This window comes from Streptomyces sp. NPDC050732 (genome assembly GCF_040654255.1).
GTDB lineage: Bacteria > Actinomycetota > Actinomycetes > Streptomycetales > Streptomycetaceae > Streptomyces.
Genome location: NZ_JBFAHP010000007.1, coordinates 115,343 through 172,513, shown reverse-complemented (window position 1 = coordinate 172,513; position 57,171 = coordinate 115,343). Strand labels below are relative to the sequence as shown.

52 protein-coding genes and 1 tRNA gene (2 of these 53 only partly in view) are annotated in these 57,171 nt (G+C 70.4%); 19 read left to right on the top strand and 34 right to left on the bottom strand.

The window, feature by feature from the left end; all coding sequences use genetic code 11:
* From scy to AB0H82_RS08750, 7 genes are all read left to right on the top strand, one after another.
* Positions 1-3,800, top strand: partial view of a polarized growth protein Scy gene (scy, locus tag AB0H82_RS08780; protein WP_362990306.1) — the 3' portion only. The gene continues 271 nt to the left of window position 1, outside the view; the window shows 3,800 of its 4,071 coding nt (coding positions 272-4,071); its start codon lies beyond the left edge, outside the window; it ends in the stop codon at positions 3,798-3,800.
* Between the two features lie 182 nt (positions 3,801-3,982).
* Positions 3,983-4,918 carry a cellulose-binding protein gene (locus tag AB0H82_RS08775; RefSeq protein ID WP_362990304.1) on the top strand — a complete coding sequence of 312 codons (936 nt, stop codon included), beginning with the start codon at positions 3,983-3,985 and terminating at the stop codon, positions 4,916-4,918.
* Between the two features lie 61 nt (positions 4,919-4,979).
* On the top strand, positions 4,980-5,930 hold the full coding sequence (locus AB0H82_RS08770; RefSeq protein ID WP_362990302.1) for an ABC transporter ATP-binding protein: 951 nt from the start codon (positions 4,980-4,982) through the stop codon (positions 5,928-5,930).
* A 3-nt stretch (positions 5,931-5,933) separates the two neighbouring features.
* Positions 5,934-6,704 carry an ABC transporter permease gene (locus AB0H82_RS08765; protein WP_362990300.1) on the top strand — a complete coding sequence of 257 codons (771 nt, stop codon included), beginning with the start codon at positions 5,934-5,936 and terminating at the stop codon, positions 6,702-6,704.
* 44 nt (positions 6,705-6,748) lie between these two features.
* Positions 6,749-7,573, top strand: coding sequence for a hypothetical protein (locus AB0H82_RS08760; protein ID WP_362990299.1), 825 nt, complete (start codon positions 6,749-6,751; stop codon positions 7,571-7,573).
* Positions 7,574-7,678: 105 nt separating this feature from the next.
* Positions 7,679-8,887 (top strand): ABC transporter ATP-binding protein, encoded by a 1,209-nt coding sequence (locus tag AB0H82_RS08755; RefSeq protein WP_362990297.1) that lies wholly within the window; start codon positions 7,679-7,681, stop codon positions 8,885-8,887.
* Between the two features lie 143 nt (positions 8,888-9,030).
* Entirely contained in the window at positions 9,031-9,822 is a 792-nt protein-coding gene (locus AB0H82_RS08750) for an ABC transporter permease (protein WP_362990435.1), read from the top strand.
* 25 nt (positions 9,823-9,847) lie between these two features.
* Here AB0H82_RS08750 and AB0H82_RS08745 read toward each other — a convergent pair whose 3' ends face one another.
* The gene (locus AB0H82_RS08745; RefSeq protein ID WP_362990295.1) at positions 9,848-10,180 is read right to left on the bottom strand and encodes an ATP/GTP-binding protein; all 333 of its coding nucleotides are present in this window, start codon (positions 10,178-10,180) and stop codon (positions 9,848-9,850) included.
* A gap of 209 nt (positions 10,181-10,389) precedes the next feature.
* Between AB0H82_RS08745 and AB0H82_RS08740 the strand changes: the two genes are divergently transcribed.
* Positions 10,390-11,427 (top strand): LLM class flavin-dependent oxidoreductase, encoded by a 1,038-nt coding sequence (locus AB0H82_RS08740; protein ID WP_362990293.1) that lies wholly within the window; start codon positions 10,390-10,392, stop codon positions 11,425-11,427.
* A 74-nt stretch (positions 11,428-11,501) separates the two neighbouring features.
* On the opposite strand, the gene AB0H82_RS08735 is transcribed toward AB0H82_RS08740, so the two are convergent.
* A complete protein-coding gene (locus tag AB0H82_RS08735) occupies positions 11,502-11,894 on the bottom strand; it encodes an SCO5389 family protein (RefSeq protein WP_355802756.1) in 393 nt (130 codons plus the stop codon).
* Positions 11,895-12,136: 242 nt separating this feature from the next.
* Here AB0H82_RS08735 and nucS point away from each other — a divergent pair, with 242 nt between their 5' ends.
* The gene (nucS, locus tag AB0H82_RS08730) at positions 12,137-12,808 is read left to right on the top strand and encodes an endonuclease NucS (protein WP_362990291.1); all 672 of its coding nucleotides are present in this window, start codon (positions 12,137-12,139) and stop codon (positions 12,806-12,808) included.
* A gap of 18 nt (positions 12,809-12,826) precedes the next feature.
* Here nucS and AB0H82_RS08725 read toward each other — a convergent pair whose 3' ends face one another.
* The 4 genes from AB0H82_RS08725 to AB0H82_RS08710 form a co-directional block, all read right to left on the bottom strand.
* Positions 12,827-15,301, bottom strand: coding sequence for an ATP-binding protein (locus AB0H82_RS08725; RefSeq protein WP_362990289.1), 2,475 nt, complete (start codon positions 15,299-15,301; stop codon positions 12,827-12,829).
* 217 nt (positions 15,302-15,518) lie between these two features.
* A complete protein-coding gene (locus AB0H82_RS08720) occupies positions 15,519-15,842 on the bottom strand; it encodes an STAS domain-containing protein (RefSeq protein ID WP_030792181.1) in 324 nt (107 codons plus the stop codon).
* A 196-nt stretch (positions 15,843-16,038) separates the two neighbouring features.
* Positions 16,039-16,887, bottom strand: a complete 849-nt coding sequence (locus AB0H82_RS08715) for a 3-hydroxyacyl-CoA dehydrogenase family protein (protein ID WP_362990287.1) — start codon at positions 16,885-16,887, stop codon at positions 16,039-16,041.
* A 158-nt stretch (positions 16,888-17,045) separates the two neighbouring features.
* Positions 17,046-17,687: a TetR/AcrR family transcriptional regulator gene (locus AB0H82_RS08710; RefSeq protein ID WP_362990286.1), complete on the bottom strand. Its 642-nt coding sequence runs from the start codon at positions 17,685-17,687 to the stop codon at positions 17,046-17,048.
* An 82-nt stretch (positions 17,688-17,769) separates the two neighbouring features.
* Between AB0H82_RS08710 and AB0H82_RS08705 the strand changes: the two genes are divergently transcribed.
* Positions 17,770-18,561, top strand: a complete 792-nt coding sequence (locus AB0H82_RS08705; RefSeq protein ID WP_362990285.1) for an ATP-binding cassette domain-containing protein — start codon at positions 17,770-17,772, stop codon at positions 18,559-18,561.
* 29 nt (positions 18,562-18,590) lie between these two features.
* Positions 18,591-19,346, top strand: a complete 756-nt coding sequence (locus AB0H82_RS08700) for an ABC transporter permease (protein ID WP_362990283.1) — start codon at positions 18,591-18,593, stop codon at positions 19,344-19,346.
* Between the two features lie 3 nt (positions 19,347-19,349).
* On the opposite strand, the gene AB0H82_RS08695 is transcribed toward AB0H82_RS08700, so the two are convergent.
* Positions 19,350-20,573: a phospholipase D-like domain-containing protein gene (locus AB0H82_RS08695; RefSeq protein ID WP_362990281.1), complete on the bottom strand. Its 1,224-nt coding sequence runs from the start codon at positions 20,571-20,573 to the stop codon at positions 19,350-19,352.
* 171 nt (positions 20,574-20,744) lie between these two features.
* Here AB0H82_RS08695 and AB0H82_RS08690 point away from each other — a divergent pair, with 171 nt between their 5' ends.
* Both AB0H82_RS08690 and AB0H82_RS08685 read left to right on the top strand, forming a co-directional pair.
* A complete protein-coding gene (locus tag AB0H82_RS08690) occupies positions 20,745-20,987 on the top strand; it encodes a DUF6411 family protein (RefSeq protein WP_125515131.1) in 243 nt (80 codons plus the stop codon).
* A 14-nt stretch (positions 20,988-21,001) separates the two neighbouring features.
* The gene (locus AB0H82_RS08685; protein ID WP_362990278.1) at positions 21,002-21,574 is read left to right on the top strand and encodes a cob(I)yrinic acid a,c-diamide adenosyltransferase; all 573 of its coding nucleotides are present in this window, start codon (positions 21,002-21,004) and stop codon (positions 21,572-21,574) included.
* Here AB0H82_RS08685 and AB0H82_RS08680 read toward each other — a convergent pair.
* Complete coding sequence (locus AB0H82_RS08680; RefSeq protein WP_362990433.1) at positions 21,571-22,611, bottom strand: M4 family metallopeptidase; 1,041 nt, start codon at positions 22,609-22,611, stop codon at positions 21,571-21,573. The two genes, AB0H82_RS08685 and AB0H82_RS08680, sit on opposite strands and share 4 nt — an antisense overlap.
* 467 nt (positions 22,612-23,078) lie before the next feature.
* On the bottom strand, positions 23,079-23,654 hold the full coding sequence (locus AB0H82_RS08675; RefSeq protein ID WP_362990276.1) for a hypothetical protein: 576 nt from the start codon (positions 23,652-23,654) through the stop codon (positions 23,079-23,081).
* Between the two features lie 165 nt (positions 23,655-23,819).
* On the opposite strand from AB0H82_RS08675, the gene AB0H82_RS08670 reads away from it, so the two are divergent.
* The 3 genes from AB0H82_RS08670 to AB0H82_RS08660 all read left to right on the top strand — a co-directional run bounded on the left by AB0H82_RS08670 (position 23,820) and on the right by AB0H82_RS08660 (position 27,720).
* Positions 23,820-25,010 (top strand): histidine kinase, encoded by a 1,191-nt coding sequence (locus AB0H82_RS08670; RefSeq protein WP_362990274.1) that lies wholly within the window; start codon positions 23,820-23,822, stop codon positions 25,008-25,010.
* The gene (locus AB0H82_RS08665) at positions 25,007-25,657 is read left to right on the top strand and encodes a response regulator transcription factor (RefSeq protein WP_362990272.1); all 651 of its coding nucleotides are present in this window, start codon (positions 25,007-25,009) and stop codon (positions 25,655-25,657) included. The genes AB0H82_RS08670 and AB0H82_RS08665 overlap by 4 nt, the downstream gene beginning before the upstream one ends.
* Before the next feature lie 194 nt (positions 25,658-25,851).
* Positions 25,852-27,720, top strand: a complete 1,869-nt coding sequence (locus AB0H82_RS08660) for a glycoside hydrolase family 18 chitinase (RefSeq protein ID WP_362990270.1) — start codon at positions 25,852-25,854, stop codon at positions 27,718-27,720.
* 123 nt (positions 27,721-27,843) lie between these two features.
* Here AB0H82_RS08660 and AB0H82_RS08655 read toward each other — a convergent pair whose 3' ends face one another.
* The 25 genes from AB0H82_RS08655 to AB0H82_RS08535 form a co-directional block, all read right to left on the bottom strand.
* On the bottom strand, positions 27,844-28,293 hold the full coding sequence (locus AB0H82_RS08655) for a DUF2550 domain-containing protein (protein WP_362990268.1): 450 nt from the start codon (positions 28,291-28,293) through the stop codon (positions 27,844-27,846).
* Positions 28,294-28,437: 144 nt separating this feature from the next.
* Positions 28,438-28,812, bottom strand: coding sequence for a F0F1 ATP synthase subunit epsilon (locus AB0H82_RS08650; RefSeq protein ID WP_150172272.1), 375 nt, complete (start codon positions 28,810-28,812; stop codon positions 28,438-28,440).
* Between the two features lie 130 nt (positions 28,813-28,942).
* On the bottom strand, positions 28,943-30,385 hold the full coding sequence (atpD, locus tag AB0H82_RS08645) for a F0F1 ATP synthase subunit beta (protein ID WP_362990266.1): 1,443 nt from the start codon (positions 30,383-30,385) through the stop codon (positions 28,943-28,945).
* The gene (locus AB0H82_RS08640; RefSeq protein WP_362990264.1) at positions 30,385-31,305 is read right to left on the bottom strand and encodes a F0F1 ATP synthase subunit gamma; all 921 of its coding nucleotides are present in this window, start codon (positions 31,303-31,305) and stop codon (positions 30,385-30,387) included. Before AB0H82_RS08640 ends, atpD begins: the two co-directional genes overlap by 1 nt.
* 20 nt (positions 31,306-31,325) lie before the next feature.
* Entirely contained in the window at positions 31,326-32,918 is a 1,593-nt protein-coding gene (gene atpA / locus AB0H82_RS08635; protein WP_362990262.1) for a F0F1 ATP synthase subunit alpha, read from the bottom strand.
* Positions 32,919-33,029: 111 nt separating this feature from the next.
* The gene (locus AB0H82_RS08630; RefSeq protein ID WP_362990260.1) at positions 33,030-33,854 is read right to left on the bottom strand and encodes a F0F1 ATP synthase subunit delta; all 825 of its coding nucleotides are present in this window, start codon (positions 33,852-33,854) and stop codon (positions 33,030-33,032) included.
* On the bottom strand, positions 33,851-34,399 hold the full coding sequence (locus AB0H82_RS08625; protein ID WP_362990258.1) for a F0F1 ATP synthase subunit B: 549 nt from the start codon (positions 34,397-34,399) through the stop codon (positions 33,851-33,853). Before AB0H82_RS08625 ends, AB0H82_RS08630 begins: the two co-directional genes overlap by 4 nt.
* 38 nt (positions 34,400-34,437) lie before the next feature.
* Entirely contained in the window at positions 34,438-34,680 is a 243-nt protein-coding gene (gene atpE / locus AB0H82_RS08620; RefSeq protein WP_362990256.1) for an ATP synthase F0 subunit C, read from the bottom strand.
* Positions 34,681-34,755: 75 nt separating this feature from the next.
* Positions 34,756-35,526: a F0F1 ATP synthase subunit A gene (gene atpB, locus AB0H82_RS08615; protein ID WP_362990431.1), complete on the bottom strand. Its 771-nt coding sequence runs from the start codon at positions 35,524-35,526 to the stop codon at positions 34,756-34,758.
* A gap of 276 nt (positions 35,527-35,802) precedes the next feature.
* Complete coding sequence (locus AB0H82_RS08610) at positions 35,803-36,252, bottom strand: hypothetical protein (RefSeq protein ID WP_362990254.1); 450 nt, start codon at positions 36,250-36,252, stop codon at positions 35,803-35,805.
* A gap of 261 nt (positions 36,253-36,513) precedes the next feature.
* Positions 36,514-37,830 (bottom strand): MraY family glycosyltransferase, encoded by a 1,317-nt coding sequence (locus tag AB0H82_RS08605; RefSeq protein WP_362990252.1) that lies wholly within the window; start codon positions 37,828-37,830, stop codon positions 36,514-36,516.
* A gap of 127 nt (positions 37,831-37,957) precedes the next feature.
* A complete protein-coding gene (gene glyA, locus AB0H82_RS08600; RefSeq protein ID WP_362990250.1) occupies positions 37,958-39,247 on the bottom strand; it encodes a serine hydroxymethyltransferase in 1,290 nt (429 codons plus the stop codon).
* Positions 39,248-39,297: 50 nt separating this feature from the next.
* Positions 39,298-39,951: a protein-tyrosine-phosphatase gene (locus AB0H82_RS08595; protein ID WP_362990248.1), complete on the bottom strand. Its 654-nt coding sequence runs from the start codon at positions 39,949-39,951 to the stop codon at positions 39,298-39,300.
* The gene (locus AB0H82_RS08590; protein ID WP_362990246.1) at positions 39,948-40,595 is read right to left on the bottom strand and encodes an L-threonylcarbamoyladenylate synthase; all 648 of its coding nucleotides are present in this window, start codon (positions 40,593-40,595) and stop codon (positions 39,948-39,950) included. Before AB0H82_RS08590 ends, AB0H82_RS08595 begins: the two co-directional genes overlap by 4 nt.
* Before the next feature lie 46 nt (positions 40,596-40,641).
* Positions 40,642-41,487 (bottom strand): peptide chain release factor N(5)-glutamine methyltransferase, encoded by an 846-nt coding sequence (prmC, locus tag AB0H82_RS08585; RefSeq protein ID WP_362990244.1) that lies wholly within the window; start codon positions 41,485-41,487, stop codon positions 40,642-40,644.
* A 44-nt stretch (positions 41,488-41,531) separates the two neighbouring features.
* Positions 41,532-42,608 (bottom strand): peptide chain release factor 1, encoded by a 1,077-nt coding sequence (gene prfA / locus AB0H82_RS08580; RefSeq protein ID WP_362990242.1) that lies wholly within the window; start codon positions 42,606-42,608, stop codon positions 41,532-41,534.
* Positions 42,609-42,736: 128 nt separating this feature from the next.
* Positions 42,737-42,958: a 50S ribosomal protein L31 gene (gene rpmE / locus AB0H82_RS08575; RefSeq protein ID WP_098244794.1), complete on the bottom strand. Its 222-nt coding sequence runs from the start codon at positions 42,956-42,958 to the stop codon at positions 42,737-42,739.
* A 172-nt stretch (positions 42,959-43,130) separates the two neighbouring features.
* Positions 43,131-44,246 (bottom strand): LCP family protein, encoded by a 1,116-nt coding sequence (locus tag AB0H82_RS08570; RefSeq protein ID WP_362990240.1) that lies wholly within the window; start codon positions 44,244-44,246, stop codon positions 43,131-43,133.
* 320 nt (positions 44,247-44,566) lie between these two features.
* Positions 44,567-46,627 (bottom strand): transcription termination factor Rho, encoded by a 2,061-nt coding sequence (gene rho, locus AB0H82_RS08565; RefSeq protein WP_362990238.1) that lies wholly within the window; start codon positions 46,625-46,627, stop codon positions 44,567-44,569.
* Between the two features lie 393 nt (positions 46,628-47,020).
* Positions 47,021-47,938: a homoserine kinase gene (gene thrB, locus AB0H82_RS08560; RefSeq protein ID WP_362990236.1), complete on the bottom strand. Its 918-nt coding sequence runs from the start codon at positions 47,936-47,938 to the stop codon at positions 47,021-47,023.
* A gap of 243 nt (positions 47,939-48,181) precedes the next feature.
* Positions 48,182-49,240: a threonine synthase gene (gene thrC / locus AB0H82_RS08555; RefSeq protein WP_362990234.1), complete on the bottom strand. Its 1,059-nt coding sequence runs from the start codon at positions 49,238-49,240 to the stop codon at positions 48,182-48,184.
* 6 nt (positions 49,241-49,246) lie between these two features.
* Complete coding sequence (locus AB0H82_RS08550) at positions 49,247-50,539, bottom strand: homoserine dehydrogenase (RefSeq protein WP_362990232.1); 1,293 nt, start codon at positions 50,537-50,539, stop codon at positions 49,247-49,249.
* A gap of 128 nt (positions 50,540-50,667) precedes the next feature.
* Complete coding sequence (gene lysA, locus AB0H82_RS08545; protein ID WP_362990230.1) at positions 50,668-52,059, bottom strand: diaminopimelate decarboxylase; 1,392 nt, start codon at positions 52,057-52,059, stop codon at positions 50,668-50,670.
* Positions 52,060-52,085: 26 nt separating this feature from the next.
* Complete coding sequence (nrtL, locus tag AB0H82_RS08540) at positions 52,086-53,585, bottom strand: ArgS-related anticodon-binding protein NrtL (protein WP_362990228.1); 1,500 nt, start codon at positions 53,583-53,585, stop codon at positions 52,086-52,088.
* 468 nt (positions 53,586-54,053) lie between these two features.
* A complete protein-coding gene (locus AB0H82_RS08535; protein WP_362990226.1) occupies positions 54,054-54,602 on the bottom strand; it encodes a response regulator in 549 nt (182 codons plus the stop codon).
* A 201-nt stretch (positions 54,603-54,803) separates the two neighbouring features.
* On the opposite strand from AB0H82_RS08535, the gene AB0H82_RS08530 reads away from it, so the two are divergent.
* From AB0H82_RS08530 to AB0H82_RS08520, 3 genes are all read left to right on the top strand, one after another.
* A tRNA-Arg gene (locus AB0H82_RS08530) sits at positions 54,804-54,875 on the top strand.
* 587 nt (positions 54,876-55,462) lie between these two features.
* Positions 55,463-56,053, top strand: a complete 591-nt coding sequence (locus AB0H82_RS08525; protein ID WP_362990224.1) for a hypothetical protein — start codon at positions 55,463-55,465, stop codon at positions 56,051-56,053.
* A protein-coding gene (locus tag AB0H82_RS08520) for a TIR domain-containing protein (RefSeq protein WP_362990222.1) crosses the window boundary here: on the top strand, positions 56,050-57,171 show its beginning. It continues 1,413 nt past the right edge of the window; the window shows 1,122 of its 2,535 coding nt (coding positions 1-1,122); its start codon is at positions 56,050-56,052; its stop codon lies beyond the right edge, outside the window. The genes AB0H82_RS08525 and AB0H82_RS08520 overlap by 4 nt, the downstream gene beginning before the upstream one ends.

The following is a 57,171-nucleotide window of genomic DNA, read 5'->3' as shown; positions in this document are numbered from 1 at the left end:
ACGCCGAGCGCGAGCTCCGCGACGCCCGCGCGCAGACCCAGCGCATCCTCCAGGAGCACGCCGAGCAACAGGCCCGCCTCCAGTCCGAGCTGCACGCCGAGGCCGTCTCGCGCCGCCAGCAGCTCGACCAGGAGCTGGCCGAGCGCCGCAGGACCGTCGAGTCCCACGTCAACGAGAACGTGGCCTGGGCCGAGCAGCTCAGGGCCCGCACGGAACAGCAGGCCCGCCGCCTCCTCGACGAGTCGCGCGCCGAGGCCGACCAGGCCCTGGCCGCCGCCCGCGCGGAGGCCGCCCGGATCGCCGAGGAGGCCCGCCAGCGCCTCGCAGGGGACGCGGAGGCCGCCCGCGCCGAGGCCGAGGCGATCCTGCGCCGCGCCCGCACCGACGCCGAGCGCCTGCTGAACGCCGCGTCGACGCAGGCCCAGGAGGCCACCGACCACGCCGAGCAGCTGCGCTCCACCACGGCGACCGAGTCCGAGCAGGCGCGCCGCCAGGCCGCCGAGGCGAGCCGGGCCGCCGAGCAGCGCATGGCCGAGGCCGAGACGGCGCTGCGCGCGGCGCGCGGCGAGGCCGAGAAGGTGCTCGCCGAGGCCAAGGAGGCCGCGGCCAAGCAGCTGTCGGCCGCCGAGGCGGCGAACGAACAGCGCACGCGGACCGCCAAGGAGCAGGTCGCCCGCCTGGTCGGCGAGGCCACCAAGGAGGCCGAGTCCACCAGGTCCGAGGCCGAGCAGCTGGTCGCCGACGCCCGCGCGGAGGCCGAGAAGCTGATCGCGGACGCCGCCGAGAAGGCGCGCACGATCACCGCCGAGGAGACCGCGAGCCAGCTCGCGAAGGCCGCGCGGACCGCCGAGGAGGTCCTCGACAAGGCCTCGAAGAACGCCAAGGAGACCACGAAGGCCGCCACCGAGGAGGCCGAGCGGATCCGGTCCGAGGCGGAGGCCGAGGCGGACCGGCTGCGCGCCGAGGCGCACGACATCGCCGAGGAGCTCAAGGGCGCGGCGAAGGACGACACGAAGGAGTACCGCGCCAAGACCGTCGAGCTGCAGGAGGAGGCGCGCCGGCTGCGCGGCGAGGCCGAGCAGCTGCGGGCCGACGCGGTCTCCGAGGGCGAGCGCATCCGGGGCGAGGCGCGGCGCGAGGCGGTCAAGGAGATCGAGGAGGCGGCCAAGTCCGCCGAGGAGCTGCTCGCCAAGGCGAAGGCCGACGCCGAGGAGCTGCGCACGGCCGCGGCCACCGAGAGCGACCGGGTCCGTACCGAGGCCGTCGAGCGCGCCACGACGCTGCGCACGCAGGCCGAGGAGACCCTGGAGCGCACCCGTGAGGAGGCCGAGCGGCACCGCGAGGAGGCCGCCGAGCAGGCCGCGGCCACGAAGTCCGAGGCCGAGGAGGCCGCGCGGGCGCTGCGCGAGGAGACCGAGCAGGCCATAGCGGCACGGCAGGCCGAGGCCGCCGAGGAGCTGACGCGGCTGCGCACGGAGGCCGAGGAGCGCCTGTCGGCCGCCGAGCAGGCGCTGACCGACGCCCGGGCCGAGGCCGAGCGCATGCGCAAGGAGGCCACGGACGAGACGGACCGGCTGCGCGCCGAGTCCGCCGAGCGGATCCGCACGCTCCAGGCGCAGGCCGAGACCGAGGCGGAGCGGCTGCGCGACGAAGCCGCGGCCGATGCCTCGCAGGCCCGCGCCGAGGGCGAGAACATCGCCGTACGGCTGCGTTCGGAGGCCGCCGCCGAGGCGGAGCGGCTCAAGACGGAGGCCCAGGAGTCGGCCGACCGGGTCCGCGCGGAGGCCGCGGCCGCCGCCGAGCGCGTCGGCACGGAGGCCGCCGAGGCGCTCGCCGCCGCCCAGGAGGAGGCGGTCCGCCGTCGCCGCGAGGCCGAGGAGACCCTCAACTCCGCGCGTGCGGAGGCCGACCAGGAGCGTGAGCGGGCCCGCGAGCAGAGCGAGGAGCTCCTCGCGTCCGCCCGCAAGCGCGTCGAGGAGGCGCAGGCCGAGGCGGTCCGGCTCGTCGAGGAGGCCGACCGCCGCGCGACCGAGCTGGTCTCGGCCGCCGAGCAGCACGCCCAGTCCGTACGCGACTCCGTGGCCGGCCTGCACGAGACGGCGCAGGAGGAGGTCGCGGGGCTGCGCTCGGCCGCCGAGCACGCCGCCGAGCGTACGAGGACGGAGGCGCAGGAGGAGGCGGACCGCGTCCGCTCCGACGCCTACGCCGAGCGGGAGCGCGCCACCGAGGACGCCAACCGCACCCGGCGCGAGGCGACGGAGGCCTCGGAGGCCGCCAAGGAGCTCGCGGAGCGTACGGTCGCGGACGCCATCGCGGAGGCCGAGCGGCTGCGCTCGGCCGCCTCGGAGCACGCCCAGCAGGTGCGCACGGAGGCGTCGGACACCATCGCGCAGGCGGAGCAGGACGCGGCACGCACGCGTGCCGACGCCCGCGAGGACGCCAACCGCATCCGCAACGACGCGGCGAGCCAGGCCGACACGCTGATCGGCGAGGCCCGCAGCGAGGCCGAGAAGCTGCAGAACGAGACGGTCGCGGCGGCCGAGCGGCTGCGTGCCGAGTCGACGGCGGAGGCCGAGCGGCTCAAGACCGAGTCCACCACGGAGGCCGAGCGCGTCCGCGCGGAGGCCGCCGAACAGGCGGAGCGGCTCACGGCCGAGTCCACCGCGGAAGCGGAGCGCGTCCGTACGGAAGCCGCGGAGCAGGCCGAGCGGCTGCGCGCCGAGTCCACCGCCGAGGCGGAGCGGGTCCGTGCGGAGTCCGTGGCGAAGGCCGAGAAGCTCATCTCGGACGCCTCCGGCGACGCCGAGCGGCTGCGCGCCGAGGCCGCCGAGACGGTCAACTCCGCGCAGCAGCACGCCGAGCGGATCCGCAGCGAGTCCGAGCGCGTCAAGGCCGCGGCGGCGAGCGAGGCCGAACGGCTCACGTCGGAGGCGCGCGAGGAGGCCGAGCGCACGCTCGACGAGGCCCGCAAGGAGGCCAACAAGCGCCGTCAGGAAGCCGCCGAGCAGGTCGACACGCTCATCACGGAGGCCGCGGCGGAGGCCGAGAAGCTGACGGCGGACGCCCAGGAGAAGGCGCTGAAGGCGACCACGGACGCCGAGGCGCAGGCCGACACGATGGTCGGCGCGGCCCGCAAGGAGGCCGAGCGGCTGGTCGCGGCGGCGACGGTCGAGGGCAACTCCCTGGTGGAGAAGGCCCGTACGGACGCGGACGAGCTGCTCGTCGGCGCCCGCCGCGACGCGACGGCCATAAGGGAGCGCTCGGAGGAGCAGCGCGACCGTCTCAGCGCCGAGATCGAGGAGTTGCACGACCGCGCCCGCCGCGAGTCCGCCGAGGCGATGAAGTCCGCGGGCGAGCGGTGCGACGCGCTGGTCAAGGCCGCGGAGGAGCAGCTGGCCGAGGCCGAGGCGAAGGCCAAGGAGCTGGTCTCGGACGCCAACTCGGAGGCGGGCAAGGTCCGTATCTCCGCCGTGAAGAAGGCCGAGGCGCTCCTGAAGGAGGCCGAGACGAAGAAGGCCGCGCTGACCCGCGAGGCCGAGCGGATCAAGGCCGAGGCCGAGGCGGAGGCGACGCGCATGGTCGAGGAGGGCAAGCAGGAGCTGGAGGTTTTGGTGCGGCGCCGCGCGGACATCAATGCGGAGATCTCCCGTGTCCAGGACGTGCTGGAGGCGTTGGAGTCTTTCGAGGCCCCGTCGAGCGGTGCGAAGTCCGGGTCGGGCGGCGGTTCGGGCGCGGGCGGTGTCAAGGCGGGAGCCGCGGCCGGATCGACACGTTCGAGTGGCAAGCAGTCGGAGGGGTAGTCAAAGGGAATCTGCCGTGCTCCGAAAGGACCTTTGGCCCTGTCCCTGGCAAGCGCTCTGACGGTCAGCCACTCAAAAGGGGTGTCATTCTCCAGATCAAACAGGCATCTGCTCGATGACACGCCGCTTGGACCCCTAGGATTCCCTCTATCACCTCACCGGTCTCATTCGACAGGAACCCCATGAGCGACACTTCCCCCTACGGCTTCGAGCTTGTGCGGCGTGGGTACGACCGCGCTCAGGTGGACGAACGTATCTCCAAGCTCGTCTCCGACCGTGACAGCGCTCTTGCCCGTATCACTGCTCTGGAAAAGCGCATCGAGGAGCTCCACCTCGAAACGCAGAACGCCCAGGCCCAGGTCTCCGACGCCGAGCCGTCGTACGCCGGTCTCGGTGCCCGCGTCGAGAAGATCCTCCGCCTCGCCGAGGAGGAGGCGAAGGACCTGCGCGAGGAGGCCCGTCGCGCGGCCGAGCAGCACCGCGAGCTCGCCGAGTCCGCCGCCCAGCAGGTGCGCAACGACGCCGAGTCGTTCGCCGCCGAGCGCAAGGCCAAGGCCGAGGACGAGGGCGTCCGGATCGTCGAGAAGGCCAAGGGCGAGGCGAGCGCGCTGCGGACCGAGGCCCAGAAGGACGCGCAGTCCAAGCGCGAGGAGGCGGACGCCCTCTTCGAGGAGACCCGTGCCAAGGCCGCCCAGGCCGCCGCGGACTTCGAGACGAACCTCGCCAAGCGCCGTGAGCAGTCCGAGCGTGACCTGGCCTCCCGTCAGGCCAAGGCGGAGAAGCGCCTCGCGGAGATCGAGCACCGTGCGGAGCAGCTGCGCCTGGAGGCGGAGAAGCTGCGGACCGACGCGGAGCGCCGCGCCCGGCAAACCGTCGAGACCGCTCAGCGCCAGGCCGAGGACATCGTGGCCGACGCGAACGCGAAGGCGGACCGGATCCGTTCGGAGTCCGAGCGCGAGCTCGCCGCGCTCACGAACCGCCGCGACAGCATCAACGCGCAGCTCACCAATGTGCGGGAGATGCTGGCGACGCTCACCGGTGCCGCTGTGGCTGCCGCCGGCACGCCCGCCGACGACGAGCCCGTCTCTCGCGGGGTGCCGGCTCAGCAGACCCGCTGAGGCGCTTGCCGAGCCCCCTGCCCAAGTGGCAGGGGGCTTTGTCCCGTTTTAGCGTTGCCGCATGATCGAGCTTGAGGGGCTGACCAAGCGGTACGGCGAGAAGGTGGCCGTCAACAACCTGAGCTTCGCCGTCCGCCCCGGCATGGTCACCGGCTTCCTCGGTCCGAACGGCGCGGGCAAGTCCACCACCATGCGCATGCTGCTCGGGCTCGACCACCCCTCGGCCGGCGCCGTCCGCATCGACGGCCGGCACTACACCGAGCTGAAGGACCCCCTCACGCGCATCGGCGCGCTCCTCGACGCCAAGGCGATGCACGGCGGCCGCAGCGCCTACCACCACCTGCTCTGCCTCGCGCAGAGCAACGGCATCCCGCGCGCCCGCGTCAGCGAGGTCCTCGACACCGTCGGGCTGACCGCCGTCGCCAAGAAGAAGGCCAAGGGCTTCTCGCTCGGCATGGGCCAGCGCCTGGGCATCGCCGGGGCGCTCCTCGGCGATCCCGAGATCCTGATGTTCGACGAGCCGGTCAACGGCCTCGACCCCGAGGGCATCCACTGGATCCGCAACCTGATGAAGTCCCTTGCCGCGCAGGGGCGTACGGTCTTCGTCTCCTCGCATCTGATGAGCGAGATGGCGCTCACCGCCGATCATCTCGTCGTCATCGGCCAGGGCCGCCTGCTGGCCGACCTGTCGATGTCCGACTTCATCCGGCAGAACTCCCGGTCGTACGTCAGACTCCGCTCCCCGCAGCGCGAACGTCTCCTCGACGTCCTGCACCGGGCGGGCGTCACCGCCGTCGACGTGGGCGACGGCGCCCTCGAAGTGGACGGTGCCCCGGCGGAGGAGCTCGGTGAGCTCGCCGCGCGGAACCAGCTCGTCCTCCATGAGCTGAGCCCCCAACAGGCCTCCCTGGAGGAGGCGTTCATGCAGCTCACCGCGGAGTCGGTCGAATACCACGCGCACGCCGACCACAAGGGTCCCGGCCAGGGCCGGCAGCCGCGGAAGGGAGCCTGAGCGATGGCCGCGACGCAGGTACTGCGATCGGAGTGGACCAAGATCCGCTCGGTCTCCTCGACCGTCTGGACGCTCGGGCTCGCCCTCGTCGTCACGATCGCGCTCGGCGCGGTGATCAGCGTCCTGTCCAAGAACGACTACGACGGCCTGGACGCCAGGGACAAGCTGACCTTCGACCCGACGTTCATCAGCTTCGCCGGGATGTCCCTCGGCCAGCTCGCGATGATCGTCTTCGGGGTGCTCGTCGTCTCGAACGAGTACAGCACCGGCATGATCCGCACCTCGCTCGCGGCGGTCCCGCAGCGCGCCGCGTTCCTGTTCGGCAAGGTCACCGTCGCCACGCTGCTCGCCTTCGTGGTGGGCCTGGCCACCAGCTTCCTCACGTTCTTCGTCGGACAGGCGATGCTCGGCCCGTACAAGGCGCAGATCGGCGACCCCGGAGTGCTGCGCGCCGTCATCGGCGGCGCGCTCTACATGACGCTCATCGCGATGTTCTCCATGGGTGTCGCGGCGATGCTGCGCAGCCCGATGCTCTCCCTCGGCATCCTGATGCCGTTCTTCTTCCTCATCTCCAGCATCCTCGGCAACGTGTCGGCGACGGAGAAGATCGGCCGCTTCCTGCCCGACCAGGCCGGCAGCAAGATCATGCAGGTCAAGTCGCCGTTCGACGACGACACCCCGTACGGGCCGTGGGGCGGCCTCGCGATCATGCTGGTGTGGGTGGTGCTCGCGCTGCTCGGTGGGTACGTACTGCTGAAGAAACGGGACGCGTGATCCAGGGCGTGTCTCCAGGACCGGCCCGTGCCCCGGGGGGACATGTGACGACGCAGGACCGCGGACTCGCCGCGCTCGGTCTCGACGGCGTGCCCGCGCTGCAACCCCTCACCTACCCGGGCCTGCCCGTCACGGTCCCCGCCCTGCTCACCGGCGCGGAACTCCTTGAGCTGCACCCGCGTCCCGGCGGGCTCGGCGCGTGGACCGTCGACGGCACCGGCCACCCGCCGCACCGCTCACTCGACGACATCCTCACCGCCCTCGGCCGGCCACCCGTCGCGGACCGCCACCCCGTCATCGCCGTCGGCTCGAACGCCTCTCCCGGCCAGCTCTCCCACAAGCTCGCCCGGCGGGGCATCTCCGGCACCGTGCCGATGGTGCCCGTGCGGCTGCGCGGCCTCGGCATCGGCTGCTCCGCCCACATCGGCCGCGCCGGGTACGTGGCGGCCGCCCCCTACGGAGCGCGCACCGCACGGACCACCCTCGTCGTCTCCTGGCTGGACGCGGCACAGCTGCCCGCCGTCGACGCCACCGAGCTGCCCAACTACCGGCGGGTCCCGCTGCCCGGGGACGCGTACGGAATGACCCTGCCGTCCGGCGAGCGGCTCGACGGGGCGTACGTCTACGTCAGCGTGCGCGGCGTCCTCGCCGACCCGGTGACCGGACTGCCGCGGCCCGGCGGCGGCGACCAGGCCGCGCTGCTCGACGCGCTTCTCGACGCGTCGCCGCGCCTGCGGGAACTGCTCGGGCCCGACGCGGCGTCCTGGGTGAGGCGGGCGGCAGCCGACCCCGAGCTCCGCGCGCGGGGCACGCTCCTCTTCGCCGAGGAGGGCTGGGTGCTGCCGTGGACGGAGCTCCCGGCGCCGTAGCCGCTTTTACCTGCTCTTGGCTGGAACCGTCAGCTCCCCGTTATCCTCCTAACCCTTACGGGGGCGTGTGCCCCGACGTCCTGAACCATTCGATGGGTGCGGAGAATGATCGAGGCAGTCGGCCTGACGAAGCGCTACGGCGCCAAGACAGCCGTGTACAACCTTTCCTTCCAGGTGCGGCCCGGAACCGTCACCGGCTTCCTCGGGCCCAACGGCTCCGGCAAGTCGACGACGATGCGCATGATCCTCGGGCTCGACGCGCCCACCACCGGGCAGGTGACGATCGGCGGCTATCCCTACCGCAAGCTGCCGAACGCCCCCCGCCAGGTCGGTGCGCTGCTCGACGCCAAGGCCGTGCACGGCGGTCGGCACGCCCGCAACCACCTGCTCTGCCTCGCGCAGCTCTCCGGCATCCCGGCCCGCAGGGTCGACGAGGTGCTCGGCGTCGTGGGTCTGCAGGACGTGGCGAAGAAGCGCTCCAAGGGCTTCTCGCTCGGCATGGGCCAGCGGCTCGGCATCGCGGCGGCGCTCCTCGGCGACCCGCAGGTGCTGCTCTTCGACGAGCCGGTCAACGGCCTCGACCCCGAGGGCATCCTCTGGGTCCGCAACCTGATGAAGTCGCTCGCCGCCGAGGGCCGCACGGTCTTCGTGTCGTCCCACCTGATGAGCGAGATGGCGCTCACCGCCGAGCACCTCATCGTGATCGGCCGCGGCCAGCTGCTCGCCGACATGAGCGTCAGGGACTTCATCTCGCACAACTCCGCGGACTTCGCGCGGGTGCGTACGCCGGACAGCGAGCCCGAGCACCGCGAGAAGCTGACGGCCGCGCTGACCGAGGCGGGCGGCCAGGTGCTGCCCGAGCAGGACGGCGCGCTGCGCGTCACCGGTCTGCCGCTCCCCCGCATCAGCGACCTCGCGCACGGCGCGGACGTCCGCCTGTGGGAGCTCTCCCCGCACCAGGCCTCGTTGGAAGAGGCGTACATGCGGATGACGCAGGGCGCCGTCGACTACCGCTCCACGGTCGACCAGCGCGCGGGCCTCCAGCAGGAGATGCCGCCCGGCGCCATGCCCCCCGGCGCGCTGCCGCAGGGTGTGCCGGTGCCCGGTCAGGGCCAGCCCGGCTGGTACGCCCCGCCGCCGCCCCAGCAGGGCGGCGGTCAGCCCTTCGCGACGCCGCAGCCGCAGGGCGCGCCCCCTGCGCCGAACCCGTACGCCGCGGCGCCCCCGCAGCAGGCGCCGGCGGCCCCCGCCGCTCCCGCCCCCGACATGACCAAGCGCGCCACCGCCACCGACAACGAGGACGCCGCACGATGACCACGCCTCCGACTCCGCAGCAGCAGCCGCAGGCGCAGCAGCCCCAGCAGGTGTACGCACCGGCCGGCGCCCCGGCGCCGCAGGGCGCCCCGATGGCCCCGCCGCCGGCCGCCCCCGCGCCGCCGTCCGCCTGGCAGCAGGCGATGGCCAACGCCTACACCTCGCCGATCCCGGTCAAGCAGACCCACCTCGGCAACGCCCTGGCCTCCGAGTGGACGAAGATCAAGTCAGTCCGCTCCACGATGTGGACCCTGGGCATCTTCCTGCTCCTGGTCGTCGGCATCGGCCTGCTCGCCGTGGCGAACACCGATGCGACCGACTACGCGGACATGCCGTTCACCGTCCCGGCCTTCTTCGGTCTGATGCTCGGTCAGATCTGCCTGATCACGCTCGGTGTGCTCGTCACCTCGTCCGAGTACGGCACGGGCATGATCCGTACGACGTTCACCGCGTCCCCGCAGCGCTACCGTGTCCTCGCCGCGAAGGTCATCATCTACTTCGCGGTCGCCTTCGTGGTCTCCGCCGGCTCCATCCTCCTCGTGGGCCTGGCGGCCTCGGCGGCCCACAGCGGCCCCGAGGCGGGTGACCTGCCCTGGGCGGGCACGGTCTTCAAGGGCGGTCTGTACGTCTCGCTGCTCGGCGTGCTCGCGCTCGCCGTCGGCTCGATGCTGCGGCACTCCGCGGGCGCCATCACCGCCATGCTCGGCGTGGTCCTGGTGCCGGCGATCATGCCCGCGTTCCTGATGATCTGGGAGAGCACGCAGCCGCTCGGCGAGAAGATGAACGACTACAACGCCATCACGGCGCTCGCCAAGATCTTCGGCGCGGACACCGCCGACGGCACCGGCGGCGGCTCGCAGCTGGTGCTGCTCGTCGTCGTCACGGTGGCCGCCGTCGCCGGCGCGTTCGCACTCCTGGAGAAGCGCGACGTATAGCCGTACGGCACAGGCGTTACGGGGCTCAGTACCTCGGCGCGTTACGGGACCGCTGCACCCGCGTGGTGCGGCGGTCCTTCGCGTTCCAGCACGCCTTGTGCCAGTGTCTGCGCTCGTCCACGCCGGAGTGCTCGGGCCAGGCCACCACGTGGGCGAGGGCCGACGGGATCTCCTGGTCGCAGCCCGGGCAGCGGTACCGCTTGCCCGCCGAGCTCGCGCCCGCGACGTGGCGCACGCTCCACTCCTCGCCCTGCCAGCTCTCGGTGGACTGGAAGCCGCCGTAGCGGCCCGGTGGTTCCACGCCCGCGGTCGCCTTCGACTCTCCGGCGCCCTTGGGGCGGTTGCGACGCGGGGACACGGAAACACCTCACGGGCTGTACGGCGGTCAGGGGTGTGACCAGCCTACGCGCCACGCCCCGGGGTACCCGTGCCGCACCGAGGGCCGCCGGCCCCTTCGCTGCACGGAAAATCCAACAATCTTCATGCCAGGCCGTGCCTTTGGCACGTGTCACGCGTTGTTGCCCGTAGGGGGAGTGCCTGCGTCGGCGTCAAGGAGGCAGGAGTTCGATGCGTGTAGGTAGTTTTGTTCTGGCCGCCCAGTTCCCCGGACAGGGGCAGGGGGAGGCACTGCACCGAGCGGTGCGGTCCGCCGAGGTGGCCGAGGAGGCGGGGCTCGATTCGGTCTGGCTCGCCGAGCACCACTTCGTGCCGTACGGCACGTGCCCGTCGGCGGTGACCCTCGCGGCCCTGCTGCTCGGGCGGACCCGGCGGATCCGCGTCGGCACGGCCGTCAGCGTACTCCCGACCGTGCACCCCGTGGCGCTCGGCGAGCAGGCGGCACTGCTGCACATGACGTCCGGCGGCCGGTTCTCGCTCGGTGTCGGACGCGGCGGTCCCTGGGTGGACCTGGAGGTCTTCGGGGCCGGCCTGGAGGCGTACGAGAAGGGTTTCCCGGAATCGCTCGACCTGCTGCTCCGATGGCTGAAGGAGCCCCGGGTCGGGGGCGGCGGCGGCCGGTTCTCCTTCCGCGAGGTGGCCGTCGTGCCGCGCCCGCAGGAGGCGCTGCCCGGCCAGGGCGACAGCGCGGGGCCCGAGGTGATCGTCGCCTGCACCTCGCCGTCCAGCGTGCGGCTCGCGGCACAGCGCTGTCTGCCCATGCTGCTCGGCATGCATGTGGGCGACGACGAGAAGGCCGAAATGGTGGCGTTGTGGAACCGGCACGCCCGTGCCGCCGGGCACGCCCCCGAGCAGGTCGCCGCCGCGTCGCACGTCTCCGCCGGGGTCGCGCAGATCGCGGACCGGCGCGTGGAGGCGGCCGAGACCTTACAGAAGGCGATGCCCGGCTGGCTGAAGCAGGGCCTGGACGCCCATGTGACCGTGGACGGCAGGCACCGGGCCATGCGGGACCCGGCGGCCTACACCGAGCTGCTCTGCGGGCTGCATCCCGTGGGCACCCCGCAGGTGTGCGCCGACCGGATCGCCGCCACGTCCGAGCGCACCGGCATCACGCGCTTCGCGCTGCTCGTGGAGGGCTCGGGCGACCTGGCGGCCACGGAGGAGAACGTGCGGAGGCTGGGCACCGAGGTACTGCCCCAGCTCGGCTGAGATCCGCCGTCCGACTGAGGAGCTGCCGCTCCGGACTAGAACACCTCCCGCGTACGGAGCGGCAGCAACAGACGTCAGCAGTCCCGCAGTTCGGGCGACTGGTTGAGCAGCTGCCCACGGATCGACGTGAAGCGGGCGAGCCGGTCGTCCACCGAAGGATCCAGCGGGAACACCGCTACGCGGTGGCAGTTCTGGAATGCCAGACGCACTCCGAAGTGCCGCTGCAGGGCACCGCGAATCGCGTCACTCGCGAGCGCGCGCAGCAGCTGACCGCGTGCCTGCTCGTCCGGCGGCGGGGTCTGGTTGTCGGCGAACTCGCCGCCGTCGACCTTGAGCTGGGCCACCAGGGAGCTGATCATCTCCCATGCGTAAGGCAGGGAGGTCCGGACGCAGTCGACGAATTCTGCTTCATCGACCTCGCCTCGCTCGGCCTGTTCCAACAGTGCCGGTGAGACGTCGAGCGACATGGGTTCTCCTCTCGCACCCCCGGGGAGCGGGGGCCTACGGACAGGGATGGAGTCCGCCTACGCAGCGTGCACGGACGACGACCTCTTGCTTCTACGGTAGGCACCGGGCGGTGCCTACACCAGAAGATTGGGCGCATAACCGGCCAGGATCGAACAGGTTCATCGCCGGACAAGTCGCTCCCGCGGGGATGAGGGGTGGGCGAATCGCGCGCACCGGCTCCGGTCGAGTAGCGTTGCGCCCCATGCGTCTCGTCATTGCCCGATGCTCCGTGGACTACGCGGGCCGGCTCACCGCCCATCTCCCGTCGGCCCCCCGCCTGATCCTCGTGAAGGCGGACGGCAGCGTCTCGATCCACGCGGACGACAGGGCTTACAAACCGCTCAACTGGATGTCTCCGCCCTGCACATTGAAGGAGGGGACCGGGGACGACGCCGGTGTGTGGACCGTCGTGAACAAGGCGGGCGAGAAGCTCATCATCACGATGGAGGAAGTCCTCCACGACTCCTCGCACGAGCTGGGCGTGGACCCCGGCCTCATCAAGGACGGCGTGGAAGCGCACCTTCAGGAGCTGCTCGCCGACCGGATCGAGACGCTCGGCGAGGGGTACTCACTCATTCGTCGCGAGTACATGACGGCGATCGGCCCGGTGGACATCCTCTGCCGCGACGCCGACGGGCAGACCGTCGCCGTCGAGATCAAGCGGCGCGGCGAGATCGACGGCGTGGAGCAACTCACCCGCTATCTGGAGCTGTTGAACCGCGACCCGCACCTGGCGCCCGTCAGGGGCATCTTCGCCGCCCAGGAGATCAAGCCGCAGGCCCGCGTCCTCGCCACGGACCGCGGCATCGGCTGCACCGTCCTGGACTACAACGCGCTGCGGGGCATCGAGGACGACAAGCTGCGGCTGTTCTGACCGCCCGGCCGCCTCGCCTCAGGCGGTGGGCGTCGTCCCGCCGGAGCCGCTCGCCGAGTTCGACTGGTCGGGCGAGGTGGGCGGGTCGTCGCTCGTGGGCGGTGTCGACGGCGGGGTGCTGGGGGGTGTGCTCGGCGGGGTCGTGGGCGGCGTGGTCGGCGGGTCCGTCGGCTTGTCGGACGGCTTGGTCGGCTTGCCCGTGGGCGTGGTCGGCTTGTCCGTCGGCTTGTCGGACGGCTTCTCCGAGGGCTTGCCGGACGGCTTGTCGCTGCCGCTCGGCGTGGCCGACGGCTTTCCGCTGCCGCTCGGCTTCGGGCCGTCCGAGGTGCCGACGGTGCCGCCGTCGCCCGGGGTGTCGCCGCGGCTCGTGGCGTCCTGCCGCGGCTTGTCGGCGGTCAGGCCGTCCCCGTCGCCGTCCTCCTTCGCCGACTGCTCCGTGGTGACCTTGTCGCCGGGCGGGTCGTTGTTGTCGGACGTGGCGCCGAGGGTGACGACGGTGCCGAGGACGGCGGCGAGGAGGGCTCCGGCGCCGGCGGCGACGAGGTTGCGCCGGGTGCCGCTGATGATGGAGCGGCGGGTCGGCGCGGGGCCGGACCCGAGGGTGGGCGTCGCCTTGCTGGTGACGAGTGTGTCCGGCTCCGGGGGCGGTGCGGGCAGTCCGAAGGCGGCGGGTATGCCGCCGGGGGGCGAAGCCGATTCCTCGTAGCGGGCGTCGGGCACCTCTTCGGCCGTGCGCCCGCCGGGCAGTGCGCCGCCCGAGCGGTCGGCGACCAGGGCGAGGGCCCTGCGCCCGGAGATCATGCCCCGCTTGTCGGCGAGCGCGCCGCGGAGCCCGATGGAGGCCTCCAGCTCGGCGCGGGCCCGGTCCAGCTGCCCGCCGCAGAGCGCGAGGATCCCCAACTCGTGGTGGAAATAAGCCTCTTCGGCGACCTCCCCCGAGTTCCGCGCGGCCTCCTGGCCGGACCGCAGGGCTCGCTCCCAGGCGCCCCAGGCGAGCCCGCCGGCGAAGGCGGGCGCCGCGGTGCGGGCGAGCAGCACGGCCGCGCCGGCCTCCGTGGCGACCAGGGCGCCGAGTGCGGCCTGCACGGCGTCGGCCTCGGCGGCGACGCGCTCCGGGGTGACGGAGGGGTGCCCGGCCCACCAGGCATAGTGCTGAGCGGCGGCCAGGGCGCGCTCGGCCGCCTCGTCGGCGTATCCGGCGGCCTCCAGCTGGGCGCGCACGCCCGCGGCGAGGCGGTAGTGGGCGCCGACCGGGGTGACGAGGGCGCAGCCCACCAGTTCGGCGAGGGCCGCGTCGGCGTGGGTGTCGCCGACGAGGGCGGGCAGGTGGGCCTGGTGCGGCAGCTCGCCGCCGAGGGCGACGGCGAACTTCAGGGTGGCGCGGGCGGACGGGCTGAGCCGGGCGGCGAGCAGGGCGGCGGGTGCGGCGCCGTCGGCGAGCGAGGGCAGCGGGATCTCGGGGCCGTCATCGGGGCCGGCGTCGAAGGACGCGTCGACGGGGCTCTCGGCGAAGTAGCCGTACTCCTCGAAGACGTGCGGGTCGGCGCGCAGCTGGTCGCGCTGGCGGAGCAGGGCGCCCGCCTGGACGAAGCGCAGCGGCAGCCCCTCGGACTCGAACCACAGGTCGCCCGCCCAGTTGGCCTCCTCGTCGTCGAGGACGCGGCCGACGGCGCGCTCCAGGAGTTCCAGGCCGCCGCCCCGGCCGAGTCCGCCGAGGAAGACCTCTTCGAGGTGGCAGTCGGCGGAGGGGGCCGCGACGTCGGGTGTGGCGGCGATGAGGAAGGCGCACTCGGGGGTCGCGTCGAGCAGCTCGTCGAGGCCCGCGCCGCCGAACTCCAGGTCGTCGAGGACGACGACGGCGCCGATGTCGCGGACCAGTTCGAGCAGCTGGGCGCGGTCGGGGCGGTAGAGGGGCGCGTCGTGGACGGCGGCGAAGAGGTCGTGGAGCAGCTCTCCGGGTGTCTTGCGGTAGCCGGAGAGGCGGACGACGCCGTCGGGGGCGAGGTCGGCGCAGTCGTCGGCGACGGCGTTGAGGAGTGCTGTGCGGCCCGATCCCGCGGGTCCGGTCAGCCGTACGGAACGGCCGCGCGCGAGGAGCCGTGCGAGGCGCTCGCGCTCTTCCTGGCGCTCAAGGAGCGGCAGCCTGGGCAGCGCGGGGCCCGGCGGCACGGGCGGCATCGAGGCCCGGCGCAGTTCGGCGCGCCCGTCGGCGGTGCGCTTGGCGGGCCGCTCCGGGCGCTCCCCGGGCGGGCAGGGTTCGATCTCGCTGCCGTCGACGGGGTTGACGGTGAGCAGGAAGTCGCCGGAGACGAGCTGGACGGTGCGGGCGAGCGCGGGCGCGGGCTGACCGAAGTCGGGGGTCAGGGGGTCGCGCGGCGGCCGGCCGGTGTGCGGCGATCCGTCGTCGGTGCCGTCGTGCACGCCGGCGTGGATGCTGTCGTCGTCGGTGCCGTCGCGGCCGTACTCTTCGGGTCCCCGGTTCATCGGGTCCATGGTCTCAGCCCCCCAGATGCGTCGTGTGCACAGCCCCCTCCGGCCTTCGTGCACACTGCGCTGTCGCTTCTGGTCCGGTGCCCCCGTGCGGGTCCGTCTATCGGTGGGCGACCGAACCCTAGACCTTCGCTCAGTATCTACGAGTGGGCGGGGTGCCGCCCCGTCCGAGACGTCACAGTCTCGTGAGGATTGTGCGTGTGGTGCGGTTCAGGATCGTTCAGGCTCTGGGGAGCGATTCGACACCGATGCCGCCTTCGATGGCGAGGATCCGGTGCAGCCGGGTCGCGACGAGGAGGCGCTGCATCTGCGGTGGCACATGGCGCAGGACGAGTCTGCGTCCGCACCGCCCGGCGCGGCGGTGCGCGCCCATGATGACGCCGAGTCCCGTGGCGTCCCACGAGTCGAGTTCGGACAGGTCCAGCACCAGGTCGCCGGCGCCGTCGTCGACGGCCGAGTGCAGGACCGTGCGGGCGTCCGCCGCGCTGCGTACGTCGAGGCGTCCCCCGACGACCAGCTGGGCCTGGTCGCCCCTGATGTGCATATGCGCTCCCCGAGAGTGCTGTGTCTGCTGTGACGCCCGATACGTAGGGCGTCTGCGTATGTCACTGCAACTGACTGCCGCGTGGGCGAGGAAGTTGCCGTCTGTAAGCGAACCGATACCGAATTCACTCCGAGGGGTGACCCGCCGGGTGCCAATGCACCCGACGGGGCGTCAGACGGCGTACGTCAGTGCTGGTTCAGTGCTTGTAGAACCCTTGCCCGCTCTTGCGCCCGATGTCACCGGCGTCAACCATCCGGCGCATCAGCTCCGGCGGCGCGAACTTCTCGTCCTGGGACTCCGTGTAGATGTTGCTGGTGGCGTGGAGCAGGATGTCGACGCCGGTGAGGTCGGCGGTGGCGAGCGGGCCCATGGCGTGGCCGAAGCCGAGCTTGCAGGCGATGTCGATGTCCTCGGCGGTGGCGACGCCCGACTCGTAGAGCTTGGCGGCCTCGACGACGAGGGCGGAGATCAGCCGGGTCGTCACGAAGCCGGCGACGTCGCGGTTGACGACGATGCAGGTCTTGCCGACCGACTCGGCGAACTCCCGGGTGCGGGCGAGGGTTTCGTCGCTGGTCTTGTAGCCGCGCACCAGCTCGCAGAGCTGCATCATCGGAACCGGCGAGAAGAAGTGGGCGCCGACGACGCGCTCCGGGCGCTCGGTGACGGCCGCGATCTTCGTGATCGGGATGGCGGAGGTGTTGGAGGCGAGCACGGCGTCGTCGCGCACGAGCTTGTCGAGCGTGCGGAAGATCTCGTGCTTGACCTCCAGCTTCTCGAAGACGGCCTCGACGACGATGTCGGCGTCGGCGACGGCGTCCAGGTCGGTGGTCGTCGTGATGCGCGCGAGCGCGGCCTCGGCGTCGTCGGCGGCGAGCTTGCCCTTGCTCACGAACTTGTCGTACGACGCCTTGATCCCGTCGGTGCCCCGGGTCAGTGCCTCGTCGGTGACGTCGCGCAGGACGACGTCCCAGCCCGCCTGGGCGGAGACCTGAGCGATGCCGGACCCCATGAGTCCGGCTCCGATGACGGCGAGCTTCCGTGCCACTGTTCCGACTCCCCTACCGCTTATCACGCTTGGCTCACACGCTGTTCACGTATGCCTCTTCGGCGCACGTTAGCGTTCGTGAGGGCGCCTGTGGCCGTGAAGAGATGCGCGTCACGTCTCAAATGACGGACATCACACTGGTACGGCTGCGATACGCCTCATCCGGCGGCGCGCACCGCGTAGTTGAGGACCTTCTCGCCGAGCAGGTCCTCCATCTCGTCGAGCAGCACGAGTGCTTCGCGGGAGACCTCGCCGGGCTCGCGGGACTTGGACATCTCGTCGCCGATCCAGGCCATGAGCGTGCTGTGGAGCCAGGAGAGCTGACCCGCGATCAGCCCGGGCAGGGGGTCGTCGGCGGCGGCCCCGGTCTCCTCCGCGAGGGTCTTCGTGAGGTGCGTGAGCGCTTCCTGCTGGATCGCCCAGAGCCGGGAGCGCAGGGTGTGCGCCTCGGTGATGACCTTCATGAAGTCGGCCCAGCCCGGGAAGAGCCCGATGCCGGGCGAGACACCCTCCACGTCCGCGCGCAGCTCGCGCAGGACTGCGGCCGCGGCGGACTCCCCCGGCCGGCGGCCGCGCACATAGCCGGAGAGCCGGTCGACGACGGCCTCGCCCCGGTCGAGGAACAGGTCCTCCTTGGCCGGGAAGTAGTTGTAGACGGTGTTGGCCGAGACGTCCGCGGCCTCCGCGATCTCCGCGATGGTCACCGCGCCGAAGCCGCGCTCCAGGAAGAGCCCGGTCGCGATGTCCGAGATCCGCTGCTTCGTCTGCCGCTTCTTGCGCTCCCTCAGTCCCTCACTCATGGCCCCATCCTAGGTCCATCGTAGAGTCTCTGAAATTTTGGGGCGATTGCAAATTTTCAGAGACTCTGTTTTTGTGGTCGCCATGGCAATCATCAGCACCTCCGGGCTCGCCCGGACCTTCCAGACCAAGGGCGGCCCCGTCGAAGCCGTGCGCGGCATCGACCTGCGTGTGCAGCCCGGCGAGATCCTGGGCTTCCTCGGGCCGAACGGCGCGGGTAAGACCACCACGCTGCGCATGCTGACCACGCTGCTCGCGCCCACCGGCGGCGCCGCCACCGTTGCGGGCTGCGACCTGGCCCGGGACCCCGCCGGCGTCCGGAGCAGGATCGGGTACGTGGCCCAGTCCGGCGGCGTCGACCTGAGCGTCTCCGTACGCGAGGAGCTTGTCACCCAGGGCCGGCTCTACCGCCTGCCGAAGTCCCGGGCCGAGACCCGCGCCGACGAGCTGGCGCACGACCTCGGCCTCACCGAGCTGATGGAACGCCCCTGCGCGGCGCTCTCCGGCGGCCAGCGCAGGCGGCTCGACATCGCCATGGGGCTCACCCACCGGCCAGAGGTGCTCTTCCTCGACGAGCCGACCACCGGCCTCGACCCGGGCAGCCGGGCCGACCTGTGGGAACTGGTGCGGAAGCTGCGCGACGAGCACGGCACGACGGTCTTCCTCACCACGCACTACCTCGACGAGGCCGACGCGCTCTCCGACCGCCTGGTCGTCGTGGACCGGGGCGTCGTCGTCGCCGACGGCACGCCGAGCGCACTCAAGCTCCAGTACGGCGGCTCGATCGACGCCACCCTCCAGGACACCTTCCTCGCCATCACCGGGCGCGACATCGCATCCCAGTCCACTGCGGACGCGACCCCCGTCGCCGTCTGACCCTCACGCACCGATCCGGGACCCCCACCATGCCTGCACTGCTCTCCGACACCGCGCTGATCTTCGGGCGGTACGCCCGGCAGACCCTCCGCTCCAAGTTCCAGATCCTCTTCGGTGTCCTCACCCCCCTGCTCTACCTGCTCTTCTTCGGCCCGCTCCTCACCGATCTGCCGCTCGGCTCACGGGGCGACTCGTGGCAGGTGCTCGTCCCCGGGCTGCTGCTGCAACTCGGCCTGTTCGGCGCCACGTTCAGCGGCTTCGCGCTCATCATCGAGAAGCAGTTCGGCGTGGTGGAGCGGATGCGGGTGACGCCCGTCAGCCGTCTCGCGCTGCTCCTCGGCCGGATCCTGCGCGACGCCGCGCTCTTCGTCTTCCAGGCCGTGCTGCTCGTGCTCGCCGCGCTCGCGATGGGGCTCAGGGCACCGCTCGGCGGCATCCTCATCGGCTTCGCGTTCGTGGCGCTGCTCACCGCGGGCCTCGCCTCCCTCTCGTACGCGCTGGCCATGAAGGTCTCCAAGGCGCACGAGTTCGGGCCCGCCGTGAACGCCGTGAGCATGCCGTCGATGCTGCTCTCGGGCCTGATGCTGCCGATGGCCCTCGCGCCCACCTGGCTGGACGTGCTCTCCCACTTCATGCCGTTCCGCTACCTCGTCGACGCGATGCGGGCGGGATACGTCGGGGAGTACGCGACCACGACCATGCTGTACGGCGTCCTGATGGCCCTCGCGTTCGTCCTGCTGTCCGTGACGGTGGGCACACGTGTCTTCCGGCGGAGCGGGGCATAGGCCTCACAGGAACCGGCGGATGGGCCGGACGCTCACCTCACGGGCCCGCTGGAGGAGGGAACGTCTCTTCCACCGGCCCTCCCGCATCAGCTCACTGGCCCGCACGTCGTCGTCGAAGTGCCCGTCCAGCGTCGCGGTGAACTCCTGGTCCAGGACGGCGAGCATGACTTCCTCGTCGTGATCGAGGGAGCGACGGTTGAAGTTGGTCGAGCCGATCAGGGCGGCGACGCCGTCGACGGTGATGACCTTGGCGTGCATCATCGTCGGCTGGTACTCGTAGATCCTCACCCCACAGCCGATCAGATCCTCGTAGTAGTGCTGCCCGGCCAGCCGGCAGACCCGCTTGTCGGTGTGCGGCCCGGGCAGCACGATCTCCACCTCGACCCCGCGCCGCGCGGTGGCGCAGAGCAGCTCGACGAAGTACGCGTCCGGGGAGAAGTAGGCCGTGGCCAGGCGGAAGCGTTCCTCGGCGGATTCGAGCATGACGCGCATCAGGGTCTGCATGTCCTGCCAGCCGAAGCTGGCCGAGCCGCGCACCACCTGCACGACGGCGTCGCCCTGGGGGCGGTGCCTGATGAACCGGTCCTGGTCGTCGAAGAGTTCGCCGTGGCACTCGGCCCAGTTCTGCGCGAACGCCGCGGCGATGCCGTCCACCGCGGGGCCGTGCACCTCGACGTGGGTGTCGCGCCACTCGCCGGGGTTGCGGGCGTCGCCGCACCACTCCTCGGCGATGCCCACCCCACCGGTGAAGGCGGTCTCCTCGTCGACGACGAGGACCTTGCGGTGACAGCGGTGGTTCTGCTTGAGGGGCGACAGATGCAGCGGCTTGCGGAACCACGTCACCTGCACCCCCGCCCGCTCCATCACCCGCACCTGCTCGTCCTCGATCAGCCGGCTGCCGAAGCCGTCGAGCAGCAGCCGCACCCGCAGCCCGGCGCGCGCCCGCTCCGCGAGGGCGTCGGCGAACCGGCGGGCGATGTCGCCCTTCCAGTAGACGAAGGTCATCATGTCGACCGTGTGCTCGGCGGATTGGATCGCGGCCAGCATGGCGGTGAAGATCTCGTCGCCGTTGCGCAGGACGGTCAGCGCGTTGCCCTCGGTCGCCGCGATGCCGATCAGCCGCTCCAGACGCCGCCGTATCCGCGCGACGCGATTCGGTACCGCCGGGCGACCGGGCGCTCCGGTGGCACCCGAGGCCGGCTCGGCGGACTCCTGCGTACGGGTCATGACATTCCCTGGCCGGAACACGACGAGGAAACGTCGGGCCGCGGCGCCCGGTCCGGCACGGGCTGAGCGGCGAGCCGACTGTACTCCCGCCCCGCGGGCGGGCCGCGGGCGCCGCATGGGCCGTGGCTGCCGGGGCACACGGCAGACGTACCCGACCTCAAGGAGCCCGTCATGATGGTTGTCGGTATCGTCGCCGTCTGCGTCGTCCTGGCCGTCCTCGCCTTCCTCGTCCCCCGCCTCTCCCGGCACCCCGAACGCGGCACCCAGCGCACCCTGGGAGCCGGTTCGCGCGCCGGCGGCAAGGCTCCCGGCATCCTGGGCCGGATCTTCAGCAAGCCCTTCCGCAGCAGCTCCAAGGCGGTGGGCCACAGCGGCTCCGCCGGCCGCCGTGCCCGGGGCCGCATGCCGTTCTGACTAGGCTGGCCCGCATGGTCAATCTGACGCGCATCTACACCAGGACCGGCGACCAGGGCACCACAGCCCTCGGGGACATGAGCCGCACCGCCAAGACCGATCTGCGGATCGCGGCGTACGCCGACGCCAACGAGGCCAACGCGGCCATCGGCACGGCGATCGCGCTCGGCAGCCTCGACGAGGAGGTCGTGAAGGTCCTGGTCCGGGTCCAGAACGACCTCTTCGACGTGGGCGCCGACCTCTCCACCCCCGTCGTCGAGGACCCGAAGTACCCGCCGCTGCGCGTCGAGCAGAGCTACATCGACAAGCTGGAGGCGGACTGCGACCGCTTCCTGGAGGAACTGGAGAAGCTCCGCAGCTTCATCCTGCCGGGCGGCACGCCGGGCGCGGCGCTGCTGCACCAGGCGTGCACGGTGGTACGGCGGGCCGAGCGCTCGACATGGGCGGCGTTCGAGGTGCACGGAGACGTCATGAACCCCCTGACCGCCACCTACCTCAACCGCCTCTCCGACCTCCTCTTCATCCTGGCCCGCGCGGCCAACAAGGAGGTCGGGGATGTGCTGTGGGTGCCGGGGGGCGAGCGCTAGGACGTGACGCCCACGTCGCGCCAGGCCGTGCGGGCGGCCCGGTACTCCTCGCCGTCCTCGCCGTAGCGCTCCCGGGCCGCCTTCAGTGTGAGCCGGGCGAAGTCGGCGAAGAGGGTCTCCTCACCGACCTCGCCGTCGGTGAGGGCGTCCCACCAGATGAGGCCCGCGCGTTCCCACGCGGGGCCGCCGAGAGCACTCGCCAGCCGGTAGAAGGCGTGGCTGGGGATGCCGTTGTTGATGTGGATGCCGCCGTTGTCCCGGCTGGTGCGCACATAGCCGTCCATGTGGGCGGGCTGCGGGTCCTTGCCGAGGGTCTCGTTGTCGTACGCCGTGCCGGGGGCCTTCAGGGAGCGCAGCCCGGCCCCGCCGGCACCGGGGGCGAGCAGGCCCGCGCCGAGCACCCAGTCCGCCTCCTCCGCGGTCTGCCCCAGCGCGTACTGCTTGATCAGGGAACCGAAGACGTCGCAGAGCGAGGTGCCGAGCGCGCCGTTCTCTCCCCGGTAGGAGAGGTCCGAGATCTCGGGCAGCCCGCGCCACAGCTCGGCCCCGATGACCTCGACGCACTTGCTGAAGCGGCCGAAGACCGCGCCGCCGTCGCCCAGGACCATCAAGGCACCGTTCCAGAAGGCGTTGTTGAACCCCTCGCCGTAGTGGACGACCGCCGCGATCGGGCGGCCCATGTACGTCACCGTGTCGCGCCCCAGGACCTCACGCACGAACCGGGACACCGCCTCCATGCCGTCGTACGTCTCGTCGACGGTGACGTCGCCCGTCGCGGGCCGCCCCGTCCAACGGGCCACCGGCAGCCCTTCGAGTTCCATCCCGCCGCGCGCGTCGAAGACGATGTGCTCGACCAGGCCCGCGCCCTCCACCCCGGGCAGCAGTTCGAGCGCTCCGTCCTTGAGGACGAAGCCGGGGCCGTCGTAGGTCAGCGGCGGGGCGCCGCCGTCCACCATCCGCTCCAGGACCGGCAGCGCGACGATGCCGGAGAGCAGCGGGTTGTGGGCCCGGCGCGCCGCGTCGCTCTCCAGGTCCAGGAGCCGGGTCCGCTGTGCGATCCGGTCCTTGCTCACCCCCGCGATGGTGCCGATCTCGTTGATCGCCGCGACGAGCTGACCCGACTCGCTCCGCAGCCACTGGTCGCGGTCGGCCGCGGTGAGGCTGCCCTCGGCGATGAACGGCACGACCTCCAGCGCCCGGTATCCGTGGTGGACCGCTTCGAAGCACGCGCTGCTGCGATGGCGTGCGATGGTCTCGCTGTGGCTGTCCCACGCCGTCCGGGACAGCTGCGGCACCACCCACTGCCCGGTCAGCCGGAAGTACGCGACGGCGGCGCTGTCCGCGGTGAGCTCGGCGTAGATCAGCCGTGCCGCGGTCCGCACATTGGTCCGCGCCCGCAGCCACGCCCCGCCCGCGGTGGCAAGGCCGCCCCCTGCGGTACCGATCAGGGCGGCCAGCAGCGTACTGTCCATGGCCGCATGGTGGCCCCGGCCGGGACGGGCGGCTAGAGCTTGGTCAGGAAGTTCTCGCGCTTCCCGGTCCGTTCCCCGGCGGGCGCCTTCTTCGGGAAGAGCGTGTACGTCCCGGCGATGACGACGTTGATCCCGATCACCCACAGCATCTTCTGCTGCCACATCCGCAGCGAGGAGATCTCGCCGCCCCCGCCCACGTACTGGACCGCGCCCTGCAGCAGGGCCATGGCGATCAGCGCGGCGAGGATCCAGCGGGCGGCGAGCTTCCACTCGTGGACGGCGCGGGCGGCGCCGTACTTCGGTGTCGCAGGGGCGGGGCCGCCCGCGAAGCGGTGGGCGACACGGACGTCGACCCACTTGATCGTGTAGTGGCCGAGCGCGATGGAGTAGCCGATGTAGACCGCGGCGAGGCCGTGCTTCCAGTCCGGCTCGGCGCCGTTCTTCAGGTCGATCGCGGTGACGACGAACAGCAGGACTTCGAGCAGCGGCTCGCACAGCAGGACGGCGACGCTCGCCCGCGGCATCCTCGCCCAGTAACGCAGCGCGAGCCCGCCGGCCAGCAGCACCCAGAAGCCGACCTCGCAGATGACGATCAGCGCGACGATCACGGCGCTCTCCTTACGTTCGCTTCCCCGGTCACCCTTCAAGGCTCGCGTTCCGGAGGCCGCTGATCGTCGTCGGCAGTGACGAACCGGCACTGCATCCTTCGATGTAGCGGGCGGTTCCTCCCTCAGGATCAGGCAGGGGGCCGCCCCGCCGTGTTGGATGGACCCATGGCCCCGTCCCTTCCCCGCCCGCAGCGCGTCGACGTGCAGATCGCCGCGGCCAGCCTGCTCTGCGGGCTGGTGCTGGAGGCGCTCGGGCTGCACTCCCAGGGGGGCCGGCTGTTCGGCGGCCACTGGTCGCTGCTGCCGCTCTTCGTCCTGGCCGGGCTCGAACTGCTGCGCAGCAGCAGGCCGCAGACCGCTCTGGCCTGCGGCACGCTCGCGCTGGTGGCCGACCAGTTCACGTCGGGCAACCTCGCGTCGATCCTGATGTTCACGGACATCGTGTACGCGGCCGTGGTGTACGGCACCCCGGCTGCCGCCCGGCGCATCCCCGTCACCACGGGCCTGGTGACGGTGGCGGTCACCCTCGGCTTCCTCGCCTGGTTCCAGGAGGCGGAGGCCGTCCTCATCGGCTTCGTCACCGGTGTGGTCTCCTTCGCGCCCGCCACCACGGGCGTCCTCGTGCGCAACCACCGCGAGGCCGCCGAGGCGGCGAAGCTGCGGGCCGAGCAGACCGCCCTCCTGGCGGAGATGGACCGGGCCCAGGCCGTCGGCGCCGAGCGCGCCAGGATGGCCCGCGAACTGCACGACATGGTCGCCAACCACCTCTCGGCGATCGCCATCCACTCCACGGCCGCGCTCTCCCTGGACGACCCGAGGACCAGCAAGGACGCGCTCGCCGTCATCCGGGAGAACAGCGTCGACGGGCTGGCCGAGATGCGCCGCCTCATCGGCATCCTGCGCGACCAGAGCGGCGATCTGGAGCCGGCGGCCGCGCCCACCCTGGACGGGCTGGCCACCCTCGTCGGCAACGCCCGCACGAACGGCCTCGACGTCACCCTCGACGACGCGCGCATCCCGGAGGGCCCGAAGCTGCCCACACCGGTGGAGCTCGCGGCGTACCGGATCGTGCAGGAATCCCTGACGAACGCCCTGAAGCACGCGTCACCCGGCCGCGTCACCGTGTCCCTGGTCCAGGAACCGCGCGCCCTCACGGTCCGGGTGACCAGCCCCTACGGAGATCCCTCGGGGCCCCGCGCCCCGGGCTCGGGCGCCGGCCTCGTCGGCATGCGCGAGCGCACCGAACTGCTCGGCGGCACCTTTGAATCGGGCCCCGAGAGCAGCCCCGACGGCAAGGTCTGGAACGTCTTCGCGACCCTGCCCGTCGACCCCGCCGACGAAGGAGCCAAGGAATGATCCGGGTGCTGGTCGCCGAAGACCAGTCTGCCGTGCGCGCGGGACTCGTCCTGATCCTGCGCAGCGCGTCCGACATCGAGGTCGTCGGCGAGGCGGCGGACGGCGAGGAGGCCGTCGCGCTCGCCCGCGAACTCCGCCCCGACCTGGTCCTGATGGACATACAGATGCCACGGCTCGACGGGGTGGCGGCGACCCGGCAGGTCGTCGCCGAGGGGCTCGCGGACGTCCTGGTCCTCACCACCTTCGACCTCGACGAGTATGTCTTCGGGGCGCTTCGCGCGGGCGCCTCCGGGTTCATGCTGAAGAACACGGAGGCGAGGGACCTCCTCGAAGGGGTCCGTACGGTCGCACGCGGCGAGGGCCTGATCGCACCGGCCGTCACCCGCCGCCTGATCGCCGAGTTCGCCGCCCCTTCGAAGGCGGTACGCGGGGAGAACGCGCCGGACCCCGCCGTCCTGGACAGCCTCACGCGCCGCGAGCGCGAAGTCCTCTCCTGCATCGGGGAGGGGCTGTCGAACGCGGAGATCGCGACCCGCCTCTCGATGGCGGAGGCAACGGTGAAGACGCACGTCAGCCGGATGCTGGGCAAGCTGGAGCTGCGCAGCCGGGTGCAAGCGGCCGTCCTGGCGCAGGAGTTGGGGGTCTGATCCGTCCGGCCCGAGGGTGGGGCGGGGCGGTGGACCGTCGCGATCCGGCCATTGGTTCAGACCTCTTGACCGTTGGTCCAGACCTTTCTATTCTCACCGCACTGCGGTGAGCACTCCCCCACGTGTCCACGTGCTCACGGGCGGCGCAGGGTCCCACCCCCTAAGACCCCCGGATCTCACCCGAGGAGCACCTCGTGCGCTTCAAGAAGAGCACCAACCGCTCGAGACTCAAATTCAGACACAAGGCCGTAGCGGGAGTCACCACGCTGCTGCTCCCGCTCGCCACCCTGGTCGCCCTCGGCTCCTCCGCCGAGGCGGCACCCGACGCCGCCCCCGAGGCCACCGCCACGTACGCCAAGACCCAGGACTGGGGCAGCGGCTTCGAGGGCAAGTGGACGATCAAGAACACCGGCACCACCAGCATCAGCTCCTGGAACGTCGCCTGGGACTTCCCCACCGGCACCCGGGTGACATCGGCCTGGGACGCCACCGTCACCAACTCCGGCAACCGCTGGACCGCGAAGAACCTCGGCTGGAACGGGACGCTCGCCCCCGGCGCCTCGGTCTCCTTCGGCTTCAACGGCACCGGCTCCGGCTCCCCCGCCAACTGCGAGCTGAACGGCGCCGGCTGCGACGGCGGCGGCGTCCCCGGCGACAACCCGCCGAGCGCCCCCGGCACCCCGACCGCCTCCGGCATCACCGACACCTCGGTCAAGCTCGACTGGAAGGCCGCCACCGACGACAAGGGCGTCAAGAACTACGACGTCCTGCGCGACGGCGCCAAGGTCGCGACGGTGACGGAGACCTCGTACTCCGACACCGGGCTGACCAAGGGCACCGACTACTCGTACACCGTCCAGGCCCGCGACACCGCAGGCCAGACGGGACCCGCCAGCGGCGCCGTCAAGGTCCGCACCACCGGCGGCGGCGACCCGGGCCCCGGCCCCGGTGACAAGGTCAAGCTCGGCTACTTCACGGAGTGGGGCGTCTACCAGCGCAACTACCACGCGAAGAACATCGCGACCTCCGGCTCGGCCGAGAAGATCACGCACATCAACTACAGCTTCGGCAACGTCCAGGGCGGCAAGTGCACGATGGGCGACTCCTACGCCGCCATCGACAAGGCCTACACCGCCGACCAGTCCGTCGACGGCGTCGCCGACACCTGGGACCAGCCGCTGCGCGGCAACTTCAACCAGCTGCGCAAGCTGAAGGCCAAGTACCCGAACATCAAGATCCTCTGGTCGTTCGGCGGCTGGACCTGGTCCGGCGGCTTCACCGACGCCATGAAGAACCCGGCGGCCTTCGCCAAGTCCTGCCACGACCTGGTCGAGGACCCGCGCTGGGCCGACGTCTTCGACGGCATCGACCTGGACTGGGAGTACCCGAACGCGTGCGGTCTGTCCTGCGACACGTCAGGACCGGCCGTCTTCAAGAACATGATGCAGGCCTTCCGCACCGAGTTCGGCGCGAAGAACCTCGTCACGGCCGCCATCACCGCGGACGCCTCCACCGGCGGCAAGATCGACTCCGCCGACTACGGCGGCGCGGCGCAGTACTCCGACTGGTACAACGTGATGACGTACGACTTCTTCGGCGCGTGGGCGGCCAAGGGCCCGACGGCCCCGCACTCCCCGCTCACGTCCTACCCGGGCATCCCGCAGCAGGGCTTCAACTCCGCGGACGCGATAGCCAAGCTGAAGGCCAAGGGCGTACCCGGCTCCAAGCTGCTGCTCGGCATCGGCTTCTACGGCCGCGGGTGGACCGGCGTCACCCAGAAGGAGCCGGGCGGCACCGCCACGGGGCCGGCCCCCGGCGCCTACGAGCAGGGCATCGAGGACTACAAGGTCCTCAAGAACTCCTGCCCCTCGAACGGCACGGTCGCCGGTACGGCGTACGCCCACTGCGGCAGCAACTGGTGGTCCTACGACACGCCGTCGACCGTCCGCTCCAAGATGGCCTGGGCCAAGGAGCAGGGGCTTGGTGGGGCGTTCTTCTGGGAGTTCAGCGGGGACACGGCCAACGGTGAGTTGGTGTCCGCCATCAATGACGGTCTGAAGTAGCCGTCCCCGAAACGAAGCCGGGAAGACAGGATCGCCCCCTGTCTTCCCGGCTTCTCATATTTCGCGAGTGCGGACCGCATGTGGCTGGTCGCGCAGTTCCCCGCGCCCCTTAGGGAGCCGTGCTCACGCCACATTCACGCGCTGCCCCGGAGGCGCCGCCTCCAGCCACGCCAAGAAACCTGTCAGCGCGTCCTCGCTCATCGCCAGTTCCAGGCGGACGCCCCGGTGCAGGCAGCCGAGGACGATCGCGTCGGAGAGCAGGGCCAGCTCCTCCTCGCCGTCCGGGGCGCGGCGGTCCACGACCTCGATGGCGGAGCGCTCAAGGACCCGGCGCGGCCGGGGAGCGTAGGAGAAGACGCGGTACCACTCGACCCGGTCACCGTTGTAGCGGGCGACCCCGTACCCCCAGCCCTTGCCGGAGGTGTCGCCCTTCTCCGGGGCGTCCCAGCGCAGACTGCAGTCGAAGGTGCCACCGGAGCGCTGGATCAGCCGGCGCCGCAGTCCGAAGACGAAGAGCCCCAAAAGAACCAGCACGATCAAAGCAAGTCCGCACACGAGCAGAGTGAGGATCATCGGCACCGACCTCCTCGCCTCTACCGTCGGCCGACGGGCCGACAACGGACCAATACATTGCACCCGCATTGCCTCAGCCGCGACCCGGTCCGGAACCTTCCCGGACCTGGCCGCGGCTGAGTCACGTTACGCCGCGCGCTGGGGTCAGCGCGTCGCCACCGCACGCAGTCGGACGTCGGCGCGCCGCTCGGCGGAGGCGTCGGCCTCCGACTTCGCGCGCTCCAGCGCCCGCTCCGCACGCTTGACGTCGATCTCGTCGGACAGCTCCGCGATCTCGGCGAGCAGCGACAGCTTGTCGTCCGCGAAGGAGATGAATCCTCCGTGGACGGCGGCCACGACCGTGCCGCCGTCGCTCGTACGAATGGTCACCGGGCCCGACTCCAGCACACCGAGCAGCGGCTGGTGACCGGGCATGACGCCGATGTCGCCGGACGTGGTGCGCGCGACGACCAGGGTGGCCTCGCCGGACCAGACACTGCGGTCCGCCGCGACCAGCTCGACATGCAGCTCAGCAGCCAAGAGTGGCTCCTCGGGTCACCACCCGGCGGTTCAGCCGGGTGTTGGGTCAAATTCTAGTGGGCGTACGGGGAGGGACGGGACACGGCCCCCGCGGGGGTGACCCGTCCCTCACCGTCATGAGCTACCGAGCTCAGGAGACGCCGAGCTCCTTGGCGTTCTTCTTGAGGTCCTCAAGACCACCGCACATGAAGAAGGCCTGCTCGGGGAAGTGGTCGTACTCGCCGTCGCAGATCGCGTTGAACGCCGCGATCGACTCTTCGAGGGACACGTCCGAGCCGTCCACGCCGGTGAACTGCTTGGCGGCGTGGGTGTTCTGCGACAGGAAGCGCTCCACGCGACGGGCGCGGGCGACGACGAGCTTGTCTTCCTCGCTGAGCTCGTCGATACCGAGGATCGCGATGATGTCCTGGAGGTCCTTGTACTTCTGCAGGATCCCCTTGACGCGCATGGCGCAGTCGTAGTGGTCCTGCGCGATGTAGCGCGGGTCCAGGATGCGGGACGTGGAGTCCAGCGGGTCCACGGCCGGGTAGATGCCCTTCTCGGAGATCGGACGGGAAAGCACCGTCGTCGCGTCGAGGTGGGCGAACGTGGTGGCCGGGGCCGGGTCGGTCAGGTCGTCCGCGGGGACGTAGATCGCCTGCATCGAGGTGATCGAGTGACCGCGGGTCGACGTGATGCGCTCCTGGAGGAGACCCATCTCGTCGGCCAGGTTCGGCTGGTAACCCACCGCGGACGGCATGCGGCCGAGCAGGGTCGAGACCTCGGAACCGGCCTGGGTGAAGCGGAAGATGTTGTCGATGAAGAACAGCACGTCCTGCTTCTGCACATCGCGGAAGTACTCCGCCATGGTCAGACCGGCCAGGGCGACGCGCAGACGCGTGCCCGGCGGCTCGTCCATCTGGCCGAAGACCAGCGCGGTCTTGTCGAGAACGCCGGCCTCCTCCATCTCGACCATGAGGTCGTTGCCCTCACGGGTGCGCTCGCCGACACCGGCGAAGACGGAGACACCGTCGTGCAGCTTGGCCACACGGACGATCATTTCCTGGATCAGCACGGTCTTGCCGACACCGGCACCACCGAACAGACCGATCTTTCCACCCTTGACGTACGGGGTGAGAAGGTCGACGACCTTCAGGCCGGTCTCGAACATCTCGGTCTTCGACTCAAGCTGGTCGAAGGCGGGGGCCTTGCGGTGGATCGTCCAGCGCTCGGCGTCGGCGACCGTCGACGGGTCGTCGTTCAGGACCTCGCCGAGCGTGTTGAACACACGGCCCTTGGTCACGTCGCCGACCGGCACCGAGATGCCCTTGCCGGTGTTGGTGACCGGGGCCTGGCGGACCAGGCCGTCGGTGGGCTGCATCGAGATCGCGCGGACCACGCCGTCACCCAGGTGCTGGGCGACCTCAAGGGTCAGCGTCTTCTTCGCGCCCTCGGTCGACGGGTCGTCGACCTGGACGTGCAGGGCGTTGTAGATCTCCGGCATCGCGTCGACGGGGAACTCCACGTCGACGACCGGGCCGATCACCCGGGCGACGCGGCCCGTGGCAACGGCCGTCTCAACAGTGGTCGTCATTACTTGTCACTCCCCGCGGTCGCGTCGGCCAGCGCTGCTGTGCCGCCGACGATCTCGCTGATTTCCTGGGTGATTTCGGCCTGGCGGGCCGCGTTGGCAAGCCGGGAGAGGCTGTTGATCAGATCCCCGGCGTTGTCGGTCGCCGACTTCATCGCGCGGCGCGTGGCGGCGTGCTTGGAGGCAGCCGACTGGAGCATCGCGTTGTAGATACGGCTCTCGACGTAGCGCGGCAGCAGGGCGTCGAGGACGTCCTCCGCCGACGGCTCGAAGTCGTACAGCGGAAGGATCTCGTCCTTGCCGGACTTCGACTCTTCCGCCACCTCTTCGAGGCTGAGCGGCAGCAGGCGGCCGTCGATGGCCGTCTGCGTCATCATCGAGATGAACTCGGTGTAGACGATGTGGAGTTCGTCCACGCCGCCCTCCGCCGTCTCCTTCTCGATCGCCTCGATCAGCGGCACCGCGACCTTCTTGGCGTCCGCGTACGTGGGCTCGTCGGTGAAGCCCGACCACGACTCCACGACCTTGCGCTCGCGGAAGTTGTAGTGGGACAGACCACGGCGGCCGACGATGTACGTGTCGACCTCCTTGCCCTCGGCCTCCAGGCGCGCGGTCAGCTGCTCCGCGGCCTTGATGGCGTTCGAGTTGAAGGCGCCGGCCAGTCCGCGGTCGCTCGTGAGGAGCAGCACCGCGGAACGGGTCGCCGTCTCCGGCTCGGTCGTCAGCGGGTGCTTCGTGTTCGAGCCGGTGCCGACCGCCGTGACCGCGCGGGTGAGCTCGGTCGCGTACGGCGTGGACGCCGTCACCTTGCGCTGGGCCTTGACCACGCGCGAGGCAGCGATCATCTCCATCGCCTTGGTGATCTTCTTGGTCGCGGTGACGGATTTGATGCGACGCTTATAGACCCGGAGCTGGGCTCCCATGAGTCAGGTCCCTTCCGTCGTCACTTGCCGGCGGCGGCCGGAGCGTCCTCGCCGAGAAGCTTCCCGTCCGAGGTCTCGAACTGCTTCTTGAACGCCGCGATCGCGTCGCCGATGGCCTGCAGCGTGTCGTCCGACATCTTGCCGCCCTCCTTGATGGAGGTCATGAGGCCCTGCTCCTGCCGGTGCAGGTAGGCGAGGAGCTCACGCTCGAAGCGGCGGATGTCGTTGACCGGCACGTCGTCCATGCGACCGGTGGTACCGGCCCACACGGAGACGACCTGGTCCTCGGTCGCCATCGGCTCGTACTGCGGCTGCTTGAGCAGCTCGACCATGCGCTGACCGCGCTCCAGCTGCGCCTTCGACGCGGCGTCCAGGTCGGAACCGAAGGCGGCGAACGCCTCCAGCTCACGGAACTGGGCGAGGTCCACGCGGAGACGGCCGGAAACCTGCTTCATCGCCTTGTGCTGCGCGGAACCACCGACTCGGGAGACGGAGATACCGACGTTCAGCGCGGGGCGCTGACCGGCGTTGAAGAGGTCCGACTCCAGGAAGCACTGGCCGTCGGTGATGGAGATGACGTTGGTCGGGATGAACGCCGACACGTCGTTCGCCTTGGTCTCGACGATCGGCAGACCGGTCATCGAGCCCTTGCCCAGCTCGTCCGAGAGCTTCGCGCAGCGCTCCAGCAGACGCGAGTGCAGGTAGAAGACGTCACCCGGGTAGGCCTCGCGCCCCGGCGGGCGGCGGAGCAGCAGGGACACGGCGCGGTAGGCGTCGGCCTGCTTCGAGAGGTCGTCGAAGATGATGAGGACGTGCTTGCCCTCGTACATCCACTGCTGGCCGATGGCCGAACCGGTGTAGGGCGCCAGGTACTTGAAGCCCGCCGGGTCGGACGCCGGGGCGGCGACGATGGTCGTGTACTCCAGCGCGCCGGCCTCTTCGAGGGCACCGCGCACGGAGGCGATGGTGGAGCCCTTCTGACCGATGGCGACGTAGATGCAGCGCACCTGCTTGTTCACGTCGCCCGTGCGCCAGTTGTCGCGCTGGTTGATGATCGTGTCGACGGCCAGGGCGGTCTTGCCGGTCTGGCGGTCACCGATGATCAGCTGACGCTGGCCACGGCCGATCGGGGTCATCGCGTCGACGGCCTTGTAGCCGGTCTCCATCGGCTCGTGCACCGACTTGCGCTGCATGACCGTGGGGGCCTGCAGCTCAAGGGCGCGACGCCCGCTGGTCTCGATCTCGCCGAGGCCGTCGATCGGGTTGCCGAGCGGGTCGACGACGCGGCCGAGGTAGCCCTCGCCGACGGCGACCGACAGCACCTCGCCGGTACGGCTGACCGACTGGCCCTCTTCGATACCGCTGAACTCGCCGAGGACGATCGAACCGATCTCGCGCTCTTCAAGGTTCAGCGCGAGACCGAGGGTCCCGTCCTCGAACTTCAGCAGCTCGTTGGCCATGGCCGAGGGCAGGCCCTCGACCTTCGCGATGCCGTCGCCGGCAAGGGTGACCGTACCGACCTCCTCGCGCGAGGCCGCGTCCGGCTTGTACGCCTGGACAAAGTTCTCCAGCGCGTCCCGGATCTCCTCCGGCCGGATCGTGAGCTCCGCCATCTGGGTTCCCTGCTCTCCTTGTTGGGCCCGAAGTTTTCTTGGGGGGTCTGGGGTCAGCCCCCAGGAATCCTCTGCACGGCCCAACTAGGGCCGTAGGTCGTGCTTCTTGTCTTACTGACCGGCCACGCGGCGGCCGGCTTCCTCGATACGGTCCGCGATGGAGCCGTTGATGACCTCGTCGCCCACCTGGACCCTGATCCCGCCGAGGACCGTGGGGTCCACGTCGAGGTTGAGGTGCATCTGGCGTCCGTACACCTTGGCCAGGACGGTGCCGAGGCGCTCCTTCTGCCGGTCCGAGAGCGGAACGGCGGAAGTGACGACGGCGACCATGCGGTTGCGGCGGTCGGCGGCCAGCTTGGCGAGGGACTCCAGTCCGTCTTCCAGGCTACGTCCACGCGGCGCGGTGACGAGGCGCTCGACGAGACGCTCCGTGACGTCCTCGGCGCGACCTCCGAGCAGGCTGCGCAGCAGCTGGCTCTTGGCCGTGCCCGTCGCGGCGCGGTCGGTCAGCGCGGCCCGCAGCTCGGTGCTGGAAGAGACGATCCGGCCGAACCGGAAGAGCTCGTCCTCGACGTTGTCCAGGGCGCCGGCCTTCTGCGCGCCGGTCAGGTCGGCGAGGTTGGCGAGCTCCTCGATGGCGTCCACCAGGTCACGCGACTGCGACCAGCGCGCGCGGACCATGCCGGCCACCAGGTCGGCGGTCTCGCCGCCCACCTGGCCGGAGAGCAGACGTCCCGCCAGCTCGGCCTTGGCCTCACCGGACTGCGACGGGTCGGTCAGGACCCGGCGCAGCGAGACCTCGCGGGCGAACAGCGCCGTGACGGCGGCCAGCTCGTCCGCGAGCTGCTTGGCGTCGACCGCGGTGCTGTCCGTCAGCGCGTCGAGACGCTCGCGCGCGGCGGCCAGGGCCTCGCGGCTCGCTCCGTGCGCTGTCATCGAGCTGCCTCGGCCTTCTCCTCGAGCTCGTCGAGGAAGCGGTCGATGGTGCGGCTCTGGCGGGCGGAGTCCTCCAGGGACTCACCGACGAGCTTGCCGGCCAGGTCGGTGGCCAGCTGGCCCACGTCCTGACGCAGCGACTGCGCGGCGGCCTTGCGGTCGGCCTCGATCTGCGCGTGACCGGCGGCGACGATCTCCTCGCGCTGACGCTGGCCCTCGGCCCGCATCTCGGCGATGAGCGTGGCGCCCTGCTCCTGCGCCTCCTGGCGCAGACGCGCGGCCTCGTGCCGGGCCTCGGCGAGCTGAGCCTTGTACTGCTCAAGAACGCTCTGGGCCTCGGTCTGAGCGGCCTCGGCCTTCTCGATACCGCCTTCGATCGCCTCCCGGCGCTCTTCCAGAACCTTGTTGATGTTCGGGAGGAGCTTCTTCCAGAAGAAGAAGAAGACGATGGCGAAGGCGATGGCGCCGACGAGCAGCTCAGGACCCGGCGGGACGAGCGGGTTCTGCTCTTCCTCGGCCGCCAGCTGAACCAGGTTGGCGATCACATCAGTGCCTTTCGTCGAAAAGTGTCAGTAAGAAGTGCTTACTTACCGAACACGAACGGCATAACGATGCCGATGAGGGCGAGCGCCTCACAGAAGGCGAAGCCGAGGATCTGGTTGGCGCGGATCAGGCCGGCAGCCTCGGGCTGACGGGCGAGAGCCTGCGTGCCGTTACCGAAGACGATGCCGACGCCGATGCCGGGGCCGATCGCGGCCAGGCCGTAACCGATGGAACCGAGGGAGCCGGTGACTTCGCTGGCGGCAAGGGTCTGGAGAGCGGACATGCCGGTTCTTCCTTCTCTTTCATGGACCGGTGGGGGTTGGCCACCGGGCGATCTGGGGGTTTGCGCTGGGACGGCTCAGTGGTGCTCGGCGAGCGCGCCCTGGATGTACGTGCAGGCGAGGAGTACGAACACGTACGCCTGGACAGCCTGCACGAAAAGCTCGAAGAGGATCATGACCATGGTCATCACGAAGGAGACGCCCGCGGCCGGGATCATGTAGCTGTTCAGCAGGTACCAGGAGGCGACGGTGAACATCACCAGCATCAGGTGACCGGCGAACATGTTGGCGAAGAGTCGCACCGCGTGCGTGAAGGGACGCACGAGCAGGTTCGAGAAGAACTCGATGAACGACACGAGCCACTTGATCGGGCCGAGCGAGTTGTCGTAGCCCGTGATGTTCTTCCAACCGCCCACGAAACCGTGGCGCTTGAAGGTCAGGGAGACCCAGAGCACGTAGACCAGGAGCGCGAGAACGACCGGGTACGCGATGATCGACGAGACCGGGAACTGGGCCAGCGGGATCACGGACCAGATGTTCATGATCCATACGAAGAAGAAGATCGAGACCATCAGGGGGACGTACTTCTCGCCCTCCTTCTTGCCGAGGGTCTCGTAGACGATTCCGCGTCGTACGAAGTCGTATCCGGCCTCACCGATCATCTGCAGCTTGCCCGGGACCAGCTTGGCCTTGCCGAACGCCACGTAGAAGAAGGTGACGACGACGAGCGTGGTCAGCAGGGCGAGCAGCATGACCTTGTTGAACTCGAACCCGCCGACGGTGAAGATCGGCTTGAAGAGGAACGAGTGCAGACCCGGAGCCGGGAAGCCACAGCCGTTGTCGGACATGATCCGACAGCTCCAGTTGAAGGCGAGCTCAGTTTGGTCAGCACTCACCGCGGGCTCCTTCGGCGTGACGCATAGGTACGGCAACCTCGTTGTCGTGTCGGCGCGGCACGCGGCCGCGGGTCGGCACCGGACTGGTGTTTCGGAAGTGTGAGCGGCGTTCAGGCATCGAGCCTCGCGATCGTGCAGGCGTCAGCTCAGATGCCCGCGCCAGCAGTGCCGCAGTTGGCACCGGACGATAGCAGCATCTCGAACGGCCATTTATCCCGCCCCTACCCTTCACGACGACGACCCTGACTTCTCCGGCTTGTCCTTCTTCTCGGAGTCGCTGTAGGAGTCGGGATCGACGTAAAGGATCTTGGCTTTCATGTGCGCGCGGGCCTGCGAGGCCATCCACGCGACGGTGGCCACCACAAGTCCGATGGCGAATGCCTTCGGGTTGAACAGAGTCGTGTCCTTGAACAGGCCCACGAAGATCAGAAGCAGCAGGAGTTGGGCGACGTAGAGCATCAGCCCCATCGCCTGGAACAACTGCGGAAGCGATTTTGCCGTCCGCTGCAGGACGAAGAGACCGAGCCCCATGAAGGCGATGACGACCAGGGTGCCGACGACAGCCCCGATGGCCCCCTTTCCGCCGGCCACCACGGCACTGACGGCGGCGACGATCGCGCCGACGGCAGCTGTGGGCACAGCGGACTGAAGGAGATTTCGGGTGTCTTGAGACGGCATGGCGGCAGCTCCGCTTACTGATGGGGGCAGGGTGTCGTCATGGACGAGCGTAGACCCGGATCGAGAGGGGCCCTCGGGCCAATGAACCGTCGCACTACGGCCCTTCGGCTCTATCCCGGGATCTCGTGAACCGTATCACAAACTATTTGATGAGGTCTTTACCTGCTTGGTGTGCCCACTGTCACACATGAGAAGTAACCCGCGCGCATGTGCACCCAGCGGGGCAACTTGTCTGGTAATGGGGCGATTTCGGGTCGAGCGTCAACGCGACGTCTCCGCTTCCCGTCGCTCCTCGAAGCGCGAGCGGGCGCCGATCGCGGTCGCTCCGTTGACGCCCACGGGGACCGGAGTCTCCTCCTCCGCGGGCACCGCGTCGTGGGCGGCCGGTTCGGCGGCGGCATCGGCAGCGGCACGACGCCGGTAGCGCGGCGGCACGAAGGCCTCCGCCCAGCGCGGGGTGCGCGGGGTGAAGCGCGGAAGGAGGAGCAGCACGAGCCCGAGCGCGCTGAGCGCGACGATCATCAGCAGGATCCACATGCTCGTGGAGTGCACGGAGTACGCGACGGTGCCGAAGGCGATGAGCGCCGACCAGAAGTACATGATCAGCACCGCGCGGCTGTGCGAGTGGCCGATCTCCAGGAGGCGGTGGTGGAGGTGGCCGCGGTCCGCGGCGAACGGCGACTTGCCGTTCCAGGTGCGCCGGACGATGGCGAGGACCAGGTCCGCGAAGGGGATCGCGATGATCGTGAGCGGCATCAGGAGCGGGATGAAGACGGGCAGCATCGCGTGTGTGGCATCGCGGCCGCCGCCGAAGTTCAGCTTCATCGCGGCCGGGTCGACCTGCCCGGTGACGGAGATCGCGCCCGCGGCGAGGACGAGCCCGATGAGCATCGAGCCCGAGTCGCCCATGAAGATCCTGGCCGGGTGCATGTTGTGCGGCAGGAAACCGAGGCACATGCCCATGAGGATGGCGGCGAAGAGCGTGGCGGGGGCCGCGGCCTCGATGCCGTAGCCGTACCAGATGCGGTAGGCGTACATGAAGGACGCCGCGGAGGCGATGCAGACCATGCCCGCCGCGAGGCCGTCGAGGCCGTCGACGAAGTTGACGGCGTTGATGGTGATGACGACGAGCGCGACCGTCAGCAGGGTGCCCTGGCCGGAGGTGAGCGAGACCGTGCCGACGCCGGGCACCGGGATCCACAGGATCGTCAGGCCCTGCATGACCATGACGCCGGCGGCGATCATCTGGCCGCCGAGCTTGATCAGCGCGTCGATCTCGAACTTGTCGTCCAGGACGCCGATCAGCCAGATCAGCGCCGCCCCGGAGAGCAGCGCGCGCGGCTCGTTGGAATTCTCGAAGACCGTGTTCAGGTTCGGCAGGTGGTCGGCGACGAGGAGGCCCGCGCACAGTCCGAAGAACATCGCGATCCCGCCGAGCCGGGGCGTCGGCTCCCGGTGCACGTCACGAGCGCGGATCTCCGGCATGGCACCGGCCACGATCGCGAACTTCCGCACCGGGCCGGTCAGCAGGTAGGTCACCGCAGCCGTGATGCAGAGCGTCAGCAGGTATTCACGCACGGGCTTCCCCACAGGTCTCGCTGGCCGTCACAGCCCCACACCCTAGCTTTGCGCGCATACGGTTGGGGACTTCCGGGTAGCGACGATGGTTGCACGAGGTCCCACGAGCCCCTGACGCGGCCGTCCCTCACCGGACCGGGTACGGCGGAAATCCTCCCACCAGTTCGCGTACCTCTTCTCGTACGTTCGACTCCTTGCGCACCGCTTCGGCCAGCAGGGCCGCGATGCGTGCCATCTCCGGGGCGCCCATGCCCTGGGTCGTGACGGCCGCGGTGCCGAGGCGCAGGCCGCGCGCCTCGCCGTGCGGCAGGGCGCAGGTGTCGAGGAAGATGCCGGCCGCCGCGAGCCTGGCGCGGGCGGTCCGTGCGTCCACGCCCAGGGGTGCGGGGTCGGCGAGCACCAGGTGCGTGTCCGTGCCGCCGGTGGTGATGGCGAAGCCCACCGCGGCCAGTGCCTCCGCGAGGGTCCGGGCGTGCTCGACCACCTGATGGGCGTACGCCGTGAAGGCGGGTGTCGCCGCCTCCCCGAACGCGACGGCCTTGGCGGCGATCGTGTGCATCTGGGCGCCGCCCTGGGTGAACGGGAAGACGGCCCGGTCGATCCGTTCGGCGAGGTCCGCCCCGCACAGCAGGAGGCCGCCTCGCGGGCCGCGCAGGACCTTGTGGGTGGTCGCGCAGACGACGTCCGCGTACGGCACCGGGCTGGGCGCCGCTCCCCCGGCGATCAGGCCCATGGGGTGCGCGGCGTCGGCGATGAGGTAGGCGCCCACGTCGTCGGCGATCTCGCGGAAGGCCGCGTAGTCGATGTGCCGTGGGTAGGCGATGGAGCCGCACACGATGGCCTTGGGCCGGTGCGAGCGGGCGAGGGCGTGCACCTGGTCGTAGTCGAGCAGGCCGCTCTCGGGGTCCACGCCGTAGCCGACGAAGTCGAACCACCGGCCGGAGAAGTTCGTGGGCGAGCCGTGCGTGAGGTGTCCGCCGTACGGCAGCCCGAGCGCCAGGACCGTGTCGCCGGGGCGCAGCAGCGCGGCGTAGGCGGCGAGGACGGCGGAGGACCCGGAGTGCGCCTGTACGTTGGCGTGTTCGGCGCCGAACAGGGCCTTGGCGCGGTCGACGGCGATCCGCTCGGCGACGTCGACCAGTTCGCAGCCGCCGTGGTGGCGGGCGCCGGGGTAGCCCTCGGCGTACTTGTTGGCGAGCGGCGAGCCGAGGGCGGTGAGGACGGCGGGCGACGTGAAGTTCTCGGCGGCGATCAGCTGGAGCGCGTCGGACTGCCGGGCGACCTCGCCGATGAGGACGTCGGCGAGCTCGGGGTCCTGCCTCCGCAGGCCCTCAAGGTCCGTGTACGCGGCGGAAGCGGTGGGCGCGAGGGATGCGGTGGGCGCGAGGGGTGCGGTGCTGACCGTGCTGAGCGGCATCGTGGGCTCCGGGGCCGTGCGGGGGGTGACCTCAGATCCAATGTAGGCCGCTACATGTGCGCGGGCACCCCGGTCAGCGCGGTCACCACCGGGTCGAGTGCCTGGTTGATCTCGTCGCCCACGGAGCGGAAGAACGGCAGGGGCGCCCCGTACGGGTCGTACACCTCGTCGGCCTCCACGTTGGGCGCCAGGAGCCAGCCGCGCAGGGCGGCGGCGGCCCGTACCAGGGCGCGGGCGCGTTCCACCACGCCGTTGCCGTCCGGCTCCGGCAGGGTCGTCGGGTCTATGGCCCGCACGAGCCGGGTGAACTCCTTGAGCGTGAAGGTGCGCAGGCCCGCCGAGTGGCCCATGGAGATGACCTGCGCCCGGTGGTCGCGCGTGGCGGTCAGGACCAGGTCGGCCCGGATGACGTGGTCGTCGAGGAGCTCGCGCCCCATGAAGCCGCTGGCGTCCGCGCCGAAGTCGGCGAGGACCGTCTCGGCGTTGGTCTCCATCGGGGCGCCCTCGTGCCCCCAGGTGCCCGCGCTCTCCACGATGAGGCCGCCGGTGAGCGGGTCGCCGAGGCGGTCGGCCAGGGCATGCCTGGTCAGCCGCTCGGTGATGGGTGAGCGGCACACGTTGCCGGTGCTGACGTGGAGGATGCGGAAGGCGTCCGCGGAGCCCGGGAAGCCCGCTATGCCACGCCCCGTCTCAGGGGCTGTCAATTCGCCACCTCGAGGTCGGGTACCACCTTGCGCAGCTCGTCCGCGGTGAGCGCGCCCGCGCGCAGCAGCACCGGCACCTTGCCCGTGACGTCGACGATCGACGACGGGACGATGCCGGGGGTCGGGCCGCCGTCCAGGTACACGGAGACGGAGTCGCCGAGCATCTCCTGCGCGGCGTCGCAGTTCTCCGGGGCGGGGTGTCCGGTGAGGTTCGCCGAGGAGACGGCCATGGGGCCGACCTCGGTGAGCAGTTCGATGGCGACGGGGTGCAGCGGCATGCGGATGGCGACCGTGCCGCGGGTGTCGCCGAGGTCCCACTGGAGCGACGGCTGCTGCTTGGCGACCAGGGTCAGGGCGCCGGGCCAGAAGGCGTCGACGAGCTCCCAGGCCATCTCGGAGAAGTCGGTCACCAGGCCGTGCAGGGTGTTCGGCGAGCCGATCAGGACGGGCGTCGGCATGTTGCGGCCGCGGCCCTTGGCGTCCAGCAGGTCGGAGCACGCCTCCGGGGTGAAGGCGTCGGCGCCGATGCCGTAGACGGTGTCGGTGGGCAGCACGACCAGCTCGCCACGGCGGACGGCGGACGCGGCCTCGCGCAGACCGGTCGTACGGTCGGTCGCGTCGTTGGTGTCGTATCGCCGTGCCATTAGTCCGGACTCCTCACTGAAAAGCTGACACTGATGATCTGGGTCGTCACGGCATCGCCCTGCGGGCGGTCGCGAAGCGCGGCCTGTTGTTGAGGTCGGGGTGGTCGGCCGCGTCGGCCCAGCCCCGTTCCTCGGTGAAGATCCACGGGACCTGGCCGCCCTGGGTGTCCGCGTGCTCGATGACGACGACTCCGCCGGGGCGGAGCAGCCGGTGGGCGGTGCGCTCGATGCCGCGGATCAGGTCGAGGCCGTCCTCGCCGGAGAAGAGGGCGAGTTCGGGGTCGTAGTCGCGGGCTTCCGGGGCGACGTACTCCCATTCGGTGAGCGGGATGTACGGCGGGTTGGAGATGACGAGGTCGACCTGTCCGTCGAGCTCGGGGAAGGCGTCCCTGGCGTCTCCGCGGCGGAGGTCGACCCTGGACCCCTCGACGTTCTTCCGCGTCCATTTGAGGGCGTCCTCGGACAGCTCCACGGCATGCACGCGGGAGCGCGGCACCTCCTGTGCCATGGCGAGCGCGATGGCGCCGGAGCCGGTGCACAGGTCGACGATAAGCGGCTCGACGACGTCCATCGCGCGGACGGCGTCTATGGCCCAGCCGACGACGGACTCGGTCTCCGGGCGCGGCACGAAGACGCCGGGGCCGACCTGCAGCTCCAGGTAGCGGAAGAAGGCCCGCCCCGTGATGTGCTGCAGCGGCTCGCGGGCCTCGCGCCGTGCGACGGTCTCCCAGTAGCGGGCGTCGAAGTCGGAGTCCTTGACGGAGTGCAGCTCGCCCCGCTTCACGCCGTGCACGAAGGCGGCGAGCTCCTCCGCGTCGTTGCGCGGCGAGGGCACGCCGGCGTCGGCCAGCCGCTGGGTGGCCTGGGCCACTTCCGCGAGCAGCAGGTTCACGCTGGTCCTCCGGGCGGGTCGGGACGGGTCGTACGAGGGGTGCCTCAGGCGGCGGCGAGCTTGGCCGCGGAGTCCGCGTCGACGCAGGCCTGGATGACCGGGTCGAGGTCTCCGTCGAGCACCTGGTCCAAGTTGTACGCCTTGAAGCCGACGCGGTGGTCCGAGATCCGGTTTTCCGGGTAGTTGTACGTCCGGATCTTCTCGGAGCGGTCGACGGTGCGGACCTGGCTGCGGCGGGCGTCCGCGGCCTTGCTCTCCGCCTCTTCCTGGGCCGCGGCGAGGAGCCTGGAGCGCAGGATACGCATCGCCTGCTCCTTGTTCTGCAGCTGGCTCTTCTCGTTCTGGCAGGAGGCGACGACGCCGGTGGGCAGGTGCGTGATGCGCACCGCGGAGTCGGTGGTGTTGACGGACTGGCCGCCGGGCCCGGAGGAGCGGTAGACGTCGATCCGCAGGTCGTTCGCGTGGATCTCGACGTCGATCTCCTCGGCCTCGGGCGTCACGAGCACGCCGGCCGCGGAGGTGTGGATGCGGCCCTGGGACTCGGTGGAGGGCACGCGCTGCACGCGGTGCACGCCGCCCTCGTACTTCAGCCGCGCCCAGACGCCCTGGCCGGGCTCGGTGGCGCCCTGGCCGCCCTTGGTCTTCACGGCGACCTGGACGTCCTTGTAGCCGCCGAGCTCGGACTCGGTGGAGTCGATGATCTCGGTCTTCCAGCCGACGCGCTCGGCGTACCGCAGGTACATGCGCAGCAGGTCACCGGCGAAGAGGGCCGACTCGTCGCCGCCCGCGCCCGCCTTGATCTCCAGGATGACGTCCTTGTCGTCGGACGGGTCCCGGGGCACGAGCAGCAGCCGCAGCTTCTCGGTGAGCGCCTCGCGCTCCCGCTCCAGCTCCTTGACCTCGGCGGCGAAGTCGGGGTCGTCGGCCGCGTACTCGCGCGCGGTCTCGATGTCGTCCCCGGTCTGCTTCCAGGAGCGGTACGTCGCCACGATCGGGGTCAGCTCGGCGTAGCGCTTGTTGAGCTTGCGCGCGTTGGCCTGGTCGGCGTGGACCGCCGGGTCGGCGAGCTTCTTCTCAAGGTCGGCGTGCTCGCCGATCAGTTCCTCGACCGCCTCGAACATCGGGGGCTCCTGGTTTTCTACGCGAAGGTTCTACGCGAGCGTTCTACGCGAATCGGCTGCGGGACGGCAAAAGCGCCGGTCCCGGCCACCCCCTCCCGAGGGCGGCCGATGACCGGCGCAGTGGCTCGCTACTTGTTGGCGCCTGCAGCCTTGCCGAAGCGGGCCTCGAAGCGGGCCACGCGGCCACCGGTGTCGAGGATCTTCTGCTTGCCCGTGTAGAACGGGTGGCACTCGGAGCAGACCTCGGCGCGGACGGTGCCGCTGGAGATCGTGCTGCGGGTGGTGAACGACGCACCGCAGGTGCAGCTGACCTGGGTCTCGACGTACTCGGGGTGGATGTCGCGCTTCAAGGTGTCTCCTAGTTTCGGGAGGGCGCCGGGTCGTACGCGCGGATTGCTCGTACGTGAACCGGGGCCGACGTACCAGTCTGCCAGGACCGGCCGTATCTCCCAAAACCGGGGTGGGCGCCGTTCTATTCCTGGCGGGTTTCCGGCCTGGTCAGTGACCGGGTCAGCGACCAGGTCAGTGACCGGCCACCACGTCGCCCACGTCGCCCTTGTCGCCGGCCGACTTCTCGGTGGCGGACTTGGGTATGGCCCTGTCGGCCCTGAGGGCGTCCCAGACCTGCTGGTCGGCCTCCTCCAGGGGAAGGACGCGGTTGGGGTCGTTCGGGTCGTACTGGATGGGCAGGGTGACCATCTTCATGTCGCCCGCGCCGATGCCCTTGAGGCCGTTCGCGAAGCTCGCGAGGCTCTTGACGTCGTTCAGGTCGGAGTCGGTGGTGATGGCGCTGGTCGCGTCGTTCGCCAGGTCGAACAGCTTCTTGGGGTTGCTGAAGACGCCGACGTCCTTGACCTGGTCGAGGAGGGCCTTGATGAAGGCCTGCTGGAGCTGGATGCGGCCGAGGTCGCTGCCGTCGCCGACGCCGTGCCGGGTGCGGACCAGGCCGAGGGCCTGCTCGCCGTCGAGCGTGTGGGTGCCGGCGTCCAGGTTCAGGTGACTGTCCTTGTCCCTGATGTCCTTCTTGGTGGTGATGTCGACGCCGCCGAGGGTGTCGATGAGCTTCTTGAAGCCCGTGAAATCGACTTCTACGTAGTGGTCCATCCGGATGCCGGACATCTTCTCGACCGTCTTGACGGCGCAGGCGGGGCCGCCGACCTCGTACGCCGTGTTGAACATCTGCCGCTGCCCGCCGGGGGCCGTCCCGCCGTCGTCCGTCGCGCACTCGGGCCGGGATATGAGGGTGTCGCGGGGTATGGACACGACGCTGGCCTTCTTGTGGCCCTTGTAGACGTGCACGATCATCGCGGTGTCCGAGCGGGCCGCGCCCTCGTCCTTGCCGTACTTGGCGTTGTCGCCGGAGCGCGAGTCGGAGCCGAGGACGAGGATGTCCTGGGAGCCGTTGTCGACGTCCATGGGGCGGTCCGTGCCGAGCGCGGCGTTGATGTCGACGCCCTTGATGTTGCCGTTGAGCTTGAAGTAGACGTAGCCGAGGCCGGTGCCTCCGAGGACAGCCACACCCGCGGCGGTCCAGGCGGTGACGACGAGCACCTTCTTGCGCGTACTGCGCGGCTTGCGACGACGACCGCGCTTGCTGCCGCGCCTAGGCGCGTCGGCGGCCCTGCTCTCGTCAGTCATGCGCTCCTCAGTCCTCGTCGGTCGGTTACCCCCTGCTTTCAGGGCCAGGCGTGGCCTTCCGTCACTTGTCAGACGGGAAAGCCGAAAGAAGGGTTGCACGCCACTCTGTGTGCACCCCGGCGTCCGACCGCTACGCAAAGTGGCTGACATACCCGCGTTTTTGGCCTGTCACCTGCGCTTTCTTCCCGATCGGCGCTACCCGCGGTGACCGTGAGAATCTCTTAGAGGTGTGGCCAAGGTCTCGCTCCGGTCACGCATGGCAACAGAAGAGCCGCCCCGTCACAGGAGTGACGGGGCGGCTCCGGGACCGCTGAGGACGACTAGTCGTTGCCGTTGCCCGGCGTCGGCGTCGTCTTCTGGATCTGCAGCAGGAACTCGGCGTTCGACTTCGTCTGCTTCATCTTGTCGAGCAGCAGCTCGATCGCCTGCTGCTGGTCGAGCGCGTGCAGCACACGGCGCAGCTTCCAGGTGATGGCGAGCTCGTCGCTGCCGAGCAGGATCTCTTCCTTGCGGGTGCTGGACGAGTCGACGTCCACCGCGGGGAAGATCCGCTTGTCGGAGAGCTTGCGGTCCAGCTTGAGCTCAAGGTTGCCGGTGCCCTTGAACTCCTCGAAGATCACCTCGTCCATGCGCGAGCCGGTGTCGACCAGCGCGGTGGCCATGATGGTCAGCGAGCCGCCGTCCTCGATGTTGCGCGCGGCACCGAAGAAGCGCTTCGGCGGGTAGAGGGCCGTCGAGTCGACACCACCGGACAGGATGCGGCCGGAGGCCGGGGCCGCCAGGTTGTACGCACGGCCCAGACGGGTGATCGAGTCGAGCAGCACGACGACGTCGTGGCCCAGCTCCACCAGGCGCTTGGCGCGCTCGATGGCGAGCTCGGCGACCGTGGTGTGGTCCTCGGCGGGACGGTCGAAGGTCGAGGAGATGACCTCGCCCTTCACCGACCGCTGCATGTCGGTGACCTCTTCCGGACGCTCGTCGACCAGGACGACCATCAGGTGGCACTCGGGGTTGTTGTGCGTGATCGCGTTGGCGATCGCCTGCATGATCATGGTCTTGCCGGTCTTCGGCGGGGCCACGATCAGACCACGCTGCCCCTTACCGATGGGCGCGACGAGGTCGATGATGCGGGTGGTGAGGATGCCGGGGTCCGTCTCCAGGCGGAGGCGGTCCTGCGGGTAGAGCGGCGTCAGCTTGTTGAACTCCGGTCGCCCGCGCCCGGATTCGGGCGCCATGCCGTTGACGGAGTCCAGGCGCACGAGCGCGTTGAACTTCTCGCGGCGCTCGCCGTCCTTGGGCTGGCGGACCGCGCCGGTGACGTGGTCGCCCTTGCGCAGGCCGTTCTTGCGGACCTGGGCCAGCGACACGTACACGTCGTTGGGACCGGGGAGGTACCCCGACGTACGGATGAACGCGTAGTTGTCGAGGATGTCCAGGATGCCCGCGACGGGGATCAGGACGTCGTCGTCGGAGACCTGCGGCTCGTTGCCGAAGCCCTGCTCGTCGCGGCCACGACGGCCACGGCGGTCCCGGTAACGGCCGCGGCGGCCGCGACGGCCACCCTCGAAGTCGTCCCCGTCCTCGTCGGCCCGCGGACCGTTGTCACGCTGACGGTCCTGCCGGTCCTGCCGGCCGCCGCCCTGCTGCTGACGGTCCTGCCGGTCCTGGCGGTCCGGACGGCCGCCGCCCTGCTGGTCGTCGCCCTTGTTGCCGCGGCGGTCGCGGTCGCGGCCGCGGCCCTGCCGGTCACGGCGGTCGCGGCGGCCCTCGGCGCCCTCGCCGGAGCTGTCGCCGCCCTTGTCGCCCTTGGCCTCGGACGCGTCGCCCTTGGCCTCGGCCTTCGCCTCGGCGGTGACGGTCTCCGGGCTGCCCGCGTCGGCGGTGGCGCGACGCCGGCGGCGCTCGCCGGCCGGCTGGTCGTCGCCCCCGCGCTCGGCCTCGGCCGTGCGGCCGGGGCCGCCGGCGGGCTGGCCGGGGATGTCGATCTGCTGCTGGGCGGCGGCCTTCTCGGCCTTGGCGTCGTCGGCCTTGGCCTTGGCGGCAGGCTCGGCGGTGTCCTCGCCCGTACGGGCCTTCGAGGTGGCCCGGCGCTTGGGCTTGGTCTCGGTGGTCTCACCGGAAGCCGCGGCGCTCTTCGCCGGGGCTCCGCCCCCTGCCTGCGCCTCCTTGATGACCTCGATCAGCTGGCTCTTGCGCATGCGCCCGGTGCCCTTGATTCCAAGGCCCGATGCGACCTGCTGCAGTTCCGCCAGCACCATGCCCTCAAGGCCGGTGCCGCGGCGCCGCCGGGACCCGGCCGAAGCACCGGTGGCAGGCGCCGCGGAGGCGTCCGTGGCGGGCGTGTCGGCAGTCACGCCCATCAGATCGGTGGTGTCGCTCACGAAGGGTCCTTCCCTGGAGCGGACGTCGGCCTGTCTGGCTCGGCGACCGGTTGTGCTGTCCGACGATCGGTCCTTGCATTCTGTGGACCGTGCCGGGGCGGTGGTCCGCCAACGCGGCGGAAGAATTCATTGGTGATGGCGATTCCCGGTGCGGTGCCACTGATGTGCGGTGTCACCCGGCTCGGTCACGCCGGTTCCGGAGCGTGCTCAGGACCGCTCAGTGCAAGGCACGAAGCAGTTTGGGAGGCTCCCGGAAGAATGGTTGTCCCGGACGGGGACACAAAGCACCTCGCCATGGTGAGGTCGGGTGCAGACTTGAGATTAACACTACCGGATCCAACAAACATTCCCCCTCTCAGGATCGGGACACCCCGAATCCCTTCGTTCACTGCGTCAGGGCGCGAGCGGCAGCACGCTCGTACCCGTGGCGTCGAGCGCCAGGCGATTGGCCGCCCAGCCCTCCCCCGCCAGTCGTGCGACCTTGTCGGCCGCACTGTCTTCGACCAGCGCGAGGACCGTGGGCCCCGCGCCGGAGATCACCGCGGGCACGCCGTCGGCGCGCAGCCGCTCCACCAGGGCGGCGCTCTCCGGCATGGCCGGGGCGCGGTACTCCTGGTGCAGCCGGTCCTCCGTGGCGGGCAGCAGCAGCTCGGGGCGCCTGGTCAGGGCCTCGACGAGTAGGGCCGCCCGGCCCGCGTTGGCGGCCGCGTCGACGTGCGGGACGGTGCGCGGGAGCAGGCCGCGCGCCATCTCGGTGAGGACGGGTTTTCCGGGGACGAAAACCACCGGAACGATGGAATCGGCGGGTTCCATCCTGATCGCCCGCCCCGCTCCCCCGTCCATCCAGGAGAGCGTGAAACCGCCGAGCAGACAGGCGGCGACGTTGTCGGGGTGGCCCTCGATCTCGGTGGCCAGGTCGAGCAGCGCGGCGTCGTCGAGCCTGGCCTCGCCGCCTATCGTCACGGCGCGGGCGGCGACGATGCCCGCGCAGATGGCGGCGGACGAGGAGCCGAGGCCACGGCCGTGCGGGATGCGGTTGGCGCAGACGATCTCAAGGCCGCGCGGCTGTCCGCCGAGCAGGTCGAAGGCGGTGCGCAGGGAACGTACCAGCAGATGCGACTCGTCGCGCGGGAGGGAGTCGCTGCCCTCGCCTGCGATGTCGATGTTCAGGCCGGAGTCGGCCACCCTGACGACGACGTCGTCGTACAGCCCCAGTGCCAGGCCGAGGGCGTCGAAGCCCGGGCCGAGGTTGGCGCTGGTGGCGGGGGTGCGCACCCGGACGGCGGCGGCGCGGAACGCGGGACCGGCCATCGCTCGATGACTCTCCTTGAGCTGCGTGTTTTTGAGGCTCCGTATTTTTCAGTACGTGCCACATGTACGGAACACCCGAAGGCCGCGAACAACGGCGGCACCGCGGCATATGCGGCGGGGCGGGTTCGGTACAGCCTATCGAAGGAAGGTTCTGTGGCGACATAGGGCGCACAGGAGGCGCACGATGCGTGTCGTAAGCCCCCTGTGCCACCCCCTGTACGGAGTCGCGGGTTTTGCCTGCGGTTACGCGAGGCCGAGGCGCTCGGCCGCGGCGGCGGCGTCGACCGGGACGGTGACCGGCTGCGGGGCGCCCGCGACGGCCCAGTCCGGGTCCTTGAGGCCGTTGCCGGTGACGGTGCAGACGATGCGCTGCCCCTTGTCGACCTTGCCCTGCTCGGCGGCCTTCAGCAGACCGGCGACCGATGCGGCCGACGCGGGCTCCACGAAGACACCCTCCTGGGACGCCAACAGCTTGTAGGCGCGCAGGATCTCACGGTCCGTCACCTCGTCGATGAAGCCGTCCGACTCGTCGCGCGCGTCGAGCGCGTACTGCCACGACGCGGGGTTGCCGATGCGAATCGCGGTGGCGATCGTCGACGGGTCCTTGACGACCTCGCCGCGCACGATGGGCGCGGAGCCGGAGGCCTGGAAGCCCCACATCCGGGGCGTACGGGTCGACACCGCGTCGGCCGCGTACTCCTTGTAGCCCTTCCAGTAGGCGGTGATGTTGCCGGCGTTGCCGACGGGAAGGACGTGGATGTCGGGGGCGTCGCCGAGGGCGTCGACGATCTCGAACGAGGCGGTCTTCTGGCCCTCGATGCGGAACGGGTTCACCGAATTGACCAGCGCCACCGGGTAGTTCTCGGAGAGGCCGCGCGCGAGGTTCAGGCAGTCGTCGAAGTTGCCGTCGACCTGGAGGATCTTCGAGCCGTAGACGAGCGCCTGGCCCATCTTGCCGAGCGCGATCTTGCCCTGCGGCACGAGGACCGCGCAGACCATGCCCGCGCGTACGGCGTAGGCGGCGGCGGACGCCGACGTGTTGCCGGTGGAGGCGCAGATGACGGCCTGCGCGCCCTCCTCCTTGGCCTTGGTGATCGCCATGGTCATGCCGCGGTCCTTGAAGGACCCGGTGGGGTTGGCACCCTCGACCTTGAGGTGGACCTCGCAGCCCGTGCGCTCGGAGAGCACCTGTGCGGGCACGAGCGGCGTGCCGCCCTCGCCGAGCGTCACGACCGGCGTGGTGCCGGAGACCGGAAGACGGTCCCGGTACTCCTCGATGATTCCGCGCCACTGGTGGGTCATTGCTGCTTACTCCCCTTCAACCCGCATGATGCTGGCGACACCACGCACGGTGTCGAGTTTGCGCAGCGCGTCGACGGTGCCGGTGAGGGCGGCGTCGGGCGCGCGGTGGGTGACGACGACGAGGGAGGCCTCGCCGTCCTTGCCCGTCTGACGGACCGTATCGATCGATACGCCGTGTTCGGCGAAGACCGTCGCGACCTGGGCGAGGACGCCCGGCTTGTCGGCCACGTCGAGGCTGATGTGGTAGCGCGTGACGACCTCGCCCATGGAGCTCACGGGCAGCCGCGTGTACGCGGAGTCGCCGGGCCCGGTGGCCTCGGCGAGCTTGTTGCGGCAGACGGCGACGAGGTCGCCGAGGACGGCGGACGCGGTGGGCGAGCCGCCCGCGCCGGGCCCGTAGAACATGAGCTGCCCGGCGGCCTCGGCCTCGACGAAGACGGCGTTGTAGGCACCGCGGACCGATGCCAGCGGGTGGCTGAGCGGAATCATCGCGGGATGCACGCGCGCGGTGACGGACTCACCGTCGGCCGCCCGTTCGCAAATGGCGAGGAGTTTGATGGTGCATCCCATGCGCTTCGCGGAAGCGAAGTCGGCGGCGGTCACCTCGGTCATGCCCTCGCGGTACACGTCGTCGAGGCGCACGCGCGTGTGGAACGCGATCCCGGCGAGGATGGCGGCCTTGGCGGCCGCGTCGAAGCCTTCGACGTCGGCGGTCGGATCGGCTTCGGCATACCCGAGGGCGGTGGCCTCGTCGAGGGCTTCCTGATACCCGGCACCGGTGGTGTCCATGGCATCGAGAATGAAGTTGGTGGTGCCGTTCACGATGCCGAGGACGCGGTTGACCTTGTCCCCCGCCATGGATTCGCGCAGCGGCCGGATGAGCGGAATGGCACCGGCGACGGCGGCCTCGTAGTACAGGTCCCGCCCGTGCACCACGGCGGCCTCGTGCAGCGCGGCGCCGTCCTGCGCGATGAGCGCCTTGTTCGCGGAGACGACCGAGGCACCGTGCTCGAAGGCGGTGGTGATGAGGGTCCGAGCAGGCTCGATCCCCCCGATCACCTCGACGATCACATCGATGTCACCCCGCTTGACCAGCGCGGTCGCGTCGGTGGTGATGAGCTCCGGGTCGATTCCCTCACGCACCTTGGAGGGCCGGCGGACGGCGACCCCGGCGAGCTCCACCGGGGCGCCGATCCTGGCTGTGAGGTCGTCGGCGTGCGTCGTCATGATGCGCGCCACCTCTGAGCCGACAACTCCACAGCCCAGCAGCGCCACCTTCAGCGGACGCGTACGCATCATCCGACCTCACTTCTCATACATCTACGGTGGAACCAGTCTCACCCACCGGAACAGACTTTCTGTCCATTGTCCGGATCCTGAGACATCTATTTCATGTTTTCGTCAGCCGAGTGCGTCGGCCGAGTTCGTCAGCCGACGTCGAGACGCAGGAGATCCTCCTCCGTCTCGCGCCGCACGATCACCCGCGCCTCGCCGTCCCTGACGGCGACGACGGGCGGCCGGAGAGCGTGGTTGTAGTTGCTCGCCATCGAGCGGCAGTACGCACCGGTCGCCGGCACGGCGATCAGGTCACCGGGCGCGAGATCCGCCGGAAGGAAAGCATCCCGCACGACGATGTCCCCACTCTCGCAGTGCTTGCCGACGACGCGCACAAGGACGGGCTCGGCGTCGGAGGAGCGGGAGACGAGGGCGACGGTGTACTCGGCGTCGTACAGCGCGGTACGGATGTTGTCGGACATGCCGCCGTCCACGGACACGTACGTACGCAGCCCTTCGAGGGGCTTGATGGTGCCGACCTCGTAGAGCGTGAAGGCGGTCGGGCCGACGATGGCGCGGCCGGGCTCGACGGAGATGCGGGGGGTGCTGAGCTTCGCGGCCGCACACTCTCGCGTGACGATCTCGCGCAGCGCCTCGGCGATCTCGTGCGGCTCGCGGGGGTCGTCATCCGAGGTGTACGCGATGCCGAGCCCGCCCCCGAGGTCGATCTCGGGCAGCTCCACACCGTGCTCGTCCCGCACCTCGGCGAGCAGCTGCACGACGCGCCGCGCGGACACCTCGAAGCCGGCCATGTCGAAGATCTGCGACCCGATGTGGGAGTGGATGCCGATGAGCTCCAGCCCGTCCAGCTTGAGAGCCCGCCGCACCGCCTCGGCGGCCTGGCCGCCCGCGAGCGCGATGCCGAACTTCTGGTCCTCGTGCGCGGTGGCGATGAACTCGTGGGTGTGCGCCTCGACGCCCACCGTCACCCGGATCTGCACACGCTGCCGCTTGCCGAGCCGCTCCGCGATGTGCGCGACGCGCACGATCTCCTGGAAGGAGTCGAGCACGATGCGTCCGACGCCGGCGTCGATCGCCCGCTCGATCTCCTCCGGAGTCTTGTTGTTCCCGTGGAAGGCGATGCGCTCGGCGGGCATGCCGGCGGCGAGGGCGGTGCTGAGCTCGCCACCGCTGCACACGTCGAGGTTCAGCCCCTCCTCGTGCAGCCACCGCACGACGGCCCGCGAAAGGAACGCCTTGCCTGCGTAGAACACATCGGCGTCACTGCCGAAGGCGTCCCGCCAGGCCTGGCAGCGGGCACGGAAGTCGGCCTCGTCGATGAAGTACGCGGGCGTGCCGAACTCCTCGGCGAGCCGCGTCACCTCGATGCCGCCCGTACTGACGACGCCCTCGGGCGTACGGGTGACGGTGCGGGACCAGACCTTGGGATCGAGGGCGTTCAGGTCGGCGGGCGGAGCGCTGTAGTGGCCCTCGGGGAGTACGTCGGCGTGACGGGGACCGGCGGGGTGTGCGGAACGGCTCATGGCGGTGTCGTCTCGTCTTTCACATGTCACAGGTGGTCGGGTGCGCTGATACCGAGCAGGGACAGGCCACCGGCAAGCACCGTCCCGGCGGCTTCGGCGAGCGCGAGCCGGGCGCGGTGGGCGGCCGAGGGTTTCTCGTCCCCCACGGGGAGGACCGCCTGCCCTGCCGCCTGCCCCCGGGCGGCGCCTCGCGTGGGCCCTTCCGGGGCGTTGGCGCTCTGCGACGTAGGCCCTTGTGGGGCGCACTGGAAGGAGAGGAAGGCGTCGGCGGTGACGACGAGGTGCCGGGCGAGACGGTCCGGGGCGCGGTGGCGCGCGGCGGAGGCGAGGACCGTGGGGTAGGCGGCGAGGGCGTCGAGGAGGGGGGTGGCGGGGTGGGGGGTGGCGGGGTGGGGGGTGGTGGTGCTGCCGGGGGCGGCGGTGGTGCAGGGGGCAGTGATGTCGCCGGGGGCGGCGGTGTTGCGGGAGGCAGTGATGTCGCCTGGGGCGGCGGTGTCGCGGGGCGCGGCGGTGTCGCTCGGGGCGGCGGCGTCATGGGGGGTAGCCGGCTCTCGGGGGACGGCGCTGCTGCGGGGCTCGGCGGTATCGCCGAGCGCGGCGGTGTTGCCGGGAGCGGCCGTGCTGCCGGGAGCGGCGATGTTGCCGGGAGCGGCGGTGAAGCCCAGGTCGGCGGCGTTGCGGGTGAGGGCGCGGGAGCGGGCGTGGGCGTACCGGACGCGGAAGAGAGGGTTGCTCTCGCGCTGCACGAGGTGCTGGTCGCCGCCCTGCTCGGGGGTGATGCGGGGGCGGTCGTGGGCGGCGGGGTGGAGCAGCGCCCAACGGGCGGCGTCGCGGCCGAGGCGGAGGGGGCCGGAACCTTCGGGGCTTGTCGCGGTTGCGTGGACCGGTGCGGTTGCGGGAACGGGGCGCAGGGTGGGGAGGGGCTGGGGCGGCCGTCCGTGGGCGTCGACGCGCACGCCGAGGACATCCACCCAGGCGGGGTCGGGCGCGTCGTCACAGGTGACGCGGACGAGGACGCCCTGGGAGCGCAGGATGCGGCGGACGCTGTCGGCGACGACGACGGCGCGGATCTCACGGGGCACGTGGATCTGGGCGACGGCGCCGGTGTCGGGGTGAACGTGCCCGTAGCAGGGGCCGCGCTCCAGGATTTCGCGTACGAGGGCTTCGTCGCGCGCGCCCGCGAGGGTGATGTTGAGGAACCCGGGCCCGCTGATGTCGACGCCGGCGATGCCGGGCTCGGCGGCGAGCCGCGGGGCGAGCACCTCGGCCACGTGTCGCGGGGTGCGCCCGGCGGCGCGGGCGATCTGGAGGGCGACATTGGTGGCGTAGTCGCCGGAACCGCCGGGCCGGGGCCGCTCCACACGCACGGGCAGGCGCCCCGCCTCTACGGACGCGTCCAGCTCCCGGCCCAGGCCCAGATCCCCATCCCCATCCATGTCCATGTCCATGTCCACGCTGAGCTCACCGGCATCGACGGCCTGGCGCATGGCGCGCAGGACGGTGCGGGAAAGCTCGACGGGGGTCACGGGACCAAGCGTATGGGAGGAGGGGGGTGGGGAGGCGACTCGGTTTCCCGGATGGTCCGGGATGTGGACGGGGGGCGGGGGGAGGCGGGGCTCGCCGCGGGGCGGGGGCTGTGGCTGTGGCTTGCCCCGGGGGCCGGGGCAACAGCGGCTTACCGGGAGCAGCGGCTTGCCCCGAGGCCCGAAGGAGCGGCTGCCCGGAGCCGGGGCTGGGGCAAGCCAGGGCCCGGGAGGACAGCGGCTTGCCGGGCTGAGAGGCTGGGGCTTGCCCGACGCCCAGAGGCTGCGACCAGCCCGGACCACGGGAGGGCAGTGACTGCCGGGCCGAGAGGCTGGGGTTTACCCGGGGCCGAGAGGCTGCGACTAGCCCGGACCCCGGGAGGGCAGTGACTGCCGGGCCGAGAGAGGCTTGCCGAGGCGGAGGAGGCGGAACCGCTGGGCTGGGCTGGGCTGGGCTGCGCTGAGTCGGGGTCAGCCTCCGGACTGCGCAGCGCGCTCCGCTTCGCCGATGGTGGCGCCACCTACGACGCCTCCACCCCCGGCACCACACCCACTGGCCCGGCACTCGGCCGCTTCCAGAGCCCCACGGTCACGCTCACACGGATCCGCGCGCCCACCCTCACCGCTCCCCTCCTCCCCATCCCCCTCCCCGAACATCAACTGCCGGACGATGCCGACCAGTTCGTTCGGCTCGAAGGGCTTGGCGAGGAAGGCGTCGACGCCGACCTCCAGGCCGCTCTCGACCTCGTACTGCGTGCAGGCACTGATGACGACGATGGGCACATCACGCGTACGCGCGTCGGCACGGAGCCGGGCGGCGGTCCGCAGTCCGTCGAGCCGGGGCATCACGACATCGAGGGTGATCACATCGGGCTGGACCTGCTGCACGATGTCCAGGCATTCGACACCATCGGCCGCGGTCACGACCTCGAAGCCCTCCAGCTCGAGGTTGACCCTGATCAGCTGCCGGATGACCTTGTTGTCGTCCACAACAAGCACACGGCCGGGCACGCCTGGCACAACTTGAGAGTAGGTCCGCGCCCGCCACCGCGTCCCGGTTTTCCCCACTTCCACCGCCCACGCACAAGCCGGCGCCGCCCCCACCCCCCGCCGAGGACAAGCACCCACCACGCCCCCGCGCGAGCCCCGAAATACCTGTTCATAGGGAGCCCCGAAGAGCTGGTAGGGTTCTACCCGTCGCCGCACAACCCGCGACGATACGCCCCCGTAGCTCAGGGGATAGAGCAACGGCCTCCGGAGCCGTGTGCGCAGGTTCGAATCCTGCCGGGGGCACCTTGTAATAGGCGCCCAAAGACCCCGTCATCAGCGGTAATGCTGAAGTCGGGGTCTTCGCGTATGTGCAGGCATATGCGGCCCGAAGCGGCTCTATGTCGAGGTCTGCGGACGAGGCGTGGACGGGATCTTGAAGCATCTACACAGGTATGAGCGGACAGCGGTTCGGCGCTCTTCCAACGCACTCGCCACTCAGGCACGCGCACCGACCAAGGTGGTTTGATCGGCAACGCGAACGCCGCGGCCGCCAAGAACAGGGCCATGGTCGCGATCATCAAGATGGGAGCGCGCCGCGATGGGTCACGACCCAGTATCGCGAGGACTGACGAGGTAAGCACGTCACCTTGATCGTCACTGGTTCCCAAAGATGTGCCCCACAAGTGACCTATCGTCGTGCCTGCATCGAAGGTTCCAGGTCCCGGTGACGGTCTGAAGTGACGCGTTGAAATCACACGCTCTACCGCCTTGCCTCATCAGTGCCACGGTCAGCACTCAAGGAAGCAGTCCCTAACCCTCTTTGGACTCCGGCCTCTCAGTGCCTCGTGACTGATCTACCATCTGACGGGTTGACAGGTACAAGGGGGCGCATGCGGCCAAAGCGGCTGAACGTCAAGATCACCATTCCGTTCCTGGGGGAGATTGGTGGTGAGTGGGAGCCCGAAGACGCCGAGCAGAGGGCTGCCTGGGAGCTCTATGTGGAGCTGGTGACGCGGGTTTCCGTCGCCCCGTTGCGTGAGGACGAAGGTTCGGCGCGTGAGGCGTTGACCTCCATGTACGTCCTCTTCGCAACGGTCCGCGACATCCTCAAACGGTACGGCCCCGACGTAGCGCCACCTGGGGCGCGTAACGAGGTGTCGTTCGGAATCCTCGCCGTGACCGTGCTCAACAGGGCGGTGCGGCCCGTCCTCAGCAAGTGGCATCCGCGGCTCACGGCCTGGGAGAGCTCCGCGCCGGCTGGCCGTTCTGCCTTCGAGCACGAGAACACCTGGCACGAGATCGGCGCTCTCCGAGCGGATCTCGACTCGCTGCGTCTGGTCCTCCTGGAACTGGCCCAGGTGCTGAGTAATGTGGCAGGGGCCGCGGATCTGATCGGAACCTCGGAGGTCGTTCCCGCCCAGGCTCCGCGAGCGTCTGTCTCGTCCCAGCCGCCCGCCCCGAGAGGACCGGCCGTTCCATGATCAAGGCGTTCTTCTCCTACTCAACCCAGAACGCCGCCTTCGTACAAGAAGTGGCGTCCGAGGTCGGCCGGGCCTTTGCCACGATCGACTGCCGGTCGTTCCACGCTGGTGGCGACATCCTTGACTCCATCGACGAGGCCCTCAAGGAATCAGCAGCTTTCGTCTTCTTCCTCAGCAAGGCCGCTTTGGCCTCCCCCTGGGTGGGACACGAAATCCGTGAAGCACGCTTCCAGGCAGCGATGGGGAGGATCAAAAACGTCTTGGTGGTCCGCCTGGACCCGGACATCGCGCCCGAGGATCTGCCAGAGTGGCTGAACCGCACCAAGCACATCACAACGATCGCGGCGAAGCCTGCCGCACGCAAGATCAGAACCCTCATCGACGATCTAGTGCGTCAGGGCCAGAGCCCTCGCTTCGTCGGCCGGGCAGCCGAGATTGCCGCACTTCAGGACGTGTACTCCGCGCCGGAACCAGGAGCGGAGAGCCAGGTCGCCTGCGTCACAGGGCTTCCCCGCATAGGTCGTCGCGCCACCTTGACCAAGATGGTCCGCGAGTCGCTGGACCTGGAGACCCTTCTGGTCATCGACGTGGAACCCGGCGACACCGTGCAGGCCCTCGCGGCGAAGCTCTCCGCGCTGGTCGACCCTTCAGAGACCCCCGAAGAGTCCCTGCAGCGGACAAGAGAGATCACGGCGCTCAGCGACGCGCAAGCCCTTGCACGTGCGCTGGCCAAGTTCCAGGAGATCTGCCAGTACCACCAGATGCCCGTGCTCCATGATGAGGGTGGGCTCCTGGACAACGACGGTGACATCGCGCCGTACATCCTCGACCTGATCGAGTCGCTGAGCCAGCACCCGGACATCGTCACCGCGCTGCTCACGAATAGGAGGCCCTCGCCGGATCACTTCATCGCGCGAGGAATGCGCCCGCTCGGCGTGGTCCATCTCCGGCCCCTAGAAGATGCGGACATCAGCCGTCTCGTCGGCCTCACGGCAAAGGCCCGTCAAATCACCTTGACCCCCGCGACCGTCAAGGAAATCACCCTAGCGGTCCGCGGTTATCCGCCCTCGGTCACGTTCGCGCTCGAACTGATCACGGCCTACGGGCCCGACCTCGGG

Coding starts and splice junctions, on each gene's coding strand:
- AB0H82_RS08775 (WP_362990304.1), top strand. CDS start 3,983: ATGAGCGACACTTCCCCCTACGGCTTCGAGCTTGTGCGGCGTGGGTAC.
- AB0H82_RS08770 (WP_362990302.1), top strand. CDS start 4,980: ATGATCGAGCTTGAGGGGCTGACCAAGCGGTACGGCGAGAAGGTGGCC.
- AB0H82_RS08765 (WP_362990300.1), top strand. CDS start 5,934: ATGGCCGCGACGCAGGTACTGCGATCGGAGTGGACCAAGATCCGCTCG.
- AB0H82_RS08755 (WP_362990297.1), top strand. CDS start 7,679: ATGATCGAGGCAGTCGGCCTGACGAAGCGCTACGGCGCCAAGACAGCC.
- AB0H82_RS08750 (WP_362990435.1), top strand. CDS start 9,031: ATGGCCAACGCCTACACCTCGCCGATCCCGGTCAAGCAGACCCACCTC.
- AB0H82_RS08740 (WP_362990293.1), top strand. CDS start 10,390: ATGCGTGTAGGTAGTTTTGTTCTGGCCGCCCAGTTCCCCGGACAGGGG.
- AB0H82_RS08735 (WP_355802756.1), bottom strand. CDS start 11,894: ATGTCGCTCGACGTCTCACCGGCACTGTTGGAACAGGCCGAGCGAGGC.
- nucS (WP_362990291.1), top strand. CDS start 12,137: ATGCGTCTCGTCATTGCCCGATGCTCCGTGGACTACGCGGGCCGGCTC.
- AB0H82_RS08725 (WP_362990289.1), bottom strand. CDS start 15,301: ATGGACCCGATGAACCGGGGACCCGAAGAGTACGGCCGCGACGGCACC.
- AB0H82_RS08720 (WP_030792181.1), bottom strand. CDS start 15,842: ATGCACATCAGGGGCGACCAGGCCCAGCTGGTCGTCGGGGGACGCCTC.
- AB0H82_RS08710 (WP_362990286.1), bottom strand. CDS start 17,687: ATGAGTGAGGGACTGAGGGAGCGCAAGAAGCGGCAGACGAAGCAGCGG.
- AB0H82_RS08705 (WP_362990285.1), top strand. CDS start 17,770: ATGGCAATCATCAGCACCTCCGGGCTCGCCCGGACCTTCCAGACCAAG.
- AB0H82_RS08700 (WP_362990283.1), top strand. CDS start 18,591: ATGCCTGCACTGCTCTCCGACACCGCGCTGATCTTCGGGCGGTACGCC.
- AB0H82_RS08695 (WP_362990281.1), bottom strand. CDS start 20,573: ATGACCCGTACGCAGGAGTCCGCCGAGCCGGCCTCGGGTGCCACCGGA.
- AB0H82_RS08690 (WP_125515131.1), top strand. CDS start 20,745: ATGATGGTTGTCGGTATCGTCGCCGTCTGCGTCGTCCTGGCCGTCCTC.
- AB0H82_RS08685 (WP_362990278.1), top strand. CDS start 21,002: ATGGTCAATCTGACGCGCATCTACACCAGGACCGGCGACCAGGGCACC.
- AB0H82_RS08670 (WP_362990274.1), top strand. CDS start 23,820: ATGGCCCCGTCCCTTCCCCGCCCGCAGCGCGTCGACGTGCAGATCGCC.
- AB0H82_RS08665 (WP_362990272.1), top strand. CDS start 25,007: ATGATCCGGGTGCTGGTCGCCGAAGACCAGTCTGCCGTGCGCGCGGGA.
- AB0H82_RS08655 (WP_362990268.1), bottom strand. CDS start 28,293: ATGATCCTCACTCTGCTCGTGTGCGGACTTGCTTTGATCGTGCTGGTT.
- atpD (WP_362990266.1), bottom strand. CDS start 30,385: ATGACGACCACTGTTGAGACGGCCGTTGCCACGGGCCGCGTCGCCCGG.
- AB0H82_RS08640 (WP_362990264.1), bottom strand. CDS start 31,305: ATGGGAGCCCAGCTCCGGGTCTATAAGCGTCGCATCAAATCCGTCACC.
- atpA (WP_362990262.1), bottom strand. CDS start 32,918: ATGGCGGAGCTCACGATCCGGCCGGAGGAGATCCGGGACGCGCTGGAG.
- AB0H82_RS08630 (WP_362990260.1), bottom strand. CDS start 33,854: ATGACAGCGCACGGAGCGAGCCGCGAGGCCCTGGCCGCCGCGCGCGAG.
- atpE (WP_362990256.1), bottom strand. CDS start 34,680: ATGTCCGCTCTCCAGACCCTTGCCGCCAGCGAAGTCACCGGCTCCCTC.
- atpB (WP_362990431.1), bottom strand. CDS start 35,526: ATGTCCGACAACGGCTGTGGCTTCCCGGCTCCGGGTCTGCACTCGTTC.
- AB0H82_RS08610 (WP_362990254.1), bottom strand. CDS start 36,252: ATGCCGTCTCAAGACACCCGAAATCTCCTTCAGTCCGCTGTGCCCACA.
- glyA (WP_362990250.1), bottom strand. CDS start 39,247: ATGCCGCTCAGCACGGTCAGCACCGCACCCCTCGCGCCCACCGCATCC.
- AB0H82_RS08590 (WP_362990246.1), bottom strand. CDS start 40,595: ATGGCACGGCGATACGACACCAACGACGCGACCGACCGTACGACCGGT.
- prfA (WP_362990242.1), bottom strand. CDS start 42,608: ATGTTCGAGGCGGTCGAGGAACTGATCGGCGAGCACGCCGACCTTGAG.
- AB0H82_RS08570 (WP_362990240.1), bottom strand. CDS start 44,246: ATGACTGACGAGAGCAGGGCCGCCGACGCGCCTAGGCGCGGCAGCAAG.
- thrB (WP_362990236.1), bottom strand. CDS start 47,938: ATGGCCGGTCCCGCGTTCCGCGCCGCCGCCGTCCGGGTGCGCACCCCC.
- thrC (WP_362990234.1), bottom strand. CDS start 49,240: ATGACCCACCAGTGGCGCGGAATCATCGAGGAGTACCGGGACCGTCTT.
- AB0H82_RS08550 (WP_362990232.1), bottom strand. CDS start 50,539: ATGATGCGTACGCGTCCGCTGAAGGTGGCGCTGCTGGGCTGTGGAGTT.
- lysA (WP_362990230.1), bottom strand. CDS start 52,059: ATGAGCCGTTCCGCACACCCCGCCGGTCCCCGTCACGCCGACGTACTC.
- AB0H82_RS08525 (WP_362990224.1), top strand. CDS start 55,463: ATGCGGCCAAAGCGGCTGAACGTCAAGATCACCATTCCGTTCCTGGGG.